Source organism: Pedobacter sp. V48 (genome assembly GCF_000523515.1).
Classification (GTDB): domain Bacteria; phylum Bacteroidota; class Bacteroidia; order Sphingobacteriales; family Sphingobacteriaceae; genus Pedobacter.
Window position 1 is genome coordinate 263,151 of the sequence record NZ_AWRU01000031.1, and the last position, 57,671, is coordinate 320,821.

General features: G+C 38.3%; 45 protein-coding genes and 3 pseudogenes (1 of these 48 only partly in view). 13 read left to right on the forward strand and 35 right to left on the reverse strand.

What is annotated here, in order from left to right; genetic code table 11:
* Positions 1 to 80: 80 nt before the first annotated feature.
* The 14 genes from N824_RS21595 to N824_RS21660 form a co-directional block, all read right to left on the reverse strand.
* Positions 81 to 326, reverse strand: coding sequence for a hypothetical protein (locus tag N824_RS21595; RefSeq protein WP_152542440.1), 246 nt, complete (start codon positions 324 to 326; stop codon positions 81 to 83).
* Positions 327 to 351: 25 nt separating this feature from the next.
* Positions 352 to 1,008 carry a hypothetical protein gene (locus N824_RS21600; protein ID WP_048907204.1) on the reverse strand — a complete coding sequence of 219 codons (657 nt, stop codon included), beginning with the start codon at positions 1,006 to 1,008 and terminating at the stop codon, positions 352 to 354.
* Between the two features lie 28 nt (positions 1,009 to 1,036).
* The gene (locus N824_RS21605; protein WP_048907205.1) at positions 1,037 to 3,268 is read right to left on the reverse strand and encodes a TonB-dependent receptor; all 2,232 of its coding nucleotides are present in this window, start codon (positions 3,266 to 3,268) and stop codon (positions 1,037 to 1,039) included.
* Between the two features lie 76 nt (positions 3,269 to 3,344).
* A complete protein-coding gene (locus N824_RS21610) occupies positions 3,345 to 4,049 on the reverse strand; it encodes a LytTR family DNA-binding domain-containing protein (RefSeq protein WP_048907206.1) in 705 nt (234 codons plus the stop codon).
* Positions 4,046 to 5,071: a sensor histidine kinase gene (locus N824_RS21615; RefSeq protein ID WP_048907207.1), complete on the reverse strand. Its 1,026-nt coding sequence runs from the start codon at positions 5,069 to 5,071 to the stop codon at positions 4,046 to 4,048. Before N824_RS21615 ends, N824_RS21610 begins: the two co-directional genes overlap by 4 nt.
* 106 nt (positions 5,072 to 5,177) lie before the next feature.
* The gene (locus N824_RS21620; RefSeq protein WP_048907208.1) at positions 5,178 to 6,542 is read right to left on the reverse strand and encodes an aldehyde dehydrogenase family protein; all 1,365 of its coding nucleotides are present in this window, start codon (positions 6,540 to 6,542) and stop codon (positions 5,178 to 5,180) included.
* Entirely contained in the window at positions 6,539 to 7,255 is a 717-nt protein-coding gene (locus tag N824_RS21625; RefSeq protein ID WP_048907209.1) for a gamma-glutamyl-gamma-aminobutyrate hydrolase family protein, read from the reverse strand. The genes N824_RS21620 and N824_RS21625 overlap by 4 nt, the downstream gene beginning before the upstream one ends.
* A 10-nt stretch (positions 7,256 to 7,265) precedes the next feature.
* A complete protein-coding gene (locus N824_RS21630) occupies positions 7,266 to 8,414 on the reverse strand; it encodes an iron-containing alcohol dehydrogenase (RefSeq protein WP_048907210.1) in 1,149 nt (382 codons plus the stop codon).
* Between the two features lie 36 nt (positions 8,415 to 8,450).
* Positions 8,451 to 9,809 carry a glutamine synthetase family protein gene (locus tag N824_RS21635; RefSeq protein ID WP_048907211.1) on the reverse strand — a complete coding sequence of 453 codons (1,359 nt, stop codon included), beginning with the start codon at positions 9,807 to 9,809 and terminating at the stop codon, positions 8,451 to 8,453.
* A complete protein-coding gene (eat, locus tag N824_RS21640) occupies positions 9,806 to 11,122 on the reverse strand; it encodes an ethanolamine permease (protein ID WP_084498415.1) in 1,317 nt (438 codons plus the stop codon). Before eat ends, N824_RS21635 begins: the two co-directional genes overlap by 4 nt.
* Positions 11,123 to 11,163: 41 nt before the next feature.
* A complete protein-coding gene (locus N824_RS21645) occupies positions 11,164 to 12,720 on the reverse strand; it encodes a SusD/RagB family nutrient-binding outer membrane lipoprotein (protein ID WP_048907212.1) in 1,557 nt (518 codons plus the stop codon).
* Between the two features lie 34 nt (positions 12,721 to 12,754).
* Positions 12,755 to 16,129, reverse strand: a complete 3,375-nt coding sequence (locus tag N824_RS21650; RefSeq protein WP_048907213.1) for a SusC/RagA family TonB-linked outer membrane protein — start codon at positions 16,127 to 16,129, stop codon at positions 12,755 to 12,757.
* 186 nt (positions 16,130 to 16,315) lie between these two features.
* Positions 16,316 to 17,452: a FecR family protein gene (locus tag N824_RS21655; RefSeq protein ID WP_052334248.1), complete on the reverse strand. Its 1,137-nt coding sequence runs from the start codon at positions 17,450 to 17,452 to the stop codon at positions 16,316 to 16,318.
* A 72-nt stretch (positions 17,453 to 17,524) separates the two neighbouring features.
* Complete coding sequence (locus N824_RS21660; RefSeq protein ID WP_048907214.1) at positions 17,525 to 18,118, reverse strand: RNA polymerase sigma factor; 594 nt, start codon at positions 18,116 to 18,118, stop codon at positions 17,525 to 17,527.
* A 378-nt stretch (positions 18,119 to 18,496) separates the two neighbouring features.
* On the opposite strand from N824_RS21660, the gene N824_RS21665 reads away from it, so the two are divergent.
* The 5 genes from N824_RS21665 (at position 18,497) to N824_RS21685 (ending at position 25,499) form a co-directional block, all read left to right on the forward strand.
* Positions 18,497 to 19,111: a TetR/AcrR family transcriptional regulator gene (locus tag N824_RS21665; RefSeq protein ID WP_048907215.1), complete on the forward strand. Its 615-nt coding sequence runs from the start codon at positions 18,497 to 18,499 to the stop codon at positions 19,109 to 19,111.
* Positions 19,112 to 19,240: 129 nt separating this feature from the next.
* A complete protein-coding gene (locus N824_RS21670) occupies positions 19,241 to 20,593 on the forward strand; it encodes a TolC family protein (protein ID WP_052334250.1) in 1,353 nt (450 codons plus the stop codon).
* 22 nt (positions 20,594 to 20,615) lie between these two features.
* A complete protein-coding gene (locus N824_RS21675; RefSeq protein WP_048907216.1) occupies positions 20,616 to 21,650 on the forward strand; it encodes an efflux RND transporter periplasmic adaptor subunit in 1,035 nt (344 codons plus the stop codon).
* Between the two features lie 16 nt (positions 21,651 to 21,666).
* Positions 21,667 to 24,726, forward strand: a complete 3,060-nt coding sequence (locus tag N824_RS21680; RefSeq protein ID WP_048907217.1) for an efflux RND transporter permease subunit — start codon at positions 21,667 to 21,669, stop codon at positions 24,724 to 24,726.
* Positions 24,727 to 24,827: 101 nt separating this feature from the next.
* Complete coding sequence (locus N824_RS21685; protein ID WP_048907218.1) at positions 24,828 to 25,499, forward strand: hypothetical protein; 672 nt, start codon at positions 24,828 to 24,830, stop codon at positions 25,497 to 25,499.
* Between the two features lie 58 nt (positions 25,500 to 25,557).
* On the opposite strand, the gene N824_RS21690 is transcribed toward N824_RS21685, so the two are convergent.
* The gene (locus N824_RS21690; protein ID WP_048907219.1) at positions 25,558 to 27,009 is read right to left on the reverse strand and encodes an APC family permease; all 1,452 of its coding nucleotides are present in this window, start codon (positions 27,007 to 27,009) and stop codon (positions 25,558 to 25,560) included.
* 442 nt (positions 27,010 to 27,451) lie between these two features.
* On the opposite strand from N824_RS21690, the gene N824_RS21695 reads away from it, so the two are divergent.
* The 3 genes from N824_RS21695 (at position 27,452) to N824_RS21705 (ending at position 32,307) form a co-directional block, all read left to right on the forward strand.
* Complete coding sequence (locus N824_RS21695) at positions 27,452 to 29,818, forward strand: sodium-translocating pyrophosphatase (protein ID WP_235207234.1); 2,367 nt, start codon at positions 27,452 to 27,454, stop codon at positions 29,816 to 29,818.
* A 132-nt stretch (positions 29,819 to 29,950) separates the two neighbouring features.
* Positions 29,951 to 31,648 carry an amino acid permease gene (locus N824_RS21700; protein ID WP_048907220.1) on the forward strand — a complete coding sequence of 566 codons (1,698 nt, stop codon included), beginning with the start codon at positions 29,951 to 29,953 and terminating at the stop codon, positions 31,646 to 31,648.
* A gap of 89 nt (positions 31,649 to 31,737) precedes the next feature.
* Positions 31,738 to 32,307, forward strand: a complete 570-nt coding sequence (locus tag N824_RS21705; protein ID WP_048907221.1) for a MarC family protein — start codon at positions 31,738 to 31,740, stop codon at positions 32,305 to 32,307.
* A gap of 159 nt (positions 32,308 to 32,466) precedes the next feature.
* On the opposite strand, the gene N824_RS21710 is transcribed toward N824_RS21705, so the two are convergent.
* The 5 genes from N824_RS21710 to N824_RS21730 all read right to left on the reverse strand — a co-directional run bounded on the left by N824_RS21710 (position 32,467) and on the right by N824_RS21730 (position 38,335).
* Entirely contained in the window at positions 32,467 to 33,630 is a 1,164-nt protein-coding gene (locus N824_RS21710; protein WP_048907222.1) for an RNA methyltransferase, read from the reverse strand.
* Complete coding sequence (locus N824_RS21715; RefSeq protein WP_048907223.1) at positions 33,627 to 34,859, reverse strand: ABC transporter substrate-binding protein; 1,233 nt, start codon at positions 34,857 to 34,859, stop codon at positions 33,627 to 33,629. Before N824_RS21715 ends, N824_RS21710 begins: the two co-directional genes overlap by 4 nt.
* A complete protein-coding gene (gene guaA / locus N824_RS21720; RefSeq protein WP_048907224.1) occupies positions 34,816 to 36,345 on the reverse strand; it encodes a glutamine-hydrolyzing GMP synthase in 1,530 nt (509 codons plus the stop codon). The genes N824_RS21715 and guaA overlap by 44 nt, the downstream gene beginning before the upstream one ends.
* 8 nt (positions 36,346 to 36,353) lie before the next feature.
* On the reverse strand, positions 36,354 to 36,803 hold the full coding sequence (locus tag N824_RS21725) for a dCMP deaminase family protein (RefSeq protein WP_235207235.1): 450 nt from the start codon (positions 36,801 to 36,803) through the stop codon (positions 36,354 to 36,356).
* 98 nt (positions 36,804 to 36,901) lie between these two features.
* On the reverse strand, positions 36,902 to 38,335 hold the full coding sequence (locus N824_RS21730; RefSeq protein WP_048907225.1) for an MFS transporter: 1,434 nt from the start codon (positions 38,333 to 38,335) through the stop codon (positions 36,902 to 36,904).
* Between the two features lie 167 nt (positions 38,336 to 38,502).
* On the opposite strand from N824_RS21730, the gene N824_RS21735 reads away from it, so the two are divergent.
* Complete coding sequence (locus N824_RS21735) at positions 38,503 to 39,129, forward strand: LysE family translocator (RefSeq protein ID WP_048907226.1); 627 nt, start codon at positions 38,503 to 38,505, stop codon at positions 39,127 to 39,129.
* A 69-nt stretch (positions 39,130 to 39,198) separates the two neighbouring features.
* Here N824_RS21735 and N824_RS21740 read toward each other — a convergent pair whose 3' ends face one another.
* The 15 genes and pseudogenes from N824_RS21740 to ubiE all read right to left on the reverse strand — a co-directional run bounded on the left by N824_RS21740 (position 39,199) and on the right by ubiE (position 52,667).
* Positions 39,199 to 41,100, reverse strand: coding sequence for a class II glutamine amidotransferase (locus N824_RS21740; RefSeq protein ID WP_048907227.1), 1,902 nt, complete (start codon positions 41,098 to 41,100; stop codon positions 39,199 to 39,201).
* Between the two features lie 75 nt (positions 41,101 to 41,175).
* Positions 41,176 to 42,015 carry a glutamate racemase gene (gene murI, locus N824_RS21745; protein ID WP_048907228.1) on the reverse strand — a complete coding sequence of 280 codons (840 nt, stop codon included), beginning with the start codon at positions 42,013 to 42,015 and terminating at the stop codon, positions 41,176 to 41,178.
* 106 nt (positions 42,016 to 42,121) lie between these two features.
* Positions 42,122 to 42,685, reverse strand: a complete 564-nt coding sequence (locus tag N824_RS21750) for an OmpH family outer membrane protein (RefSeq protein ID WP_048907229.1) — start codon at positions 42,683 to 42,685, stop codon at positions 42,122 to 42,124.
* A gap of 43 nt (positions 42,686 to 42,728) precedes the next feature.
* Positions 42,729 to 43,259: an OmpH family outer membrane protein gene (locus tag N824_RS21755; protein ID WP_048907276.1), complete on the reverse strand. Its 531-nt coding sequence runs from the start codon at positions 43,257 to 43,259 to the stop codon at positions 42,729 to 42,731.
* Between the two features lie 19 nt (positions 43,260 to 43,278).
* Complete coding sequence (gene bamA / locus N824_RS21760; protein WP_048907230.1) at positions 43,279 to 45,819, reverse strand: outer membrane protein assembly factor BamA; 2,541 nt, start codon at positions 45,817 to 45,819, stop codon at positions 43,279 to 43,281.
* 63 nt (positions 45,820 to 45,882) lie between these two features.
* Positions 45,883 to 46,623: an isoprenyl transferase gene (locus N824_RS21765; RefSeq protein WP_048907231.1), complete on the reverse strand. Its 741-nt coding sequence runs from the start codon at positions 46,621 to 46,623 to the stop codon at positions 45,883 to 45,885.
* 19 nt (positions 46,624 to 46,642) lie between these two features.
* Positions 46,643 to 47,464, reverse strand: a pseudogene (locus tag N824_RS38755) (DUF6089 family protein).
* A gap of 1 nt (position 47,465) precedes the next feature.
* Complete coding sequence (locus N824_RS38760) at positions 47,466 to 47,960, reverse strand: hypothetical protein (RefSeq protein ID WP_373419293.1); 495 nt, start codon at positions 47,958 to 47,960, stop codon at positions 47,466 to 47,468.
* Positions 47,957 to 48,349 (reverse strand): annotated as a pseudogene (locus N824_RS38765) (NAD(+)/NADH kinase). The gene N824_RS38760 and the pseudogene N824_RS38765 overlap by 4 nt, the downstream one beginning before the upstream one ends.
* A gap of 45 nt (positions 48,350 to 48,394) precedes the next feature.
* Positions 48,395 to 49,057: a CBS domain-containing protein gene (locus N824_RS38770; protein WP_048907233.1), complete on the reverse strand. Its 663-nt coding sequence runs from the start codon at positions 49,055 to 49,057 to the stop codon at positions 48,395 to 48,397.
* On the reverse strand, positions 49,057 to 49,821 hold the full coding sequence (locus tag N824_RS38775; protein WP_048907234.1) for an alpha/beta fold hydrolase: 765 nt from the start codon (positions 49,819 to 49,821) through the stop codon (positions 49,057 to 49,059). The genes N824_RS38770 and N824_RS38775 overlap by 1 nt, the downstream gene beginning before the upstream one ends.
* A 110-nt stretch (positions 49,822 to 49,931) precedes the next feature.
* A complete protein-coding gene (locus tag N824_RS38780) occupies positions 49,932 to 50,378 on the reverse strand; it encodes a GatB/YqeY domain-containing protein (protein ID WP_048907235.1) in 447 nt (148 codons plus the stop codon).
* A 19-nt stretch (positions 50,379 to 50,397) separates the two neighbouring features.
* On the reverse strand, positions 50,398 to 51,156 hold the full coding sequence (locus N824_RS38785) for an SDR family NAD(P)-dependent oxidoreductase (RefSeq protein WP_048907236.1): 759 nt from the start codon (positions 51,154 to 51,156) through the stop codon (positions 50,398 to 50,400).
* Between the two features lie 51 nt (positions 51,157 to 51,207).
* A complete protein-coding gene (locus N824_RS38790; protein ID WP_048907237.1) occupies positions 51,208 to 51,939 on the reverse strand; it encodes an outer membrane beta-barrel protein in 732 nt (243 codons plus the stop codon).
* Positions 51,936 to 52,667, reverse strand: coding sequence for a bifunctional demethylmenaquinone methyltransferase/2-methoxy-6-polyprenyl-1,4-benzoquinol methylase UbiE (gene ubiE / locus N824_RS38795; RefSeq protein WP_048907238.1), 732 nt, complete (start codon positions 52,665 to 52,667; stop codon positions 51,936 to 51,938). Before ubiE ends, N824_RS38790 begins: the two co-directional genes overlap by 4 nt.
* Positions 52,668 to 52,719: 52 nt before the next feature.
* Here ubiE and yihA point away from each other — a divergent pair, with 52 nt between their 5' ends.
* The 4 genes and pseudogenes from yihA to N824_RS38815 form a co-directional block, all read left to right on the forward strand.
* Positions 52,720 to 53,349 (forward strand): ribosome biogenesis GTP-binding protein YihA/YsxC, encoded by a 630-nt coding sequence (yihA, locus tag N824_RS38800; RefSeq protein ID WP_048907239.1) that lies wholly within the window; start codon positions 52,720 to 52,722, stop codon positions 53,347 to 53,349.
* A 9-nt stretch (positions 53,350 to 53,358) separates the two neighbouring features.
* Positions 53,359 to 54,225 carry a UbiA-like polyprenyltransferase gene (locus N824_RS38805; RefSeq protein ID WP_048907240.1) on the forward strand — a complete coding sequence of 289 codons (867 nt, stop codon included), beginning with the start codon at positions 53,359 to 53,361 and terminating at the stop codon, positions 54,223 to 54,225.
* A gap of 2 nt (positions 54,226 to 54,227) precedes the next feature.
* Positions 54,228 to 55,943: a M3 family oligoendopeptidase gene (locus tag N824_RS38810; protein WP_048907241.1), complete on the forward strand. Its 1,716-nt coding sequence runs from the start codon at positions 54,228 to 54,230 to the stop codon at positions 55,941 to 55,943.
* Positions 55,944 to 55,998: 55 nt separating this feature from the next.
* Positions 55,999 to 57,671: pseudogene (locus tag N824_RS38815) on the forward strand (amino acid permease) (it continues 283 nt past the right edge of the window).

A 57,671-nucleotide genomic window follows, 5' to 3' on the forward strand; every position in this document is an offset into this window, starting at 1 on the left:
ATATTGATATATCTGGTTCAATTAATTAAAACTAAACAGTTTATATCAGATAATTTTGAAATTGCCAAAATCGCTTAATACTATGGCAATTTCATTTTATGTTCTGTACACTGCCAGCCAGCTTTACCATTGGCATGCCCGCTGAATGCAAAACGCATCAATAATCCATTTGCTGCAATGAACAATATAATTGCCAGTATGGCGGCAACTTTTGTTAGTGAAACAAGGGTTGGATTTTTAGAAAACCCACCAAAAATATAACCGATAATAAATACCATACAAACACCAAATAGTATTCGTATGAATATGATAATTGCGAATCCCATAATCTTAAATTTTAATAATTAATGTTTATTTGTTTTTGCCTAATAATTCCTGGTTCTCTGTTTTGCCCCAGTGCGGTTGAATACCGGATTGCTCTTTCTGAAGCAAAGCAAGGCTCCTGGTTGCCAACTGCTTGCCAGCCTCTTTATCGCCTCCCCACATTTTTGGAGTCTTATACATTTCCCAGGCTTTTACATAGATTGCTCTTGGGTTTTCAGGATTGAGTTCCTGTGCTTTTACCCGGTTCTGTTGAGAAAGTACACCGTATTTTCTTCCATATGTCATTGGGTTGATAAACACCTTTGTGCGGTAGACCATACTGAGCACAGTATATAGCTCTGAAAGCTCCTTTTTTTGCTTTACGGTATCGATCAGTGATTTGGCCATTTGCACCTGCTCTTCTCCGCGGTTGCTAAAAGGCTCTATACTTTCGCCATCGTCCTGATTGATGAAACCTATTTTTGCATTGCAAAATGCGGCATAATAATAGGGTAGCCAATCTTTTTTCTGCTGGGCTGCAATCTGTAAAAATTCTTTCTCCAGCTGTTCAAAATCTTTGGCCTTAGTTGCCTGATCTAATTTAGTTACCGCATTTTGTAATGCATTTGGTTTTCCTTGTTCCTGCGCCGCTGAAGTAAAATAGAATGATACCAGGGCCAGAATAGCTAATACTAACTTTTTCATTTATTGATTTTTAATGGTTAAAAAATATTTATAGATTTTTGTCGAGGAAATCGCTGGTGCGATCTATACCGAAGCTCATGAATACGCCTGCATAAAAAAATCGGGTGGCAGGCAATGTTATGGGTACTTTATTGGTACCATCCAGACTATAATTATATCCGAATACCTGCTTAGTGCCCAATATATTATTTACCCCTACACTAAATCCGGAAACGGGCCTTTGCTTCCAGCTGCTGAAGATTGAAAAAAGGTGGGCAATCTGTAAGTTCATTACACTGTATGCTTTTGTTTTTCCCTGATCAAAGATCTTGTAGGCATTGTGATCGGCATTGTATCTGATATCATAATACTTCCTTCCTGTAGCAATCGCATAGGATACATTCACATAGGTATTGATGTCCTGGAAATTTTGTTTAATTGCAATAGTTGCCGTATGCGGCGTAGCAAAAGCAGGTTGCAAAGCAAATGGGTAATTGAGGTAATCGCGTTTGGTATCCAGGTAAGTATAAGTAACCCAGTAGTCAAGATTTTTAATTGTTTTTTTATCCCTGAAAAACAATTCTACCCCCTGTGCATATCCACTTCCTTCATTATTAATAACAGGGATTGTTTTTACCAGGTCGCTGTACTGCTTGCGGTATGCCTCTATCCTGAGGAAACGGTTGTTTGCTTTTTTAGTATAGTTTAACACGTAATGCGTTGCCCTTGAAAATTTCAGATCAGTACTCCGGTACAAGATTTCGTTCAATGGCTCCTGGTAAAAAATGCCATAAGCCAGATTGAATTGCCCCCCGTCTTTTAAACGATAGGCCAAACTTGCACGGGGTGCCGCAACGGCCTTATTTAGCAAAGAGGAATATTCTATCCGCCCGCCAATTTTAGCTGCCAGATTCTTTGCCAGGTAAATATCCCCTTCAACAAAAGCTGCCGATAGATTGTCGGTAATGGCTAAGGTACTGTCGTTAGAAAAACCCCTGTCCCGGTTATAAAAGTGCTCTGCTCCGAAACGCAATGCCTGGTTGTTTGAAAGTGTATTGGTAAATACTATTCTGGCCTGTGCAAAGTTAGATCTGATTAATCTTTGGGCATTCTTATAGCTTAATTCAACCTCTTCAGGATTTACTGGCTGTCCGTAGATGTTTTGAAGACCATTAATGGTATGATCCTCATTATAACTATAAGCTAAACCTGCATCAACCTGCCAGTTATCTGCTAAAAAATCTTTATAGCTAAGGTTATTATAAATGCTCTTTCCTTTTACCTGATAGCTGGATCTTAGCGCAGCACTATCGATATCAGCATTTAGCATACCAACATCACTGATGTTCCAGTTGGTATAAAACTTGAGCATGCCGGTCTTCCCTGTTTTTATTCTAAAATTCGCATCTCCCTCAATATACTCCGGACCACTAAAATAATCGGGTTTTTGCTTAACAATAGAATTATAAAATGTTGCATTACTGTAGCGCAGTGTAACGCCATAGCTACTTTTCTTATTCCGAGACAACTGTTGTATACCTGCATTAGAACTTGGAGGAAAAATAGCAAAATAAGCAGATGACTTTTCAGGGAGCTCATTGCTCTCGAGGATCAGGGCACTACTCATTGCCTGGCCATATAATGCGGAATAACCACCAGTACTAAAAAGTATACCTTTAAACAGAATTGGATTAACGCGCGCATACTGCTGCACACCAGGCACCCTTGGATAGTTTGGATTTTTGAGCAGTGTACCATCAATAAACTGCTTAGTCTCGTCGCCTGTTCCACCGCGGACAAACAAGCCATCCAGATCGCCAACTTGTTGCGCGCCTGGCAAGGACCGCAGGGCTAAAGATAAATCAGCCATGCTCCCGGCAACAGTAAAGGCATCCATTGCGGTAAGTGAAGCCCCTTTAGCTTTATCACTTGCCTCAAAAGACCCTGCACTAATGGTTACTTCGTTCAGCGTTCTGGTATCTGGCTTTAAAACAATGTTCAGATAAAGGGATGAATCTAAGCTGATGTCTTTTTTGAACAGTTTATAACCTATTGAAGAGACAGACAGTACCTGTTTCCCTTTTAAACCTTCAAAACTGAATTTACCTGTGCTATCTGTTGTAGCTCCTTTATTTGAAGGGCTCAATAACACACTTGCAAGTGGAATAGCCTTTCCTTTATCACTTTTTACCATTCCCGAAATCCGGTACTGGCCAAAGGCAAAAGAGGAGGCCAATACCAACAAAATCAGGGTTATGTATGTTACGAAATTTGTTTTCATTGCCTGCCGGTTTTGTATAACTTACAGGCAAACTTATGCTGAAAACTAANGCMGKTKYTKRMSMGTANGACCACANTYANAAATTGTGTAGACGAGACCGGAGATTCTCTTTATAAAACTCACTAACCGGAATTTCTTTATTGCCAATACAAACAAAATCTCTTTTAACGGCGGTTATTTTTTGCACAACCACAAGAAAAGATTTATGGGTTCTTACGAAGGAATTTGCAGGAAGCTTTTCTTCCATGGCCTTCATGGTCATACGGGTAAGCACCGGCTTATCGCTGGTCGACAAATGAATTTTGATGTAATCTTTTAAACCCTCTATGTATTCAATATCTGCAACTACAATTTTAACGAGTGTATACTCCACATTTACAAAGAAGTCCTGAATTTCATTTGTCTCCTCATTGTGGTTGTTCTGCAAACGGAATAATTCATTGGCGCGGTTACAAGCCTTTAAAAAACGTTCGAAACTGAAGGGCTTTAACAGATAATCTACTACCTGCTGATTGAATCCTTCCAGCGCATATTGCTCATAGGCTGTTACCAGGATCACCATTGGCGGGTGCTGCAAGGATTGCAGAAATTGCAGGCCGCTTAGGCCGGGCATTTGTATGTCAAGAAAAATGAGATCCACCTGTTCAGTTTGTAAGACTTCATATGCTTCAAGCGCATTTTTACAGGTTTTAATCAACTCTAAAAATGGCAGTTGCCGGATATTATCTTCCAAGAGATCCCGAACCAACTTTTCATCATCAATGGCAATACATTTGATCATTTAAGCATTAAAGTTAAGGTAATATGGAACAAATTGTTTTCCGTTTTAATTTTTAGGTTGTGTTTGCCTTTATAAAGCAGATCTAATCGGGATTTAACGTTGGCCAGTCCAATGCCTGAATTTTCATCTTTACTGGAGTTGGGCTGATCATCAATCTGGTTCTCTACTTGAAATAGCAGTACATCATTTTTTACGGATGTACTTATGCTTATTTTAGGGTGACCCTGGTGGGCGACACCATGTTTAAATGCATTTTCGACAAAAGGAATGAGCAGCATTGGCTCAATGGTATAGTCTCCCTTTTCTATTCCAGAATCTACTTCATACTTAATTTCAACATCATTGCCAAAACGCAGCTTCTGTAATTCTATATAGTTATTAAGATAAGAAACCTCTTTGCCCAGCGCTACCTTTTTCCCTTGTGTGTCGTACAACATGTAGCGCATGAGTTCTGAAAGCATGATCAGTGAAGGTTCCATTTGATCTGATTTCTTTCGGGCCAGCGAGACAAGGTTCGTAAGCACATTGAATAGGAAATGGGGACTGATCTGAGAGCGGAGAAACTTTAATTCGGTCGACAGCTGTTCTGCTTCAATCTTTTGCTGTTTCCTGTCGGATATGATCTTATCAACTACCTTACGGTACACAATACTAATTACAAATATTCCGATAGAAGGTGCAAAGACAAATTTATATGCCGACATGTCGTTTAGCACATCGGGGAACCACCATAAAAGCAGGTGGTATTTTAACTGAAAGGAACTGATTATAAGAATTGCTGATGCAATAATGTATAACCACCACCATCGCCGGTTTAGTAGCCGAGGTATGAGGTAAAAGGCATTAAAATAAAATATAAAAAGATGAATAAAACCGGCAAGGGTAAAGAACGGTCCTGGTATAGGCCCTATTTTATAATCATGTTCTGCAGAGGAAACAAAATAAGGTAACAAGAGGATCATTCCCCAGACAAATACATGAAGGGCAATACTGATGTGTTGGAATTTAACAGATATTTTCATTAGCCTCTAATAATAAATTACAAAGCTACTTATTCATACATGTAATGAAACAAAGAGTAGACAAAGCAGGCAATTGTAGCGACAACAGCCTGCTTTTATTGTGTTACTAGCTTCTCAAATGCCAGGCTTTAGGCTTGGTAAAAGCACGCAAACCCTGGTGGGATAAGGTAGCACCTATACCCGAATGTTTTCTGCCACTCCATGGCACGCCGGCACTTACCCTGTCGCAGCAATTCCAATATCCGGTACCGGAATCAATTTGCGAAAGAATGTGTTCTGCCCTATCTCTGTTATCAGAATAAACCGAAGCCGTAAGTCCATAAGCCGTGTCCTTCATCATCTCCAATGCTTCATCATCATCCGCTACCTTCATAATTCCAATGATAGGGCCAAAGCTTTCTTCCTGCATTACCTTCATATCATTAGTTACATTGGTGAGAACCGTAGGTTCAAAATAATGCCCAATATGGCCTTTACGTTTACCCCCTTGCAATAAAGTAGCTCCTTTTTCTATAGCATCCTCTACCTGATGCCTCAGTACACCAATTTGTTCCTTTCTGGTTAAAGCGCCTATATAGACTCCATCTTCAGTGGGTGAGCCCGACTTCCAGGATTTCACTTCATTTACAAAAGCTGCTACATATTCGTCATATACATTTTCATGCACATAGATGCGCTCCACTGCACAACAGCTTTGTCCGTTGTTATAGAAGGCCCCATCGGCGGTACCCGCAGCTACTGAAACAATATCTTTTACATCATCTGCAACATATAGCGGATCTTTACCGCCAAGTTCCAGCTGACAAGGAACCATCTTTTTTGCTACCCTTTCGTAAATGTGTTTTCCTGTTTTATAAGAACCGGTAAAGAAATAGCCATCGAAATCCATATCTAACAAATGTTCTCCTGTTTCTTTACCCCCAATAGCGATCTGAAAAACATTTTCAGGTACACCTGCTTTTTTAAGTAGGCGCTCAATTTCCATTCCTGTTAAAGAAGCATATTCCGAAGGTTTATACATTACCGCATTTCCGGCAAGTAAGGCCGGCACAAACACATTTACCCCAACCAGATAAGGATAGTTCCAGGCCGATATGTTACAGATTACACCTAACGGATCATAAGAGATTCTCTCTTTCAGCTCATCGGTGTCAGTAACCCACTCATCTGAAAGATATTTCTCTGCATTGCTAATCATCCATTGAATCCTTGTTCTGGCCCCGTTAAGTTCATTGCGCGATTGCTGTAAGGGCTTGCCGACCTCAGAAGTAAGTATCGCCGCAAGTTTTTCTTTTTCAAGATCCAGCAAGTCGTAAAACCTATGGAGAACAGCTACACGTCCTTTTAATGATTGTTTTGCCCAATGTTTTTGAGCAGCTTTAAGCAGGCTGTATTTATTATCTAACGATGCTTTGTCGTTTTCTATTAATATCGTAATAATTTCTTCTGTAGCCGGGTTTACAACATTCATCTTTTATGATTTTTTACTGCTTCTATAAACTGTTCTTTAACTTTTTGAGAGAGTGGGTTTGATTCCTTCTCCTTCATTCTTTCAGGATGCCATTGTACGCCTAGCATAAACGCTTTGTCGGTTTTATCTTTAAATTCCAGGGCTTCAATGATACGATCATCAGTATCTGAATAGGCACTAACCATTAAATTATCACCAAGATAATCCGGATTAATTCCCTGATGGTGGGCACTGTTTACTTCTCCTTTTTCTACACCGGTTACGCTATACAGCAGGCTCTCCTTTTTAACATTTACGCCATGGACTTTGTCTTCAGCACCTTTTTTGTGGATTTGATTCACCTGCTCACCATTGTCTTCAAATACTTTTCCTCCCTCAAGAATATTAACATATTGCATGCCCCGGCAGATTCCCAGAACAGGTACTTTGTGATCTTGTGAATAGGTATAAATCTGTAATTCAAACTGATCTCTTTCAGGTAAAAAAACATCTGGCTTATTCGGATAATCCGGGGCACCACCATACAATTCAGGTACTACATCTATTCCTCCGGTTAAAACAAAGCCATCACATAACTGAAAATCGTAGATGTTATCCTTTTGAAAAGAAAGCTCTACGAGTTCAATTTCATCTCCCAATTCCTGCGAGGTAAACCAATTCCAATAGTTCTGAAAATTGGTTTCGGTATAGCTTATTCCAATCTTTTTTTTCATTAGAATATCTTTAAAGCGCCTTTAAATACAGTTGTTTAAAATCTTCTCGGCTTACCGGTTTAGGATTGTTAGGATGGGCAAAATCGGCAAGGGCCAGATCCGCAAGTGTTTCTATATGTTCGGGTTTTACACCGATGTCTCTTAAATGATGCGGGATATTTACTTTAGTGTTCAGTTCGAAAAGGTATTTTACCACCGCTTCGCCGGTCTCTTCTTTTAATTCAAGTGTTCTCGCTATTCTGCGGAATTTATCTTCAAAGCCAGCAATATTAAATTCCATTCCGTAAGGGATATTTACTGCATTGGCCAGGCCATGATGCGTATCAAGTAAGGAAGAAAGTGGATGTGCAAGTGAATGTACCACCCCAAGCCCTTTTTGAAAGGCAATTGCACCCATCATGGAGGCCATCAGCATTTTACTTCTGCTTTCCAGATCAGGTTTGTTTGTGGCTTTTTCGAGAGCGTCTTTTATTAACGAAATACCCTCTAGTGCTATACCATCACACAGCGGGTGCGGATTTTTTGCCAGAAATGCCTCCATATTGTGGGTAAGCGCGTCCATACCGGTTGCCGCGGTAATAAATGGCGGCAAATCCATGGTAAGTGCGGGATCGGCAAATACAATTTGTGCCATTAATTTTGGAGAGAACAGGATCTTTTTTTGATGTGTTTCATCATCCGCAATAATAGCACTTCTGCCTACTTCGCTTCCGGTTCCGGAGGTAGTTGGGATGGTGATAAAATGAGGAACATCGTTGGTAACGTAAACATCCCCACCAATCAGGTCATCGTATTTAAACAGATCCTCACGGTGATTTACCCTTAACACAATTGCCCTGGCTACATCCAATGCTGCACCGCCGCCAATACCAATAATGCTATCTCTGGAAGTATTATCCCACACATCGCCCCCTTTGTATACATCGCTTTTTACAGGATTTTTGTGAATGTCGTTAAATACTTCTACTGAAATGTTATGTGCTTGTAAATCGGTTACAATGGCTTTAAAAAATGGCAATGAAGCGATGGTTGGATCGGTAACGATCATTGGCCGTTTTAATCCATTCTTCTGCAAATAGGCGGGCAATTCCTTTACAGCCCCAGCTCCGAAACGAATGGTCGTTGGGAAATTATACTGATATACTTTATCGAATGTCATATGTATGGTTACTATTAATCAAATTAATGCCTGAGGTTAAATAATTTCAAAGTAGCGCTTAAGCTCCCAATCTGTTACTACTTTGGCGTACTGCTTCCATTCCCACTCTCTTGTTAACGTAAAATGCTCAACAAACTGATTGCCAAACAGTTCTTTTGCTACCGTCGATTGCTTCATTTTTTGGGTAGCTTCATAAAGGTTGGCCGGCAATACTCCGTTTGAAAGATCCCGGTAACCATTCCCTTCGGTAGCCTCCTTTTCCAGTTTCATTTTGTTTTTAACTCCATATAAACCCGCAGCAAGGCAAGCTGCTAAGGCCAGATACGGATTAGTATCAGAACCTACTACCCGTGTTTCCAAACGCGTTGCTTTTGCGTTGCAGGGCAGTGCTCTTAAGGCGACCGTTCTGTTGTCAATACCCCAGGTTAAGGTAGTTGGGGCCCAGGCCCCTTCAACCAATCGTTTATAACTATTAATGGTCGGAGCAATCATGGGCAATATTTGCGGCAAACAATGCAATTGCCCTGCTATATAGCTTTTCATCAGCTCACTCATTTTATGCGGATCCTTTTCGTCGTAAAACAAGTTATGTTTCGAATCCTTATCCCACAAACTCTGATGTACATGTCCGCTGCAACCAGGGAGATTTTCAGTAATCTTTGCCATAAAGGTAGCCATAACACCGTGCTTATAGGCAATCTCCTTAACCGCAGTTTTAAACAATACCGCCTGATCTGCCGCCTGCAAAACAGGCGCATATTTAATGGCTGCTTCGTAAACCCCCGGTCCGGTCTCTGTATGTAAGCCCTCTATAGGTATTCCGAATTTGCAAAGCAGATCAAAAAGATCAGTCATGTATTCATTTTTCAGGGTACTGCGTAAAATGGAGTATCCAAACATTCCCGGTGTTAAGGGTGTAAGGTTTTGATAGCCTTTTTGGTGTGCCGTTTCTGGTGTTTCTGCAAAATTGAACCATTCGAATTCTTGTGAAAAATAGGGTGAAAAACCACTTTGCTGGGTGTCTGCCAACACCTTACGGAGTAACTGCCGGGGACAAGTATATCCTGGTTTTTCATCATCATCAACAAAGTCGCCCAGGAAAAAAGGAATATCATTTTCCCAGGGTATTTTACGGAATGTACTTAGGTCAAGCTTTACCAGCGCATCGGGATAGCCGGTATGCCAACCTGTAAATTTCACATTATCATAAGCTACATCACCCATATCCCACCCAAAAGTGACATCACAAAACCCTAATCTTCCTTCTGCTAAAGAAGTGAACTTTTCGGCAGAGATATACTTGCCTCTTAAAACGCCATCAATATCGGCGACGGCGAGTTTTACTTTTCCTGATGGATGTTGCTTTACATATGCTAATATTTCTTGTGTTGTCATGCATGAGATGGTTTAAAGATTCTGTACAGCAAAAAGGTTATTATCAATATGGAGAAATAAATAAGTCCGAGTTTAAAATTGAAAATGAACATTGCAATAATAGATACGGTTGCAATGATGAGCGAGATGACCGGAAATGCCGGATAAAATGGAGCCCGAAAAGGCCTTGGCAGATCAGGTTCCCGCTTCCTCAGGATAACAATGGAAATCATGGAAATGATATATAATGTAAGTGCTCCAAAAACAGAGACAATGATGATCTCTGATGTTTTACCGGAAAGCAATGCCAGAATACCGATTACCATATTTCCTATCAGCGCATTTGCTGGGGTATGGAAACGTGGAGATATTTTGCCCAGAAATGATGGAATGTTGTGTACTCTGCCCATTTCGTAGGTTGATCTTCCGGCAGCAAGTATAAGTCCATGAAAAGAAGCTACCAGTCCGAATAAACCAACTGTAATTAGCAGATGGTACATAAGATGATTACTGCCTGTTATTTTTGCAAGGGCTAAAGGAAGCGGAGAATCTGATGTCTCTCCGCTTATTCCATTTTTATAAACTATTGCTTCCCATCCGGCGATGCCGGTAGCTGCAATAAATATTAACACGCACAGTATTGCCAGTGTAAAGATGGCCCATCCAAATCCTTTACTAATATCTTTTTGTGGGTTCTTGGTTTCTTCGGCCACATTGGCAATTCCCTCGATACCCAAAAAGAACCAGATGGCAAACGGAATGGCGGCAAAAACACCTCCCCATCCATTAGGCATTGCGTTATGGGTAAGGTTTGCTACTTCGAACTTTGGCAAAGCGATACCTGAAAACAAAAGCAACTCTCCAACTGCAAGTACAGTAATGATGACCTCAAAAGATGCCGCTGCTTTTACACCATACACATTGAGCCCTGTAAACACAAAATAAATGGCTATGGCACTGGTTAGTATGGGCACTTGCGGGAAAAATGCATTGAAATACGCACCAATTGCAAATGCAATGGCTGGCGGAGCAAGTATAAACTCTACAATTTGGGCAATGCCGGCAATAAAGCCAATATTTTTACCCATCGCTTTGTTTGCATAATCAAATACCCCTCCTGCCTTGGGGATGGCACATGCAAGCTCCGCATAGCTGAATGTAAAGGTTACATACATTACCATGATCACTATAGTGGCTATAGCCATCCCCCCTGTGCCGCCTTTTTCGAGCCCCAGGTTCCATCCAAAATACATACCCGAAATGACATACCCTACTCCAAGCCCCCAGAGCATAAACGGGGTGAGTGTTTTTTTTAAACCTTTGTTTTCTGTCATTTGATGATTTCGGTTACATGATTATAAATATAAGATAATTACTACTTTAACAACCACATTTGCTGATTAGTATTGTCATTTCCTTCGTATTGAGATTTAACAGCCGCATCAAGATTATCTGAATTATAACTCAACTCATTTGATGGGTAAAGCCAGCGTAAAGGGAAGTTCGTGGATGGGGTATTTAAATTAGTTGTGCTGTTTAAAGTAAATACAGGATATCCGGTTCTCCGATTTTCAAACCAGGATTGATATTTGCCGCCCTGTAAGAAATTAGCGAGGTATTTTTGTGTAATGATCTGCTTGATCTGCTCTTCACCTGAGCCGGCAAGCACAACCCCCGGAGTTGCAGGGAATGCGATTATATACGCTGCATCCATTTTCATATTGTGGTGATAATCAGCCAGATCAGGCGTATTTATAGCGATAGCATTCATAGAATTGGTAATACCTGCGGCATAATAAACTTGTGCCGATGTTCCAGTAATCCAACCGCGTACAGCTGCCTCGGCAAGGGCAAATTGCATGTCCCAGCAACTGAACACACTAACCGGTTCCGCGTTTACTAACTGCACATATCTGTTGTTAAGGTCTGCGTAATCTTTGCCCACTCTTCGTGTTTGCAAGGCCGAAAAGGCATCAGAAGGTTCTACAGCAGGATAAGCGCTAAAATCAGACTGTGATACTCCGGCCGATATTTTAACAGGCGATGGCTTAGCATAGTAAAAAAGTCTTCTGTCATTGGTTGCTTTTAAGGGTGCAAGCAAAGTGTTCGTCAGCATGGTATAGTTTGATTTCACAAAGGAGTTACCTGAACCTGCCGGCACATCAGACCATGGATAATTCTGACCTGCGGTATTGTTATAAGCTAATCCAAAATTATCTTGATAGTCACGCATCAACGGACGGTTTGCGACAATATCTTTGAAACGCTCAATAACCTTAAGATCCGCATCAGCTGTTTTTTTATACAGGTTAATGAGCACATGAAGTTCAAAACTATTGGTAAGTCTCCTCCATTTGTCTACATTACCAGCGTAAATCGGATCACCTTCAAAGTTCGTACCTTCAGCAAATAATTGGTTTGCCTGATCTAGCTCATTCAGAATTCCTTGAAAAACTGCTTTTTGAGTGTCATATTTAGGCTGTAGCACATTCTCCTCCCCTTTTACAGCTTCTGAGTAAGGGATATCGCCTACTTGCATAGTGCTCATAAAAAATTGCCATGCACGGATAAAGTGCCCTAATCCCTGATAAGATTTTTTAAGCCCATCGCTTGTGGCATAGTTCTCCATAGGTGGAATATTTCGCAGCAATGTAATACGATTGAAGTCTGTACGTCCAAGCCTGTTGTATTGAAATCCTTCTTGCCCCTCGCCCCAGGTGAGGTATTTACCCAATAAAAAAGGTTGCATAAACCCTTTAGTAGAGCTGATATCGTTACGAGTAACACTTAAAATCATACCTGTTGCCAACATAGCTGAATTTACCTGCGTTGTTTCATTTGGATTTGTGTTGATTTCCTCAAACTTTTTACAACCGTTTGTTAGAATTGCCAGTACCGGCAAAATCAACATATATTTTATAATTCTTTTCATCTTGATTTAATTTATAAACGTAAAAGCTGCCTTACTAAAATCCTACTTTAAGATTGAACCCTACCATTCGTGATGAAGGAGAATTCAGGTCTTCCGCATCCCGATCGGGATCTGAAAATTTAAAATCTGTTAACAGCAGTAAATTCTGACCTGTAATTGAAAATGATGCACTTCTGGCACCTATTCTATTAGCAAGCTTGGCAGGAAAATTATAACCTAGTGAAACTTCACGAAGCTTAATGAAAGTTTCTTTTTGAATACCCATATCCCCTCCTCTAAAAGACTGTGCAAAATCCTGATAACCTACCTCTACGTCATTTGCTGCATACTGTCTTGTATCACTGGTAATATTTCCATATTTGTCAAATTGTACTTCTCCCGACACTACTTTAACACCTTTACCGACATAATTATTTAAACCATTTACCACCTGATCATAGCGATATTGGTTATCCGTCTCGGGATTAGTACCTGTATCCCACATTTTATCGTATACGTAATTGTACATTAGTCCGCCAATACGACCATCTATATTTACACCCAAATTCCAGTTTTTGTATCGGAAATTATTAATAAAACCAATACTAAAATCAGGATCTCCGTAACCATATTTTTTATCATAATCGCTTTCAACAGGAAATCCGTTGTTAAAAATTACGTTTCCACTTGGATCCCTCAGCCAATATGAACTAAGATAAGTATCTAACCTTTGTCCTTTTTTCACCCATGGATTATCAGCTGATAAAACAGGATCAAGGTTAACATAATAGCGGTGCTGATTAGACCAGTTAACGGTACTTTTCCATTCAAAGTCTTCATTTTTTACTAAAGAACCGTCTACAGTAATTTCAAGACCTCTTCTGGCATAGGTTTCTGCAGTGTTCACCAATATGCTTGCAAAGCCAGATGATCCGGGAATATCAGTATTTACCTGTCTATTGTAATAGTACTTATCATAATATGCAACATCGAAATGTAGTCGTTTACCCAACAGGTATCCCGCTGCACCAACTTCCCAGGTACGTTGTGTACTTGGAAGTAAATGCTCTCCGATCAACTTTGATGGATAACTGGCCGAATTAAGTGTATTCCATGCCGAGGTAGTAGTAGAAAATGTTTTATTAATATCAAAAGGATCAAATGCGTTTTTAAAGAGCGTCCATGATCCACGTAGTTTAAACATATCAATCACAGCCGGCATTTTTACCAGCTCAGATACTACCACACTTGAGCCTAAAGATGGATAAAAGAAAGATCGTGATGATGCTGGCTGAGAGGAATTCCAATCGTTCCTACCCGTAGCATCAAAGAAAATTGCTTCGTTCCAGCTTACAGATGCTCTGCCAAAAAGACTGTTTATCTGTTGAGACCAGTTTGTTCCAGGCGTAATTGTTACGGGTTCCACTGAACCTTTCAAAGAAAAATACCTTGGCGAAATCAACCCGTTTTTTGTGGTGGCTGTAAAGCCATCGTCCTTAAAATAATAAAGGGTACCACCAGCCAATCCTTCAAATCCCCATTTACTAACCTTTTTATTAAAGGTAAGGATCAAATCATTATTGGTAGAGAAACCTCTTGCTTCACTTGTTTCATACATCCCTCTTGCATTCCATCCCCCGCGGGTAGAATAGATATTTGCTGTAGGATTTTGTTTGGTAGTTGTGTTATTATAATTAACATACCCCGAGCGCAGCATGAGGTTAAAATCATTGTTAAACTTATAATTGGCTGTTACATTTCCGTTTACTTTGTTCTTGGTCTCGCCACTTAATTTTTCGTAGGCAATTAAGTAAGGGTTATCGTACCAGTTGGTATACATCCAGTTTTGGGTTTTGTTTGGAACTGTCCAGTAGTCTTTATAATCACGGATATCATACTCGGTACCGGTCCACATAATAAGCTGATATAAATATCCCTGATTACCATAGCCGCTACCCCACATTTGAGGCGTGGAACCACGACTTAGGCCAAAACGACCTTCTACTTTAAAATGATCATTAACTTTAATCTCACCACCTGAGGTTAGGTTTATAATATTCAATTTTTGATTCGGGAACTGACCTTTCTGAAAAATATGGTTTAAACCAATCCTGAAACTTCCGCTCTCTGTACTCTGTGCAAGTGAAATATTATTACTGGTTACAATACCGGTATTCATGAAATTCTTTAGATTATCCTTTCCTACAGACACTAAAGGTCGTGCATCTTCAAATTGTTTGGTTTCCGGATTCCAATCCCTTGCAGTATTCCCGACGTCTAGTTTTGGGCCCCAAACATAATCGTTATCAATTTCGCCATTTTGACCCCGACCGTATGAACTTTGTACCTTCGGAATTGCCAAATACCCCAATTGAAACATGGTATTACTATTTACATCAATAGAAAATCCTTTATCTGCAGCGCCCTTTTTGGTAGTAATCATCAAAACACCGCCTTTAGCGCGCGAGCCATATAAGGAGGAAGCAGTTGATCCTTTTAATAAATCCATACTTTCAATGTCATCTGTGGGCACATCCCTTAAATTCATATTATCATAGGGAACTCCGTCAATTACCAACAGGGCATTCTCACCTCTTAGCTCTATGGTAGGGCTCTGATTAAATTCTGTAGAATTTTTAATTACCAAACCGGATACTCTACCGGTTAAGGAAGTTCCCAGATCAACGCCCTTTACAGTTTGGAGGTCCTTTCCGGCAACTCTTTGCACTGCATACCCTAATGCTTTTTCCTGCCTTTTAACACCAAGAGCCGTTACAACAACCTCAGAAAGACCTTGTAATTCGGCTTCGAGAACAATATTTAGACTGGCAACACCCGCTCTTACCACCACCTCTTTTGTTAGATATCCAAGATATTTTACGACCAATACATCTCCGTCCTTCGCATCTATTGAAAATTCACCGGAAACATTTGCTGAAGTACCTTTGGAAGTGCCCTTAATCATAACAGTGGCTCCTGATAACGGATTCCCTTCTGTATCTGAAATTTTCCCCTTGATGTTTATCTGTGCTACAGTGTTAGCAAGAGGCAATTGGGTTGTTGAGTTAGAATTTTTCTTGATTACAATCGTTTTATTTATGATTTTATATGAAAATGGCCTGTTTCTAAATATCTGGTCAAGAGCCGTTTCCACACTAACATTTTTTAATTCAATACTGATTCTGCCTTCCTGCTTTATGAGTTTATTGTTATAAAAGAAGGTATAGCCACTTTGCTCTTTTATGCTTTCGAACAGATTATTTAGTGTAGTGTTCTTTTCGGAAAGTGTAATGCTTTGCGAAAATCCCGTTGCGGAGACTTGAAGGCAACCTATGAAGATTAATATTACGATTAGTTTCATTGCCAATAAATTCCTGGATGAGAATAACCACCTGAAAACAGGTGCTTTCCTACATTGATTTAAATTCATACTTTTGAATGTTTGGTTAATTCATTAATTATTTAACAAGGTATTTTTTGAGATCGACCGGAACTATGTTCCATTCTAGCTTGAGAGTGGATCTATCCGGATCCTGTTGCAACCAGGGTCCGGTATTTTCTTCTCAGCTATGGGGTTAGGTATTTATTTTTCCATACAATACTAATTTTAGGTTATTTATTTGGTTACAATTAATTTCTTTCCTTCAATTTTAAAATGCACCCCGCCAAATTCCAGTATCTTAAGCACTTCTGATAATTTTACGTTGCGCGGTATATCGCCCATAAACTCATCATCAGTATGGTTTATTTCATATAATACATCGACATCATACCATCGCGATAGCTGACGCAACACAGATTGCAGGTCATCACCTTCAAAATGAAAATACCCCTTTTGCCATGCCATTACCTGATCAATATTGGCCTTACTAATTTTGAGGCTCATATCCAGATGTTCAACATTGGCCTGCTCTCCAGGTCTCAGGAAACGCGAAACTTTTTTACCCCTCCCATTAAGTAGTGATACTTTTACTGAACCCTCAAGCAAGGTTGTTTTGATGCTTCTTTCATCATCATAAGAATTAATATTAAAATGGGTTCCCAAAACTTCAACTTCCTGTTTATCTGTTATCACAATAAAAGGAAGCTTTTTATTCTTAAATACTTCGAAATATGCCTCACCGGTTAGTTCTACCTTCCGATAGGCCGCGTTAGCAAAACTTGTTGGAAATTTTATGGAAGAGGCAGCATTTAGCCAAACTCTTGTACCATCAGGAAGATTCACTTGATATTGACCGCCCCTGGGTGTACTGATGGTATTATATGCCATCTCTTTTTTCCTGGATTTTGTAACAGTATATACCAATTGCCCACTGGCATTTTTTGTTATCGCTACTCCCGCTTGTTTAGCAATCTGACCGTTACTTGCATCTGTTAGCGAAATTTCAGTACCATCAGCTAAAGTAAGTATAGCCTTATTTCCACCGGGTTCCGCGTCTTGTTTTGCATAAGCAGCGCGCGGATTAGCATGATTAAGATCGTGATTAAAATAAGAATATAAGCCTATAGATAACGTAACCAATACAACAACTGCAGCAGTAAGTTTGAGCCACAATGGCTTTATTTTAATTTGCTTGTGGTGGTCCTCCTCGTCAGCCTCAGAAATTCCACCCTCCTCATTCATCGCTCCCAAAAGATGTTCATCCAGTTTCCCATCTTTGGTTAGTTGCACAAATAATTCCAGCTCATCATCAGAGAGTTGTTTATTAATATATCGACTAACAAGTATGCTGTAAAATTCTTTATCTTCCATAGTGAGGGCCTTTCAAATACTAAGACAATATTTGAAGCGCCGAGGGTAGCTGGGAAAATTATTTTTTTGAATTTATTTTAACAGGATAGCCAAAAGTACTCCTAAAGAGATACCCAGGTCCTTTTCAACAGAAGTTCTAAGAATTTTCATAGAGGCAACCATGTGGTTCTTTACTGCATTTCTGGAAATGCCCAATGCTGTTGCTACTTCTTCATAGCTTTTACCCTGTTCTCTGCAAAGTTTAAAAATCTCTCTGCTCCGTGGTGACAGGATTTCCAAAGCTTTTTGGAGATAATCGTAATACTCTTTACTCAAAAGTTCATCTTCTGTACAATTCCTTTCTTCAACAAAGCTATTCACGATCTCAGACATAGCAACTTCAGAACGAAAGGCTTTTTTAAGGCTATTTAATGTATGATTTCGGGCAACAATATATAAATAGGCTTTTAGCGACTGAACATCAGTTAACTTTGATCTGCATTGCCAGATCTTTATAAATATTTCTTGTGTAAGATCTTCTGAAAGATCAGCAGAGTGAACAAACTTTTTAACAAAACCTAAAATTCCGGTACTATACCTCTGATAGAGTTCCGCAAAAGCATACTCATCTCCAGTGACTAGTTTGGTCCTGAGGTCGTGATCAGAAAGTATAGAATATGTGGTCATGGTTTGGCTTACGAAACTAATTTACCAAAAATAAATCAATGTTACACAAATGTTACCGAATTAATAAACCCTCATATTTTACTAGAAATAGATTTTTTGTCTGCTAAAACCATTAGGTAACGTCCTGAGAAGTAATTATTTAAAATTTATTTTCAAATAAAGAAACTTTTTGACAATATCATACGTTATAGTAGTGGTTTGTTTGGTTTAGGTTGATCTGTGGTGGATCAACCATCTTAAAACAGGGATAGCTTCATTGCTCATCCCTGTTCCTATTTTAGGGATACCCGCTTAATTCAGTGCTATCAACAATATTTTTCTCTTTTTTTGCACTTACTGAACAGTGTTTATTATATTTGCATCAGTTAGCATTTTATTATGTCAATAAAAGATAGAAAAGAGAGAGATAAACTGGATAGGAGAAAGTTGATTATTGAATCGGCTACCAAACTCTTTTTGGAACAGGGTTATGAAAAAACTTCTATCCGTAATATTGCCGACGATATTGAATATAGCCCTGCAACAATCTATCTTTATTTCAAAGAGAAAGATGAAATATTCTACGTAATCCACGAACAGGGATTCGACCTGTTAAACAAGGAATTCATACACCATAATCAGATAAAAGATCCATTTGAAAGACTTGCCGAGCTAGGAAAAATATACCTGAATTTTGCGCTGACCAATCCAGACTATTATGATCTTATGTTTATAATGAGGGCTCCTTTGAGTGAAATTAAATGTCATAGTAAGTGGGAAGCCGGGGATAACAGTTTTCAATACCTGCTTAATACGGTTACAGAATGTCTGGATCGAAAATTAATTGTTGCCGGTGATCCTTTAATAGTTTCAATGTCCATATGGTCCTATGTTCATGGCCTTATTTCCTTATTTATAAGAGAGCGGCTGCAGTCGGTAAATATTGAAGGTGAACAAAACCCTAATCTTTTAGCCCAATCATTGGAGTATTTTTTAAAAACGCTTAAAGTCTAAAAAAAATTTACCTCGATATAAACAGTGTTTAGTAAATAACCAACGATTATTATTTTTCAAAAATAATGTAACAAATCAAAAAATGTCAGTTCTAATAAACAGTGTTCATTTTATAAACAACGATACGCCATGAATAGAAAAACAGCCGCAATATCGCTACTATCAATAATCCTGGGGTGCTGGCTTCCCTTCAGCGCCTTCTCTCAGAGCCCTCTTCAGGGTCACATAGACGAAGCGCTCAAAAATAATCTGGGAATACAAAAACAAGATTTCGCTTTACAGCGAAGTCTCTATGCGCTAAAGGAAGCAAAAGGACTATTCCTTCCTGATGTGGAACTGAATACCTCCTATCTGACATCCGGAGGTGGACGCAAAATTGAAATCCCAATTGGTGACCTCCTAAATCCTGTATACAGTACCTTAAATAGCTTAACAGGTTCGGGTAAATTTCCACAAGTTGACAATGTGAGTCAGACTTTTAATCCTAACAATTATTACGATGCCAAAGTGCATACAACCTTGCCTTTATATAATGCTGAAATCATTTACAACAGCCGTATTAAAAAAGAACAGATAACTATGCAGCAGATAGAATTAAGGTTGTATAAACGTGAACTTATAAAGCAGGTTAAGCTGGCTTATTATGGATACGAACAATCGCTACAGGCCATAAAAATTTTTGAAAACGGGATTGCATTGGCAAAAGAGAACCTACGGATAAATCAATCCATGGTTAAAAATGGAAAAGCAATAAGAACAGTGGTGTCTCGTTCAGAGAATGAACTTACAGGTATTGAAACTCAACTCGAAAACGCCAAAACTGAGTCTCTGAATGCTGCATCCTATTTCAATTTTCTACTCAATAAGCCACTCAACAGTACCATTGAAATTAGTAAAAACGAGAATACGATTATTGGATCCGATTCATCCTCTCATTCCGGAAAAAGAGAAGAACTTGCCGCGCTGGAATCTTTAAATCAAATAAATACCCTCTCTGTAAAATTAACCCGAGCTGCTGTAGTCCCAAAGCTATCCACATTTGTTGATGTAGGTGCTCAGGGTGATTTTTTAAAAGTTAACAAGGATGCGCCCTATTATCTTTTCGGCGTAACACTATCATGGCAAATATTTAATGGCAACAGAAATAAAAACAAAACTCAGCAGGCGCTTTTAGATTTAAAGTCGACCGAAACACAAACAGAACAGGCCTCGCAGCAACTGGAACTTGAAGTTATTACAGCTCAAAACAAATTGAACGCAGCGCTACAGGCTTTTAAAGCCTCGGTTAGCCAGTCGTCGTTATCTCTTCAATATTATAAAGACGAGCAACGTCTTTATAAAGAGGGTCAGGCGCTCTACCTGGAGTTATTGGATGCACAGACAAGACTGATAAATGATCAGCTAAAACAAAGTATTGCCTATCTGAATATGCTAACCAGAACAACCGAATTGGAAAGAGCAAAAGCAAGCTATATTCTTTAACAACCATTTAATTTAAAACAAAATGAAACATATAAATACACTCCCAATCTTCATATTTCTTGGTATTGCCGTAATTGGTTGCAGTGAACCAAAACCGGTACAAAAAACCGACAACTCAATTCCGGTAAAGGTGATTTCCTCAAATGCCCTAAATGAAAACGAACCGGTGGAAACTTCTGGTTTACTATCGTCAGAACAACAGAGTAATCTTTCTTTTAAAACCAGTGGAATCATAAACCACATCCTTGTTAAGGAAGGTGATCATGTAAGCAATGGGCAAGTACTTGCCTCGCTAAACATGACAGAAGTAAATGCTCAGCTTAACCAGGCCGAAGAGGGATTTAACAAGGCAAAGCGGGATGCCCAAAGGACAGCAAATTTGTTTAAGGACAGCGTAAGTACCAGAGAGCAATTGGAAAATACGCAAACTGCTTTGACAATTGCCAGAAAAAGTTTAGACATAGCGCAGTTCAACGCTGTTCAATCAACCATAAGGGCAAATACAACTGGCGTTGTTCTTAAAAAACTGGCAAATGAAGGAGAACAGGTAGCCGGGGGAACCCCCATACTTTACATAGGTGGTGTTTCAAATAAAGACTGGATAGTTAAATGTGGTATTACCGATAAGGACAGATCAAGGATTAGCGGAAATGAGAAAGTTGAGTTAAACTTTGATGTCTTTCCTCAAACGCTAACAGGAGTAGTGAAGTCCCTTGCGCAAGGCAGTGATGCAGGTTCGGGTTTATACCAGGCCGAAATAAGACTCAATCCTACCGATGTCAAATTGATCTCGGGGCTATTTGCCAAAGTAAAAATATATCCTTTTGGTAAAACAGATCTTTTGTCGCTCCCTGTAGATGCTTTAGTGGAAGGTAAGAACGATAGTGCTTATGTATTTACCTCTGTGAACAACAGAGCAGTAAAAAAACCGGTGAAGGTAGCTTACCTAAAAGGTGACAAGGCGTTTATCTCTTCTGGCATAGCAGCTACCGATCAGATAATAAGAGAAGGATCAGCCTATCTTACTAACGGTTCTTCAATTAAAATAATCAGATAATCTAAATTATTTCAAAATGAAATTACCTGAATTTGCAGTAAAAAATTATCAGTTCACCCTGATCGTTTTCGTAGCAGTGCTGGCTCTGGGGATATATTCCTTGTTCACCATGCCAAGAAGTGAAGATCCTGAAACCCATCCCCCGCAATTTACGGTAGTTGTGGTATATCCGGGGACTAACCCAAAGGACATGGAGCAGTTGGTTGTTGACCCAATGGAAAAAAAGATCCATGAACTTGATGATATAAAACATATAACCACAGACATAAGCGATGGCCTTGCAGTTATGCAGATCATTTATAAATATAACTCGAACCCCGATGACAAGTATCAAGAAGTGGTAAGAGAAATTAACAGTTTGAGAAGTGAATTACCACCTGATATTGCAGATATACGAATCAATAAACAGATTCCATCGGACGTTAGCATCTATCAGTTTGCTTTAGTGAGCGAAAACACCTCGAATGCCACACTTAAAAAATATTCAAAAGAGCTAAAGGAAAGGCTCGAAAAAATACAGGCATTAAAAAGAGTTACCTACGCCGGGGTTCCTGAACATCAGGTAAATGTAAAGCTTAACATCCAAAAAATAGCGCATGAAAAACTCACTCAGAACAATGTTATTGCCGCATTACAAAGCGAGAATGTTAACATTCCGGGTGGAAACATTAGCATGGGAAACAGGAAGCTGAATATTAAAACCAGCGGCAATTTTTCGAGCATAGACGAGGTTAAGAATACGGTAATCTATAGTGCCCAAGGAAAAGTAGTTTACCTAAAAGACATTGCCGATGTTTCATTAGGCTATGAAGATGAAACGCATATTACCCGCTTAAACGGCTATAGAAGTAGTTTTATAAACGCGAGCTTAAAAGACGGAGAGAACATTATTTCGGTGCAGGAAAAAGTTGAACCATTGTTAATGGCTTTTAAAAAGGATTTACCGCCGGGCATTGACCTTGTAAAAGTTTTTGATCAGGCTAAAAGCGTTGATGTCAGGCTTTCGCATTTTACCAGAGATTTTGGTATCGCAATTCTATTGGTGCTGGTCACCTTACTACCTTTGGGCACCAGGGCATCCGTAGTTGTTATGATCTCGATTCCACTTTCTCTTGCCATCGGACTTACGTTAATGAGCGCTTTGGGTTACAATATCAATCAGCTAAGCATTGTAGGGATGATTGTAGCGCTGGGCATTTTGGTTGACGACAGTATTGTCGTGGTCGAAAATATTGAGCGGTATCTCCGTATGGGTTATAGTAAAATAGACGCTTCTATAAAAGCTACTTCACAAATCGGCATTGCCGTTGTCGGCTGTACGGTCCTACTCATATTTGCCTTTTTACCAATCGTTTTCCTACCGGAAGGTGCAGGCGATTTCATTAGAAGTTTACCGCTTTCTGTAATTACTACAATTTTTGCTTCTATGTTGGTATCACTTACAGTAGTGCCTTTTTTAGCAAGCATCATTTTGAAACCACATGCAAGTGAGGAAGGTAATTTTCTGCTTAGGACAATGAAAAAAGGAATTCACACAACTTATGGAGTGGTTCTTAATAAAGCGCTAAAGAGGCCAGTTGTTACTCTTATCATTATTGGAGGGATCTTTATAGCCTCTCTGGGATTAGTCCCGGTAATTGGAAGTAGCTTGTTCCCAAAATCTGAAAAGCCTATGTTTCTGGTAGATATAGAAACTCCTGAGGGGACAAATATAAATACCACAAATAAAGTAACCAGGTATGTGGAATCTGTATTGAAAAAAGTACCGGAAATCAGTTCATTTTCCAGTAACGTTGGCAAAGGGAATCCAAGAATTTATTACAATGTGATCCCACATAATGAAAGCGAAAATTATGCTCAGATCTTTGTACAGGTAGAGGGGTTGGAAACCCGCGAAAAAGTTGCAGTAATTGAAAGGGTAAGAAAGGCGCTGAATGGTTACCCTGGTGCAAATATTAAGGTTAAGGATTTTGAACAAGGCCCGCCTGTTGATGCCCCTCTTGCCTACCGCATTTATGCCGATGACCTTGATGGCCTGCGTAAGACAGCATTCGATATTGCCTCGTTAATTAGTAAAGTAGAGGGCACCATTTACGTAAACAATCCGTTGCTGGTAAAACCTACAGATCTCAAGGTTACGATAAATAAAGAAAAGGCAGCTTTGCTTGGTGTTGCTTCTGCGGATATTGACCGCACAGTTCGATTGGGATCCGCCGGATTAAATGTAGCAACGTACAGGGAAGACTCGGGAAAAGCAGACAATTATAATGTGAATGTTTCTATTCCAAGAAATAACGATATTCAGGATATCAGTATGTTCGACAGGCTATATGTCCCGTCTTCGTCCGGGATAAATATCCCCTTGAAAAATGTGGCGTCTATTGGCTTCGAGAGTTCACCAAACCAGATCAGACATTATGATAAAGACAGGTATGTAACTATTTCTGCTTTTGTAAAGCCAGGTTACAATGTACAGCGACTGGACCAGGAAATAACGGAAAAGCTGAACAAGTTTAAATTCCCTGAAGGGTTCTCTTTTAAAGTTGCGGGTGAGAAAGAAAGTAAAGAAGAAAGCTTTGGCAACCTTGGTCTGATCCTTATTGTTACTGTTTTTGGTTTTCTTGGTGTGTTGATACTTGAGTTCAAAACCTTTAAAAGTATATTGATTGTGCTGTCGGTTATTCCGCTTGGAATAGTTGGAGGACTAATCATGCTATTCTTCGCAGGTGAAACGCTCTCCTTTACAGCCACAATAGGTTTTATTGCATTAGTAGGGATAGAAGTTAAAAACTCGCTATTGGTTGTAGATTTTACAAATCAGTTAAGGGCACAGGGAAAAAGTATTGAAGAAGCGATTATCGAAGCAGGGGAAATTAGATTTGTACCGATACTTTTGACATCATTAACAGCTATTGGCGGATTACTACCTCTTGTGATCGAATATAGTGAACTCTATTCTCCACTTGCCTTGGTACTTATTGGTGGTTTAATTAGCTCGACATTACTATCAAGACTAGTAACACCAGTGATGTATAAACTTTTACCACCAAAAATTGCTGTTGACCAAAAAATATAAGAAACAGTGGACCCTTAAAAAAATACCCACTAGTGGGTATTTTTTTAAGGGTCTTATAGGGTTTAATTTGTGGCGGATAATCTTCACAAATTAACTCTATTATGAAATTAAAATCTTTATTAACAGCCTCACTGTTTTTAATTGCACCTTTTGCAATTAAAGCCCAAACCGTCCAAATCTCAGCTTCAGAAGCTGATGCAAAAATTGTTGTAGACGGTCAAATTTTAGGTACAGGTAATGCAAAAATCAAAGTCCCCAAAAACTCTTGCGTAAATGTAAAAGTGCAGAAAGCCGGGTTCTTAAGATATGAGCAAACTTTCTGCAATAAGAAGGGAATGGCCGAGCCGCCCAAGAAGCAGTTTTTTGATATGAAGAAGGATGACGCAGAAGAAGCTTCAATAAAAACGGATCAGGCTAACATAGATTTTTCTATTGAAATCAATAAAAAACAAGATGTGGCGGAGGTTTGGAAACGCGCTAATCAAATCGTGACAGATTACTTTGATGCTATCGAAGTTGCAGACAAAGAAACATCTTATTTAAGAACTTCATGGAGTATTCAAAGTTTTCAGCAAAACACTATCAGAACGCGTTTAATTATTAAGCTATCTAAAAGTGAGCCCCTTACCTATAAGGTTAAACTTGTAAGTGAATTTTCGGGCGCTCCTTTAACAAGCGTAAAAGCTGATGAACAGTTTCACGATTGGGATCGTGTATTGAGAAAATATCAAAATGTTATTTCTGATTTCACCACACGTTTAGGAAACCAGTAGGTTAAGACGCTCGGTAACGCTATCGTTTGGGGGACTATCTTTAATAGTCCCCATTTTTTTACGCAGTTGTTTCAACTTTTTTAGTCAGGTAATAAACAGGTATCCCTATCAGCATAATTAATACACCCCATCCGCAAGTATCTGTTTTGTAGATTAAAAGTGCAACACTAAGTGCTGATGCTACTATGATATATAACATTGGCAGAACCGGATAACCAAAAGCCCGGTATGGACGCTCTGCATCAGGCATTTTTCTTCTTAAAATGAATATTCCATAGATGGTAAGGATATAGAATATCAAAACAATGATCACTACAAAATCCAGAAGAGCTCCATATCTACCCGTTAAACACAACACAGAAGCCCATGCTCCCTGTACCCATAAAGCCCAGCCTGGTACATCTGCTTTATTTAAAGTGGCCGCCTTTTTAAAGAACAACCCATCCTTTGCCATTGTGTAGTATACCCTAGCCCCCGCCATAATCAAACCATTATTACAGGCAAACGTAGAGATCATAATCATTACAGCAATAATTATAGTACCTGCTTGTCCAAAAATATACTGTGCTGCAACTACTGCTACCCTATCAGATTTTGCTGTGGTAATCTGGTCGAGAGGCAATACCGCAACATACATCAGATTAGCAAGAATATAAATTATGCTTACAATTAAAGTTCCCAGGAACAAACTTAGACCAACATTGCGCTGAGGATTTTTAATCTCTCCGGCAATGAAGGTAACCCCTGCCCATGCATCACTTGAAAACAATGAACCAACCATTGCTGCCGAAATTCCCGATAGTAGCAAGCTTCCGCTAATAGGCGCCCAGGTCATTGTTTCTAAACTAAAAGAACGTGTTTCCCATGCATTTGCCCAGTTTGCATCCCAAACCTCAGCTTTTGCCGCAAGGGTAAATCCGAAAATGATTAAGCCAAAAAGTGATAGGATTTTTATAATTGTTAAAACAGTTTGCAGGATTTTACTATCCTTAACGCCACGACTATTTACAAACGTCAGAAAAACGATGGTCACAATAGAGACCAACTGAGCTGCACTGATTGCGTAATGCTCCGGAATACCTTTGTCGCTAACTCCTGTTTGAATTTGCCATAGGATATTATTTTCACTAAAAGGTTCATAGAGGTAGGCAGCAAACTTAGAAAACGCGACCCCTACAGCCGCAATAGTACCTGTTTGTATTACTGCAAACAGACTCCATCCATATAAAAATGCAATCAGTTTATTGTAAGCCTCCTTTAAATAAACATATTGTCCCCCAGCTTTTGGAAACATTGCACTTAACTCTCCGTAACTAACTGCGGCAATAATGGTAATTATTGCGGTAACCACCCAGATGAGAATAAGCCAACCGGCAGAACCGACTTGTCGGGCTATATCAGCACTTACAATAAATATACCCGACCCAATCATTGAGCCTACAACGAGCATGGTACCATCTAACAGTCCTAGTTCTCTTTTAAAAGAACCGTCTTGATTTTCTTTATCCATATGGTTTGTTTGGTTGGTTTTAGCATAAATCCAATACAAGAGCTTTATAAGTTATGTATCAACTGCCCTGCTAATATATTAAAAATACAGAACGTTCGCACATTCTTCATACCTCCTTCACACTTTGTGAAGAATGTATGTAGAATGTGCGAATTATGTGAGGACTTCATCTTTCTCACTAATAAACCCGATTAAAAGCAACCAATGGCATAAATTCACGGTTCATAAAAAAGGTTAGTAATCAATTCATTAAAAATTTGGTAATTTCAGAAACACGCTTATTTTTGTAAAGCCCGGTCTTGCCAATTAAATGACTTAAGTGCTTTAAGGTAATGGCGAAAAAGGGCAATCTGCCAGCTACAAACAAATGGCTTTGGCCTTTTTGGAGGCAGCTAAAGTCGACAACTAACAACCAAAAATAAACTAAACAAGAGATCAAAGTATGGAGTTTTTACAGAACAATTTAATCTATTTTATTCCCGCACTGGGGTTAATTGGCATCATCGTGATGGCAATTAAAAGTGCATGGGTAAACAAACAGGATGCAGGGGATAAAAACATGCAGGAACTGGCCGGCTATATTGCTGATGGTGCAATGGCCTTTTTAAAAGCTGAATGGAAAGTACTTAGCATTTTTGTTGTGTTTACGGCTGCATTACTAGCTTATTCAGGAACGGTACATGAAGTTAACGGGGTACAATTACACTCCAGCTGGATCATATCTATTGCTTTTATTATTGGGGCTGTTTTTTCTGCAACCGCAGGATACATTGGCATGAAAGCAGCAACAAAAGCGAATGTTCGTACTACACAGGCTGCGAGAACTAGCTTAAAACAAGCGCTAAAGGTTTCTTTTACCGGCGGCACGGTAATGGGATTGGGTGTAGCAGGTTTAGCTATTTTAGGTTTAGGCGGCTTATTTATTGTTTTTCTTAACATTTTTAATGTTGTTCAACCAAACAGCACAGAATTAAAAACAGCAATAGAGGTACTAACCGGGTTTTCATTAGGAGCTGAATCTATTGCGCTTTTTGCACGTGTGGGCGGTGGTATTTACACCAAAGCTGCCGATGTTGGTGCCGACTTAGTTGGTAAAGTTGAAGCTGGAATTCCGGAAGATGATGTGCGTAACCCGGCAACCATTGCAGATAATGTTGGCGACAATGTTGGTGATGTGGCCGGTATGGGAGCAGATTTATTCGGATCTTATGTGGCAACCATACTAGCCACAATGGTATTAGGCCAGGAAATTGTTGCAGCAGATAATTTTGGAGGTATGTCTCCGATACTATTGCCAATGGTGATCTGCGGATTGGGGATCCTGTTTTCAATAGTAGGAACCTGGTTTGTGCGCATCAAGGGTGAGGATTCTAATGTACAAACAGCATTGAACCTGGGCAACTGGGGTTCAATTATAATTACTGCCATTGCATCTTATTTCATTGTGATGTGGATGCTGCCTTCAAACCTGCATTTGCGCGGTGTTGATTTTACGAGCATTGATGTATTTTTTGCAATCATAGTAGGTCTGGTTGTGGGTACTTTAATGAGTATCATAACTGAATATTATACTGCGATGGGAAAAGGTCCCGTTAATTCAATTATCCAGCAATCTGGCACAGGCCATGCAACAAACATTATCGGTGGTTTATCGGTAGGTATGAAATCTACTGTTGCTCCTATCCTGGTTTTAGCAGGGGGTATCATTTTCTCTTATGCTTTTGCAGGACTATACGGTGTAGCAATTGCCGCTGCAGGTATGATGGCTACTACAGCAATGCAGTTAGCGATTGATGCATTCGGTCCTATTGCTGATAATGCAGGTGGTATTGCTGAAATGAGTCAACTACCACCTGAAGTACGTGAACGTACTGACAATCTGGACGCCGTTGGTAATACAACTGCAGCCACCGGGAAAGGATTTGCAATTGCTTCGGCCGCATTAACTTCTCTAGCTTTATTTGCGGCATTTGTTGGTGTAGCGGGTATATCTGCCATCGACATCTATAAAGCCCCTGTTTTGGCTGGGCTATTTGTAGGTGCGATGATTCCTTTTATATTTTCTGCATTATGTATTGCAGCGGTTGGTAAGGCCGCAATGGATATGGTACAGGAAGTTCGTCGCCAGTTTCGCGAAATTCCAGGAATTATGGAATACAAAGCAAAGCCAGAATACGAAAAATGCGTTGCCATTTCAACCAAGGCTTCGATCCGCGAAATGATGTTGCCAGGTGCTATCGCACTTTTAGTTCCAATTATAGTGGGTTTTGGTTTCAAAGGTGTTTTCCCATCGGTAAGTTCTGCTGAAATATTAGGTGGTCTCTTGGCCGGTGTTACGGTATCAGGGGTGCTTATGGGAATTTTTCAGAGTAATGCCGGCGGTGCCTGGGATAATGCTAAAAAATCATTTGAAAAAGGTGTAGAGATCAATGGCGAGATGCATTACAAAAAATCTGAGCCTCATAAAGCATCTGTTACAGGCGATACTGTTGGTGATCCTTTTAAAGATACTTCGGGTCCATCAATGAACATCCTTATTAAACTAATGTCTATTGTTTCTTTGGTTATTGCTCCATATATAGCTGTTAGTCCGGGCGACAATACCGCCTCAAATACAGAAATCACGAATTCAATTCCGGTTTCCGCTAAAATGTCGACATTAACACAAGAAATAGCTAAAAACGTAAAATCTTTACCTGAGGAAAGACCTAAAAGCATTCAATTAGCTCAACATAAAGTGAGCAATACCTTAAAAACAGAGGGGAAACAGCTAACAAGATCGATTGACAACGCAAAAGCTCAACCTTAAACTTCATTAGGATAAAAATAAAAGGGATTTCGTAAAAGAATCCCTTTTATTTTTAGATATATTTTATTTAGGTTTGGCACTTATAATATAAACTAGACGAGTTATAGATACACTTTAACTAAACTTTAAACTATGAATTTTAGAAAGTCAATTGACTTACTTACACAAGAAGCTGCTGAAAGTGGTGAAGGAACCTTGAAACGGACCCTTGGCCCCGTCAATTTGGTGGCTTTGGGTATTGGTGCAATTATCGGTGCCGGACTGTTTTCCATAACCGGATCTGCCGCTGCCAATAATGCAGGACCAGCTATTACCATCTCATTTGTTATTGCAGCTCTGGGTTGTGCTTTTGCAGGCTTATGTTATGCTGAATTTGCTTCAATGATCCCCGTAGCAGGTAGTGCTTATACCTATTCTTATGCTACAATGGGTGAATTTATAGCCTGGATAATCGGATGGGATCTGGTATTGGAATATGCTTTAGGTGCTGCAACGGTATCGATTAGCTGGAGTAGGTATCTGGTCAAGTTTCTGGCGTATTACGATGTCCATCTGCCCGCGCAGGTAACCATGTCGCCTTTTGAAACGGCAACTCTTTTAGATGGCACCGTAGTTTCGGGTATGTTTAATTTACCTGCCGTATTTATTATCGTCTTAATGTCCTTTGTATTGATCAGAGGAACCAGCGAATCCGCATTTATTAATGGGCTTATTGTAGCAATTAAGGTTGTAATTGTATTCATTTTTATCCTTTTAGGATGGAAATATATTAACGCAGACAACTATTCGCCTTATTTTATCCCTGCTGATAAACCAGGTCACGAAAGTATGTTTACACACGGATGGGGAGGTGTGATACGAGCGGCCGGAATTGTTTTCTTTGCCTATATAGGTTTTGACGCAGTTTCTACAGCTGCGCAGGAGGCAAAAAATCCTAAGAAAGATATGCCTATTGGTATCCTTGTTTCCTTGTTCATTTGTACAATTCTATATATTCTTTTTGCACACGTAATGACTGGGGTAGCTAATTTTGACATGTTTAAAGGTCAGGATGGTATAGCTCCTGTTGCTGTTGCTATTGACAATATGGGTGTTAAAAATGCAGCAGGAATTGTTGTTCCATCTTATCCATGGTTAAATAAATTAATTATCCTTGCCATTTTGGGTGGTTACGCCTCAGTTATCCTAGTGATGCTATTAGGCCAATCGAGGGTATTCTTCTCGATGAGTAAAGATGGTTTATTACCAAAGGTGTTCTCGAAAGTTCATCCTAAATATAGTACTCCTGCAAAAAGCAACTTATTATTTATGTTTTTTGTAAGCTTATTCGCAGCATTTGTTCCAGCCACTGTAGTGGGCGAGATGACAAGCATAGGTACTCTTTTGGCATTTATTCTTGTTTGCATAGGAATAGTTATCCTAAGAAATAGAATGCCTGATTTGCCTCGCGCATTTAAAGTGCCTTTGGTACCACTTATTCCAATATTGGGTGTAGCGGTTTGCTTAGGCATGATGGTGTTCCTACCTCTTGATACATGGGTTCGTTTATTAGTGTGGATGATAATTGGTATTAACGTGTACCTGTTCTATGGTATGAAAAACAGTTTATTATCTGATAATTTGCAAGCTACATTAGCGAAAAGCACTAAAACAGTTTCTTACGTAGGTTTTGGCCTTGCCATATTGTTGATTATAGTCGCGTTAATTCACCACAATATTACTGACGGTAAAGACACAGGATTATACTACTTCTCTTTAGTGTTTGCAGTTGTACATATGGTTTTATATTTATATCGTGCTTCAACATCTAGTCGAGTTCAACCAAAGTAATCAAGCATAATTAGCAATAAAAAAGCCACTCAGTTTGAGTGGCTTTTTTATTGCTAATTAATTTACCTTTGTACCATAAATTAACTGCTATGGAATTCAATTTTCGACAAATTCTATCCACTTCAATGGTGCTATTCGCTATCATTGATATTCTGGGAGCTATACCTGTAGTAATTGAGCTTAGAAAGAAAGCCGGACACATTCAATCTGAGAAGGCGGCTATAGTTGCAACCGTACTCATGGTTATCTTTTTGTTTGCAGGTGAAACCTTATTAAAGGTTATTGGACTGGATGTTGAATCATTTGCCATTGCGGGCTCATTTGTGATCTTCTTTATTGCCATGGAAATGGTACTTGGTCTAACCATTTTTAAAGAAGGTGATGCCCCTGAAACGGTATCAATTGTGCCTCTCGCATTTCCATTAATAGCAGGGGCAGGAACCATGACTACTTTACTTTCCTTAAAAACTGAATATGCAACTCAAAACATCATTATTGGCATCATCATCAATATGCTGTTTGTTTACTTCGTGTTAAAAAATACAGAACGTTTAGAGAAGCTTTTTGGTAAATCCGGCTTAAATGTTTTAAGAAAAGCTTTTGGAATTATTCTTCTTGCTATTGCCATCAAATTATTCAGAAACAATACCGGCCTGTAACAAAAGTGTTTTTTGATGGTCTAAAATAAAAAAGGCTATGAACAGCTTCGAGCAATTCACGTTGATTATTGGTGTGCTGGCCATATTGTTTGAGACCATAAGTCACATTAAGAGTAAGATTAAACAGTGGTTTGGTACCCATGGGCACTAAAAGGGTGACTATTTTTTATTAAAGCGAGCAATGAACATGGTATCTGCTTTATCCTTATAGCCTTTAATCACTTCCATTTTTTCGAGCTGTAGAGGTAGGTTTTCGACTATCCACGCCACAACATCTTCATTTTCCTGTTTAAATACAGAACAGGTGATGTATACCAAAGGCTTTCCTATTTTCAGATATTTAACAACATTACCTGCGATTGCGGTTTGAAGTTTCGAAAAGTAACTGATTTTATGAGCGTCAAAATAATAAAGCATTTCTGGAGTACGCCCCCAGGTACCCGATCCAGAACAAGGTGCATCCAGAATAATCCCGTCAAATTCATAATGATGGAGATCCTGATCGTTGTTCTGAAGCAGATCTAATACTTTTTTCTGGTATTTTTTCAATCCCGCTTCACGGAAACGCTCTTCCAGATTGTTTAAGCTATTTTCTCTTACGTCGCTAACCAATAACTGCACACTAGGCTCAAGATCGTGCAGAAGCAGGGATTTACCTCCTGATGCGGCACAACAGTCCCACCAGTAATCCCAGGTCTGAGGTTCAAAAAAATCTCCTGTTTTTTGTGAGGATAAATCCTGTACCTGATAATACTGCTGTGAGGGAACAATTTTTTCCAGCTTAGTTCCATTTGGCAAAGCCAAAGTAGTTTTACTAATTTCTTCAACAGCTACTTCAGCTTCTTTTAAAGTCCTAATAAGTTGATTTATATAGCTAGGCCTAACTCGTAAAAATAAATCGGGCTGTATAAAAAATGACTCGTAAAAGTCTTGCTTTTCAATATCCTTACTTAGGTTTTCATTGAAGATGAATACCTCAGAAAGTTTAAAGGAAGGATATTCATCTGATATTAAAGCTATTTTTTCTTGAACGGAAAGGTTTATCTGCTCCTTAAACTGAGACAACTTAGTTTCAATTACCAGACTTAGCGTTTGATTGCAAAGGAAGTCGGAAACAGCCAAACGAAGTATGGTATCTTCTTTTATCAGTGCTTTACCTAATCTGAAAAAACTATAAATGTATCTGGTAGCCCAACGCCGGTCGGACGATCCCATTTGCTTATGTTGCTTAAAATAAGTAAACAAGAAACGATGTAGCGGTTGTGTGCCATCATAACTTTTAAAGACCTGTTCAAATGCCCTGATCTGGTGCTCTACCTTCATTCAATAAGATTTAAAGAAAAATCCTGGTAACGTAACAACATTAAACTGGTATTAATATAACCTAATTTTTCGTCATGAAAGAATGAAAAACTATTATGTAGGCCTTTATACTTTTCCTCTGTAATGTATTTCAGATAATCTTTTCCGTGTTTAGAAATAAGCTGAGCGAAATAAAAACCAATATCGAACCCCTTAAATGAATATTCACCAGGTTCAAAGCTATACGCAGCCCTATATTTCTTGATAAATGAAATCACATGGTTATTCTTATAGTCGACCTTATAAGATGACGTTACCGCAGTATTAAGTGCCTGAAGCTTATCAATATTATAATTTTGTTTTATCCAGTCAGGATGACCATACAAATCTATATCCAAGCCGGCATTTTTTAATTTCACTAGCTTATCAAGGGTTGGTATTACAAACTTTCTATCTGGAGAAGTTACAATAATGACGTATTTTTTATTCTTTATCAGGTTTAGCTCCATAGTAAAAACGGAAGCAAATTCCTGAAAGATGAACTTTTTCTTGCCGGTTTCAAAATACGCTTTTACAGGTGCTGACAGTAATTTACTGCCTGCGTCTTTTGAATCTATAAGCACTAAGACTGTATTTTCGGGATTGTAATGTTTAGTAATATAAAGCCCTAATTTTTCTACATGTAAGTCTATATTATTTACAATAGAGATCAAATTTGGGTTATTAAATTCCTGTGGATGTGTTGCCGCGAGTGGATTAACAACAGGAATACCTTGCGCTATGGAGTAATCTTTAATGTATTTTAATCCTGCAGGATAAACCGGTCCAACAATTAGATTACTGTTGCTTAATCCTCCGTTTTTAATCAATCCTTCAATTTGACTGTTATTGTCGCGAGAATCATAAACATTCAATTTGAAATTGAGGCCTTGTTCTGCTGCGGAATCTATACCAAGCTTAAAGCCCTGATAAAAATCGATAGCCATAGCTGATTTCTCGACTTCGGCTTTGGTAGCAGTTTTAAGTCTTAAATCATTTAATCTGAACGGAACAAGCAGAGAAATCTCAGCCTGCGTAAATTTAGACGCAGGCTTTTCTTTTTTCTCTTCTACCTTTTTAGGAACATCAGGCTTTTTATTAGTGGTCTTTTGAATTTTAGGTGAACATGCAGCTAAAAAAAGTCCAATAAAAGCTATTACCCAATATTTACTCCCACTCAATTGTAGCTGGTGGTTTTGAGCTGATATCATATACGACGCGATTAATTCCTTTTACTTTGTTAATTATTTCGTTAGAAATTTTTGCGAGTACGTTATATGGCAGGTGGCACCAATCGGCAGTCATACCATCAACTGATTCAACTGCACGAAGGCAAATTACGTTTTCGTAAGTACGCTCATCGCCCATTACACCAACAGATTGAACCGGAAGGAATATGGCTCCTGCCTGCCAAACTTTATCGTAAAGGCCGGCTTCTTTTAAGTTATCAATATAGATAGCATCTGCTTCTTGTAGAATAGCCACCTTCTCTGCAGTTACTTCACCAAGAATTCTGATGGCCAATCCGGGGCCAGGGAAAGGGTGACGACCAATAATAAAGTGTTCAAGACCCAATGACCTACCCACTCTTCTTACCTCGTCCTTAAATAATGTATTAAGAGGTTCTACTACCTTTAATTTCATGAAATCAGGTAATCCACCAACATTATGGTGCGATTTGATTGTAGCTGATGGTCCTTTAACAGATACAGATTCAATAACATCAGGGTAAATAGTTCCTTGTGCTAACCATTTCACATCCTGAACTTCATGTGCTTCATCATCAAATACCTCTATGAATACGCGTCCTATTGCCTTACGCTTTAATTCAGGGTCTTTAACTTTTGCAAGCTGGCTAAGGAAACGTTCTTTAGCATCAACTCCTTTTATGTTTAAGCCAAGGTGTTTGTACTGTTCTAAAACTGATTCGTACTCTCCTTTGCGCAACAAACCATTATCTACAAAGATGCAGTGTAGGTTTTTGCCAATTGCTTTATGCAATAAGATTGCTGCAACGCTTGAATCAACACCACCTGAAAGAGCAAGAACAACTTTATCGTTACCTAATTTAGCCTGAAGCTCAGCAATTGTGGTCTCAACAAATGCATCTGGGGTCCACTCTTGCTTACATCCGCAGATGTCTACAAGGAAGTTTTCTAACAATTGTTTGCCGTCAGTACTATGTGTTACCTCTGGGTGAAATTGGATTGCATAAGTTTCTGAATCTTTAACCTGATAAGCGGCAACTTTTACACTATCTGTACTGGCTATAAGTTCCGCATTTGCAGGCATTGCAGTAATGGTATCACCATGTGACATCCACACTTGTGAACCTGTACTTATATTTTTAAATAACTTATTATTATCTGCTACAAAATTTAAGTTGGCTCTACCATACTCACGTGTTGATGAAGCCTTAACCTCTCCACCTGTGTGCTGGGCAATATACTGAGCACCATAGCAAACTGCTAAAACAGGATAATGTTTATGGAATTTTTCAAGATCTATTTGAGGTGCGTCTTCCTGACGAACTGAGTATGGACTACCTGAAAATATGATGCCTTTAACGTCAGATGAGATTTCAGGAATATGATTGAAGGGATGAATTTCGCAATAAACATTTAACTCGCGTACCCTACGGGCAATTAATTGTGTGTATTGGGAACCAAAATCGAGAATTATGATTTTTTCTAGCATGGCCAAAGTTAAGAATATTTAATTACCTCCACACCAAATCTTCGCAGAAAATCAACACCTTCATCACTTGCCAAACCCTTGTACTCTGCATAGGAATCTTTATAGTAAACTAATTTAATACCTGACGACAATATTAACCTGGCGCAAGCGATGCATGGCGATAGGGTGGTATATAAAGTTGACCCTGATATTTTAGAACCATTTTTTACTGCGTACAATATAGCATTCTCTTCTGCATGTAATGCAAGTGAACAACTGCCGCGCGAATCTCTGTCGCACCCTGTTTCCGGCCACTCTTCATCACAGTTATGTGTCCCCGAAGGCGGTCCGTTGTAACCGATAGAGATAATTCGGGTGTCTTTTGTTAATACAGCTCCTACCTGAGCACGCACACAATGTGAGCGGGCCGACAGATCGGTAGCCAAATTCATAAATATATCTTTAAATCCTTTCTTCATCTGATGCGTTTTAATTCAAAAAACAGGCTGGCAAATATAGGGTAAAAAAAAACTTCCCTCCTTTAAGCAAAGAGGGAAGTTTTTATCCGAGGGTTATTTTAGTGACCTCCGGCTATCTTTTTATCGAAATCAATTCCTTGCTTTCTAAGTATACCACTTACTTTCCAGGCATAATACGCCAGATAAGCAAAGCATAGTACACCTACTATATAACTGTATTGGATACCGGTAAACTCAGATACATATCCTTGTACCCAACTAATAATTCCTCCACCCATGATCATCATGATTAAGAAGCTACTTCCCTGACTTGTGTTTTTACCTAAACCACTAACTGCCAATGTAAAGATACATGGCCACAATGTACTGCAGAATAGACCTACGCTTGTAAGTGCATAAACACTTACCATACCTTTTGTAAACATACCTATCAAGAGTGCACTAATACCGATGATCGAGAATATCAGCAACATTCTGGCTGGATTTCCTTTACTCGCCATATCAGCAATGATCAATACTAAGATAATTAGACCATAAACATAAAACGGAGCTAAATCATGGTGAAATATGGCATTAACACCTAAGAAGATTCCAAAAGCTAAATATGGAGCAACAAATCTTAATATTTTTTGTGTACTCACATTGTCTGTGAAAGCCTCTACCGCTCCAGTCCATCTACCAATCATCATACTAGCCCAGTATAAAGACACATATGGTGCAATATCCTTAATTGCAAAGCCCAGATCCTTTTCCATGTAAGCAGGCAGGTTACTTGCAGTAGATACCTCAACGCCTACATAAACAAATATGGCAATCATACCCAATACCAACTGAGGGTACTTTAAAGCAGAACCCTTATGGCTTGGATCATCAATTACGGACTCAACCAAGGTTGGTCTATCTGGCAAAGAAGACAGCTTTAAAAATATAGCAACTGCAATAAACGCAACTCCCAAAATTAAATATGGTATTTTAACGCTCTCAATACTTACGTCTTCACTTGCCGTTGACAATGAACCAAAAATGGCAAAACTAACAATTAGGGGTCCTATTGTTGTACCGAAGTTATTAATACCACCTGCTAAAGTTAAACGTTGCGACCCCGTTTTAATGGGCCCCAATGCAATTGCTAACGGATTTGCAACTGTCTGTTGCAATGAAAATCCTAATGCCACTATAAACAAGCCTGATAACATCAAGGGGAATGAGCCCAGATTTGCAGCCGGATAAAACAACAATGTTCCAATGGCAGAAATAACCAAACCTAAAGCTAATGAATTCTTGTATCCTAGCTTATTTACAAGATCCTGCTTCATTAAAACTGAAATGGCATTATAAATTAGTGCTCCAACCGTATAGGCGATATAAAATGCAAGTGATACCCATTGGCTTTGGCTTTGAGTTAAGTCAAATGCTTTTTTAAATACCGGTATTAATATGTCATTACTGGCAGCTACAAAGCCCCAAAAAAAGAATACTGTGACTAAGGGAATAAATTGCCCCCACTTGGTTTGAGAATTTTCTGAACTCATTTTAAACTTGGTTTTTTAGAACGCTAAACATAAATAAAAAAAACTATAAGCTAAAGTGTAATGTTTACACATTGCAGGGCCTTACATTTCTGCACGAAAACAAGTAAAAAAATAAGGTCACTTTATGTTTAAAATCGCATATTAGCGTATTATATATGTTTAGCTGAATGTTTGAAGCAATATTACAAGGGATAGGTGCGGGGATTTTATTTTCGTTTTTAACGGGTCCCGTATTTTTTTCCATGATAAAAACCAGCATAGAAAAGGGCTTTAAAGCTGGGTTCTCTTTAGCTATAGGTGTAGTTTTCAGCGACATAATCTTCATCTCGCTTACCATATTCAGTTCCCAATTTGTTGACTATAATTCTGAATACAATCAATATATTGGTATTATTGGCGGATTATTCCTTTTTGGAATTGGCCTCTACTATCTTTTCAATAAAGTAAAAGTAAGCTACGACATTTCAGAAACTGTAAAAATCAAAAAAAGAGGTTACATATTAAAAGGCTTTTTAATGTGCCTCTTATCTCCCTCTACTTTGATGTTCTGGATTATGGTTGGGGGTATTATTTCGGTGCAACTTCACTATGACATGGCCGAAAAGGTGGTATTCTTTGTAATTGCGATGACAACACAACTATCAGTGGATTGTGTTAAAACTTATTATGCCGCCAAATTAAGATACCGGATTAAGGAAAAAAGCATTCAGAACCTCAATAAAATAGCGGGGGCAGTGATCTTAATATTTGCAATCAGATTGTTTATTCAGGTGTTTATAAAATATCACATGTAAATAAAGGCAATAAAAAAGTCCCGTTAGTGTAAAATGTAACGGGACTTTTTATATCTTCTAATTGCGCTTCTAGTAAGCTCTTTGATTGTTTCCCTCTTTCCAGTTCACAAAGGCTTTATTAACAACCCTATTTCCTCCTGGAGTTGGGTAATTACCCGAGAAGTACCAATCGCCGGTATGATTTGGACAAGCCACATGTAAATTATCTAATGTCTGATAAATCACCTCTACTTCTGCGTTAATATTGTCCGGAGTAATGATCTTCGTGATTTGTGCAGAGATTTCCTCTTGTTTAAATGGTCTGTAAATGTCTTTTACATGGTTTACAATTTCCTCTTTGGGTAGTAACAATGAAGCTTTACATTTTTGGTATACCTCTTCAATGATATGCTCCATTCCACGAGCTTTCAAAAGTTGAATTGCTGCTTCAAAAGCAACAAACTGTCCCATCTTCGACATATCAATACCATAGCAGTCAGGATACCGTATTTGAGGTGCTGATGAAACGATAATGATCTTTTTAGGGTGCAGTCTATCAATAATTTTGATGATACTCTGCTTAAGAGTTGTACCTCTGACAATTGAATCATCAACCGCCACTAAAGTATCTGTATGATTTTTTATTACACCGTATGTGGTATCGTAAACATGGGCTACCATATCACCTCGGTCTGCATCCTGGGTAATAAATGTTCTTAACTTAACATCTTTAATTGCTAATTTCTCTACCCTTGGCGACATGGACAATAACTCATCCAATTGTTCGTCATTCAAGGAATCTTTGCGATGCAATAAAGTATCTTTTTGTACAGTTCTGATGTAACTATGTAGCCCTTCAACCATTCCATAAAATGAAACTTCGGCAGTATTAGGGATAAAAGAAAATACTGTGTTTTTTAAATCCGATTTTACAGCACTAAGTATTTGCTTACAAAGCAATGCTCCTAAATGCTTTCTTTCTTTATAAATCTCGGCATCACTACCTCTAGAAAAGTATATACGTTCAAAAGAGCATGCTCTTTTTTCTTCAGGTTCTCTAAAAATCTCTTGAGTTACAGAGCCGTTTTTCTTAACAATTAGTGCATGACCCGGTTCAATTTCTTTAACGTCTTTGAATGGGATATTAAATGCGGTTTGAATTGCCGGTCTCTCTGAAGCGGCTACAACAATTTCATCATCCTGGTAATAATAGGCCGGGCGGATACCTGAAGGATCACGAAGAATAAATGCATCTCCATTTCCAACAATACCAGAGATTGCATAACCACCATCCCAGTTTTTTGCAGAGCGTTTTAAGATTTTTGCAATATCTAAATTCTCTGAAATCTTATGAGTGATCTGAACATTATCAAGCCCTTCTTTTTTGTACTCATCAAAAAGTTCCTGATTTTCATCATCAAGGAAATGGCCCATTTTCTCTAAAACGGTAACTGTATCAGCTTGTTCTTTTGGATGCTGACCAAGCTCATAAAGTTGTTCCAGTAATTCATCTACATTGGTCATGTTAAAATTACCGGCAATAACAAGATTACGGGTCATCCAGTTGTTCTGACGTAAAAATGGATGGCAATTTTCTATGCTATTTTTACCGTGTGTACCATAACGTAAATGTCCCAGTAAAACTTCTCCAATAAAACTTACATTATTTTTTAGCCACTCAGCATCCTGCATCAATTCAGGAGTTTCGTTTTGAATGTCAACAAATTTGTTCTGAACGTAACCAAAGATATCCGCAACAGCGTTTTGTGCCATTGAGCGGTACCTGCTAATGTAGCGATGACCTGGTTTTACGTCTAGTTTAATTGTTGCAATCCCTGCTCCATCCTGCCCACGGTTGTGCTGCTTCTCCATTAAAAGGTAAAGCTTATTAAGTCCGTAAAGTGCAGTCCCGTATTTTTGCTGGTAGTATGAGAGAGGTTTTAAAAGGCGAATAAAGGCTATTCCGCATTCATGTTTTATCGAGTCACTCATTATGTGTTATTTGAGCGGCAAATTTACCGTTAATAATAATTAGAACCTAGAAAGAAATACAATCTTTCAGTCAGATTATAATGACTGGGTTTTCAGGCTTATGCGGTGCGAAATAACGTCGAATCCAAAAAAAATAGAGGCATGTCTGTTGAATACCTTCTCGTCGCCGGAGGTGAAAAATGATTTGGCACCCTCTGTTGCAATCTTTGACTCGATCTCAGGATGATTTTCCAGATACCACACCAGGCTGTCTGCTACAATATCACCCTGACCCAATAAATTTACGTTCGCTGGAAGCTTCTCTTTTATTTTAGGAATAAGCAAGGGATAATGTGTACAGGCTAAAAGAATACAATCTATTTTGCGATCCTTCGCCAGCAATTCATTAATGTATTTTTCTACAAAATAGTCAGCCCCACCATCCAAATGCTCGTTGTTCTCCACTAATGGCACCCACATTGGGCAACTTTGTTGAAGAACCTTTACTTCAGGAAAAAACTTATTAATCTCCATCAGATAAGACTCGGAATTGATAGTTCCGCGGGTCCCCATGACTCCGATAGTTTTCGACGAAGTAAACTCTCCTACTATTTCTGCCGTTGGTCTGATTACTCCAAGAACTCTGTTATTAGGATATTTAAAAGGCAATACATTCTGCTGTATTGAGCGAAGAGCCTTTGCTGAGGCCGTGTTGCATGCCAGGATGACCAATTGGCATCCTTGGGCAAATAACCATTCCACACATTCTAAGGTATACTGATACACGGTATCAAACGAGTGATCTCCATAAGGTGAACGTGCATTGTCACCAAAATAGATATAGTTGTATTGAGGTAGTTTTTGGGCTATTGATTTAAAAACTGTTAAACCACCATAACCTGAGTCGAAAACACCAATGGAATGCTTAGTATTCATTGCAAAAAAAACGGGATTGAGTTTTATCACTCAATCCCGCAATTTAAATATTTTTTCCTCGACTAACTGTCTTCTTTCGAATGTTGTGACAGTGGTTTGATTTTCACTATTTTTTAGGAGCAGGAGTTGTTGCAGTCGCAGCAATACCTAACTTAGTTTTAACAAGAGGTGTAATGTCTTCCCCACCATCCCAGTAAACTAATCCCTGGTTTGCAGTATCAAATACATAAGTGTAGCCTTTCTCTTTTGAGACTGCTTTGATTGCAGCATCAGCTTTTACCTGAATAGGGTTAAACAGCTCTGCATTTTTTGCTTCTAATTCCTGCTGAGCTTTTGTTCTTGCATCTGTGATACGTTTCTCTAAATCCTGCAATTCAATACCTGCTGTTTGTAGTTCTTTACCAACAGTTTCTTTGTTTGCTTCGCTCATCGTTTTTTCTTTATCCTGAGCAGCTTTAAGTTTAATCTGGTATTCAGAAATCATTTTATCAATATCAGCAGTTTTCGTTTTTTGAAAGGCCTCCAATGTGGTTCTGGCAGTTTTAACTTCAGGCATTGCTTCAATAATAGCTGCTGAATTCAAGTGTGCCAATTTTTGTTGTGCATTTGCGATGTTGACAGTGAACAATAAGCCAGCTGTTACAAAAAATGCGTTCATTAACTTTCTCATCTTTATTTTTCTTAATAATTGTTTTTAATTTATCTATTTGTGTTTATTTCAGCATCGTTCCAGGTTTGAAACCCAATCTTACAATAACGTCGTTACTTACATCATAAGTACTACTTGCATATATCATCATTGTGGCTTCACTGCTCTTATCAAATATGAAATCAAGGAGCTTAACTTTCGCTATCTCAGAAATGGCTTTCGTAACCTTATCCTGAATTGGATTTAACAATTTTGAACGGGTCTGAAAAAGATCTCCCTCAGGACCAAATATCTTGCGTTGAAAATCTTTAGCCGCTTTTTCCTTTTCAATGATTTCATTCTCTCTTCTTTTGCGCATGTCTTCAGTTAACAATACCTGATCTGCCTGATAAGCCTTATACATCTTATCTATTTCGGTAAAATTAGCATCAACCTTCTCTTGCCATTGCTGAGACAGCACATTCATTTGATCTAGCGCAGATTTATACTCAGGTAAATGTTTAAGTATATATTCAGTATCTACGTAAGCAAACTTTTGTGCAAATGCTCCAAACCCGGTAAAGAGCAAAAAGCATATTAAAAAGTATTTTTTCATTTCTAAAAGCATTAATTAATTAAAGTCCTCCCAATTGTTGTGCAATACTGAAAGTGAAGTTTTGTTTTCCACCATCAACAATTCCTGGAATTTTATCAAAGGCATGCCCATAATCAATTCCCAACATTCCAAATATCGGTAAAAATATTCTAGCACCAACACCTGCAGTCCTTCTAATGTTAAAAGGATTAAAATCTCCAAACTTGTTCCAGGTATTACCACCCTCGGCAAATGCTACAATAAATGCAGTTGCTTGCTGACTTGCAATTACTGGATATCTTAATTCCATAACATATTTGGTAAATATAGGACTTCCTGAATTTTGCGCAATAGTTGCGTCAGATCCTTGTGGAATTACTGCATTATTTGCATATCCACGCATTTTAATTACTTCTGAACCTTGTAAGAAATCAAATCCCTGCATACCATCACCCCCTAATTTAAAACGTTCAAATGCCGATTCTCCAACTGCCGAGTTATAGGTTCCTAAGAATCCAAACTGAGCTTGTGCCATCACAACAAATTTGCCGGCCAATCTTTGGAACCACTGAGACTCAAACTTCCATTTGTGATACTCTGTAAACTTATAACGTTGTTTATCAGATGCTGTTGCATAATTAATGTTATTCAAAAGAGAGTAAGGAGGCGTTGCCTGGATAGTGAACTTAAAGTAAGAACCCTCTGTTGGGAAAATCTGATGATTTCTTGAGTCCCTGCTTAGCTCCTGAGTTAAGTTAAGGTTGTAAGAAGTTCCTGTACTGAACAAATACCCTGGATAGTTATTTAAGATATATTGTTGAACATTAATAGCATGTGTTAGCTGGAAATAGTTATCAGGGAAATTCAATCTTCTACCCAAACTAACAGTCACCCCATTTAAACGAATCTTTTGGAACCTGCTATCAGCAGCTTTCAAGCCATTTGATTGTAATGATGTAAATGCACTTACGCCAAAACTGATCGGTTTCTTACCACCAAGCCAAGGCTCAGAGAAAGAGAAGCTGTAAGATTGATAATACTTACCGTTCGTTTGTCCACGAAGACTTAATTTCTGACCATCACCTTTAGGCAAAGGTTTATAAGCATCCAGATTAAATATGTTTTTTAATGAGAAGTTGTTAAAGGTAAGGCCTAATGTTCCAATGATGTTACCTCCACCAAAACCACCAGACAATTCGATCTGATCAGAAGGTTTTTCTTCAACCGCATATTCGATATCTACTGTACCATCAGCCGGATTCGGTTTAGGAGTTGGAACCGTTTTAGATTCATCAAAGTTACCAAGTTGTCCGATCTCACGAACAGTACGGATCAATAAATCCTTTGAGAATTTTTCTCCTGGCTTTGTACGAATCTCCCTTAATACTACCCTGTCATTTGTTATGGTATTTCCTTTTAAGGTAATACGATTATTGGTATACTGAGGTCCTTCATAAATACGCATTTCCACATCTACAGTATCACCATGAATTTTGGTCTGCACAGGATCAACGTTGAAAGTCAAATAACCATCATTAAGATAAATACTTGAAACATCGTCTCCATTTGCACTACCTCTTAATTTCTTTTCAAGCTTTTCTTCACTAAACACCTCTCCTTTTTCAATACCAAAGGTCTTTTCCAGGATCTCAGTTGTATACTTAGCATTGCCTGCCCAGGTAATATCACCAAAGTAATATTTAGGACCTTCATACACATCTATATTGATACCAATTGCTTTATCACTATACTGGAAAATGCTATCTTTAAGGATAACCGCATCACGATAACCTTTATCCTGCATCTTGGCAATAAGTGTTACTTTATCTTCATCGTATTTTTCCTTGTTGAATTTTCCGGAGCCAAATACTTTATAGAATGCCTGTTGCTTAGTTTTCTTTAAAAACTTACGCAGTTTAGCAGATGAAAAATCCTTATTTCCGGTAAAGTTTATCTCATGAACCTTTACTTTTCGGCCCTTATCAACAAACACCTGCAGAATCATCCCATTCTCCAAACTTGGATCAGGTTTTGTTTTATACTCTACAGTAGTAAAGAAGTAGCCTTTACCTAAAAGGAACTTCTTTATTGTCGCAGTTGTTGAATTGTATAAATTATCATTGATAATAGATTTCCCGCTTTTCTCATTTAACTTCTCCATGATGTCAGTCTTTTGCGACTTACTCACGCCATTAATTTCAAATGAACTTAAACGCGGTCGTTCAACCACCTCAATGTCAAAGTAAACAGTATCCTCTACAATTTTAGCAATATCTAACTGCACATCATCAAATAAGCCTTGAGCCCATAAGGTCTTAATTGCATTGGCTGTTGCCTCCCCTGGCAATACAATACGTTCTCCCTTTATCAATTTAGATAAAGTAATGATTACATCCTTGTCAATGAAATGAGTTCCGGTAAGGGTAGTACCTCCAATGATGTACTCTTTTGGATTAAAATAATCCAAATCCAGGCCCTTAACTTTAAGGGTAGGTGGTGCAGTATTGGACGGTCGGGTAATCTGTGCCATTGTTGGTAAACCAATCAATAACAATAATATGAGTTGATATATTCTTTTCATTTACAATCTAAAAATCGATGCTAAGTTAATTTAAACACATGTTAAAAAGTGTTAAAAGTAAAATTAGTTCAATTGTTCACTAATTTTACCAAAGCGGCGTTCGCGTTTTTGATAGTCTACAATAGCCTCAAAAAGGTCTTCTCGCCTGAAGTCGGGCCATAGTGTTTCAGTAAAATAAAGTTCTGTATAGGCCATTTGCCATAACAGGAAATTACTGACTCTATGCTCGCCGCTTGTTCTGATCATGAGTTCAGGATCAGGGATGTTTACTGTTGTTAACTCAGCTGCAAAATTTTCTTCATTAATGTCTTCAATATTTAATTTCTGGTCTTTAACCTTCTGTGCCAGTTTCTTAGCGGCATCAATAATCTCCCATTTAGCACTATAGCTTAATGCCAATGTTAAAGTACAGCGGGTATTTTTTGCGGTCTTTTCCATAGCACTATGTAAGTCATCAATACATTTTTGGGGTAACGACGCAATGTCACCAATTGCATTTAACCGGATGTTATTTTTGTTAAGAGTAGCTGTTTCCTGATTGATTGTTGATATCAACAGCTCCATCAAGGCATTTACTTCTTCAATAGGTCTGTTCCAGTTTTCTGTCGAAAAGGCGTAAACAGTTAAATATTTTATTCCTATATCAGCGCAACCCTCTACAATATCTTTTACAGACAGCACACCACTTTCATGACCGAAGTGTCTGAATTTACCCTGATTTTTTGCCCACCGCCCATTTCCATCCATGATGATGGCAATGTGCTCTGGTAAGCGTGTTACGTCGATTTGTTCTTTAAATCCCATTAATTTCCTGCAAATATGCCTAAAATGTATAACATTTTTGGGACACAAAGGTATAAGATATGCCAATACCTACAAACATATATGTATCTCTTTTTCTAAAATCTCCTCTTTGAGTGTATTGAAAATCAGTAGAACTAGGATTTGAAGGGTTTGAAAGTAGTTTACTTATTGCTCCATTTGGTTCGTTATTCCAATGTGCTATGTTTGGATATAATCCACTAACATCATCAAKWKNAATMASKAWMYRMNTGKWNCWATAASYRAWCTRSYTWMANAASCCNNCMAATYYTMSTTCWAYTKNAYTTTYAMTMNCTAMSMYMKRASNAATMSTYMNTNCMTAWTWCCTGTAAGATCCATTTTGTCCTTCTGTATGATAATCTCTCAAATTATATTTTTTATTTTCCAATCCTGGTACATCTGAGTATCGGGCGGTAGGATTATACAATACTCCTCCTATTCCTGTAAAAATATATGGCGAGAATCTTTTTGTGCCTCCTCCCGCAAAGTATTCAAAAAAATTGAAGTCCACCTGCAGGCTCACCTCATTTAATGCAGTGCTAAAATTAAGACCCCTATTTCTGAAATGCTGATTATCAGATTTTGTATCATCTGCCTTTATCTTTCCATATGTATAATGAAGCCCGACAGCCCAATATGGATCTATATTTACTTTAACAAAAGCTCCGGCAGAGATACCACTTACATTTAGCGGTTTGTTTTGATTTAAATCGCCTAAATAGCCTGCTCCACCAGCAACTGCACCCACCTCAAAAACCTGGGCTTTTGCACTGATTCCACAAAGAAACATTGCAAGAAAATAAACAAGTTGTTTCTTATCCATTCTAATAATTCCGCGTATCTATGCCCCAAAGCAATTTATTTCTTAAAGTTGTTAAGTAGGTTTCGTTATTAAGCCTGATTAAATTTACATGAAAGCTGGCCTTATTCAGTATTATTTTGACAGACTTGTCCACTGTTTCTGTTCTTGAATCGCAGGAAACTAAAAATTTGGAGCTTCTTGCCTCAATTTCAAAAGTTAACGACACATCGTCAGGAATAATCACTGGCCTTACATTCAAATTATGAGGCGCAATTGGCGTAATAACAAAATTTTGTGAACTTGGGTAAATAATCGGGCCACCGCAGCTCAACGAATAAGCTGTGGAACCAGTTGGTGTAGCAATAATTAACCCATCTGCCCAATATGAGTTAACGAACTCATTGTTCATATAAGCGTGAATAATCATCATGGCTGAGTTATCTCTTCTATGAATCGTAATGTCATTCAGGGCAAAGTTTTCATCACCAAACAATCCATGCTTAGAAGTTAAACTCAACAAACTCCTTTTATCCAAGGTAAATTCCCGGTTGTGCAGTGCCTCAAAGGCKYTCTTYNNATYTYAKCTTNATTAATACTTGCAAGAAAACCCAAGCGTCCAAAATTAATCCCTATTACAGGAATTCCTGAGTCGCGGATTAATGATAAAGTATCCAGCAAAGTTCCATCGCCGCCTAAGCTCAATAATACATCTGTTTCTCCCAGAAGATCGTCGTGACAGGTAAAAACCTGCATATTCGCTGGCAATTTGATTTTATCTTTTACAAAATCAAGGTATTTATCGTAAACCAGAATTGGGCTTTTATAACTATCGAGAACATTAAATACTTCCTGCACATAAGGCAATACACTATTATTGAACTCTCTACCGTAAATTGCAATCTTCATTAATGTATTTTCATTTTGCGGTTATGGAATCTGTATAAACCCTGGTTATACATTTAAATAATTCATAAATGAATTAAATCTATCTTCAGTACCATTGTCTGATATGGTACTATTAAATACTGCCTTTACCTGGTAATCGTAGCGTTCAAAAGAAGCTATTATTCCTGAAAGATCAGTTTTATTAATTTTCAAAGTGACTTCTAATCTGGTAGAATCTGGAAAGGATTGCACGTACGATGAGAGGATCTGCGCATTATCTGCTTCAACAATCTGCGCCATATGCGACAATGAATTGTTCCTATTACTTATTTCCAAAACAATTATGCCCCCGTATTCCTTTACCGCAAAGATATTTGAGGTGTACTCTAAAAGACTGTTTATTGATATCAGGCCCAAATAATTTTTTTTATAATCCAATACCGGAACTACGGATAAGTGTAACTGATTAAACAACCTTATAATGTCATAAACATGAACATCTTCAAATACAAATGGATTTAAGATGGAAAGTGATAAACTACCGATAGGTTGTTCAACATCTCTAACTTCAATTAATTCTTCCTCAGCAACCAATCCAAGAAACTGAGTTTCGTTAACAATAGGTAAGTGGTATAATTTGAACTCAGCCATTCTATCCAAAGCTTTCTGAACCGAGTCAGACGTCTTTAGTGGTGGTATTGAATTAGATATGAGTTCAGATGCAAACATTATTTAAGTAAAATTCTATTTAAAAATTTATCCAGATAATCATTAAAAACCTGTGGCCGTTCCATCATTGGTGCATGGCCACATAAATCTACCCAATTCAATTCTGAATTCGGCAAAAGTTGATGAAATTCTTCTGCAACTTCTGGTGGTGTTACTTTATCTTGCTTACCCCAGATTAAAGAAACGGGTATGGTTATACGAGAAAGATCTTTAGACATGTTATGGCGAATAGCAGATTTTGCCAATGCCAGAATTCTAATTACTCTTGAACGATCGTTAACACTTTTATACACTTCATCAACCAGATCCTTTGTTGCAGTTGCCGGATCGTAGAAAGTAAATTCTACTTTTTCCTTAATGTAATCATAACTCTCTCTTCTTGGGAATGAGCCTCCAAAAGCATTTTCATATAATCCAGAGCTACCGGTTAATACAAGAGCCTTTACATGTTCCTGATGAGAAACTGTAAACACAAGACCAACATGGCCACCAAGTGAATTTCCTATCAAAACAACCTGCCCTAGTTTTTTGAATTTTATAAATCTGTGAATGTATTTAGATAAACTTTTTACCCCGAGTGTGAGTATCGGGAGCTCATAAATGGGCAAAATTGGAACGATAACGTGATAATTTTCTTTAAAATGATCGATCACATCCTCCCAATTGCTTAGTTCGCCCATCAAACCATGAAGTAATACCAGGGTCTCACCTTTTCCAGCTTCTATATATTTAAACCCATCTTCTTCTATTACTTCGTATCTCATATTGAATATTTTGTAAGGTATGCTACTAAGTTAGTAGACTAAAATTAAATTAATGTAATTTTAAAACATTATTTTAAGAAAAAGGCTTAATGTGCTTAATGCAACACAATTTATGCCAATTGTGTTTTTACAATCTCAGCAATTAATTTACCATCTGCTTTACCTGCCAATTCCCTATTAGCTAGCCCCATTATCTTACCCATTTCCTTTACCGAATTTGCACCCGAGTCTTTAATAATTTGTGAGATCACCGCTTCAACTTCAGCTCGGTCTAATTGTTTAGGCATGAAATTGCTAATTACCTCAATTTCTTCTTCCTCTATAGTACTCAGATCTTCTCTGCCTTGTTGTTTATAAATGTCTGCCGACTCCTTACGTTGTTTAATTAATCTTTGTAAAATCTTAAGTTCTGCTTCTTCGGTAATTTCCTCTGATGATCCCTTTTCAGTTTTCGCCAATAACAAAGCTGCCTTTATTGCTCTCAAACCTCTAAGCCTTGCCTGGTCTTTCGCAAGCATTGCCTGTTTTATTTCCTGATCTATTGTATTAGCTATCATATGATTTTCTGTTAGTATTCTATTTTCTATTAATTATTGTACCTGTTGCCTGTGCAGTTGGCATTATCAACATATCATTTATATTTACATGGGCAGGTCTGCTTACTACAAACCATATTGCTTCAGCAATATCATTTGCAACAAGGGGTTCCAATCCATCATAAACTTTTTTTGCTCTACCCTCATCTCCTTTAAACCGAACCTTAGAGAATTCCGTTTCAACCATTCCGGGATTTATAGCGGTAACTTTTATGCCATGGGGCAATAAGTCAATCCTCATACTTTTATTTAAAGCATCAACTGCATGCTTAGTGGCACAATATACATTTCCATTAGGATAAACTTCCTTACCAGCAATAGATCCAATATTTATGATATGACCAGATTTTCGACCAATCATCCAGTTAGAAACTATGCGTGTAGTATATAGCAAACCTTTAACATTCGTATCAATCATAGTGTCCCAATCATCAATATTACCTTTATCTATAGGATCAAGCCCCTGACTTAAGCCGGCATTATTAATTAAAACATCTACTTTCTTCCATTGTTGTGGTAAAGTTTCTAAACGATAAGACAAATCTTCATTATCCCTTACATCTGCAACTATCTTTTTAACTTCAACGGCATATTTATCTTCCAGATGTTTAGATACCTCTGTTAAAAGTTGTTCTCTTCTGCCTAGTAAAACTAAGTTGTAACCCTGAGCCGCAAACAAATGCGCACAAGCAGCCCCAATACCTGAAGTTGCTCCTGTAATTAATGCAATTTTTGACATCCCTGATTTTATTGATTATTAAGCAAAGCTATAATTTTTTTAACAGTAGCATTACTCAAAAAATAAACTGAATGTCACATGACGCAGCATTAATTTATCAATTGGATAAGAATAGCGATTAGGTTCATCCTTTAAAACACTATTGAAGGAGTAGGATAACTTAATCTCTGGAGACATTTTAAAATATTCGAAATATAGGTCAAAACCCAATCCGGCTTCATACGAGAGATAGTTGCGCACATTATTCAGCATCTTTTCTCCCGGGTCAGTTATATTCGCATTATTTGTCTTTTTCTTTGATGAAATATCCATTGAATATTTAGCCCCTCCGATCATGTAAGCTCTAAAATTATTCCTCCTATCTGATTTCAGCTTTATCCCCAGTGGAAACTCTACCAATGTTGAAGATATTTTCCGTTCAACATTATCCTTAAGTTCGTCATGGTGATATGTTAGTATCCTATCATTAAATACCAATATTGGTGTAAATCGTAGATCAGCATTTTCGATCAGCCTTTTATTTACAACAAAGCCAATTCCGAAACCAGGAGAAGATTCTGATGATATCCCTGTTAACCCAGGACCTACCAAGCCAGGTTCCATATCGTTATTATAAGGTTCTCTCCAGTCCGGTCTCTTTAAAATCTTATACTCTGATGAAAGGTACTGAAATGTAAATCCGAAATGGAGATTGGAATCATCTACCCCACCTCCCCAATTTTGGGCTCTGGCCGACACACATGCAAATAAGCATAAAATAAGTAAGCCTGATTTCATTTTCATTTGGTCCCGGTATAAATTGCACTTATACCAAACGTAAGGCGCCTGTCCTTGGTGTTTGTAAAACCAACCTTATTCATTAAACGGGTAAACTCCTCGCCATCCGGAAATGCGGCTACAGATTCCGGCAAATAGCAGTAAGCTCTGTTATCTTTAGAAAACATTTTACCAAGCATTGGCGTAACATGTTTAAAGTAAAAATTATATCCCTGTTTAATCGGAAATTTTCTAGGTTTGGAAAACTCAAGTATCACAATTTTACCACCTGGTTTTAAAACCCTGTACATATCTGCAAGTCCTTTCTCCAGATTTTCGTAATTCCTTACACCAAAAGCTACCGTTATTGCATCAAAATGATCATCACTAAAATTTAATCCTTCCGAATCTCCCGTCTGAACAGAAAAAACATGCTGTAAATTTCTATCCAGAATTTTCTTACGCGCTACATCAAGCATGCCTTCAGAAATATCTACTCCAATAATTTTCTCAGGTGCTAAAATTTTTATTGCCTCAAAGGCAAAGTCACCTGTACCAGTTGCCACATCAAGAATGATGCGTGGTTTGATAGATTTCAATTCCCTTATTGCCTTTTTACGCCATATAATATCAATACCTAAGGACATAAAATGATTTAAAAAATCATAAGTTCCTGATATATTATTAAACATGCTGGCAACTTGTTCCTTCTTTGTTGCCGTTTCAGATTGGTATGGTGTGATGTTTTCGTTCATGGTACGCAGCAAAGATAAGTATTGTTGAAAACTAATTTTCTACCTTTGTCAAATGATTATAAAATCAGCAACATTTATTTGTAGTAATACAAAGGTTTCAGCACTGCCTGTAGCCAACATGCCTGAGTATGCATTTATTGGGCGTTCAAACGTGGGGAAATCCTCGTTAATCAACATGCTTGTTAATCAGCATGGATTGGCAAAAACCTCACAAAGGCCAGGTAAAACTCAATTAATAAACCATTTCCTGATTAATGAAAAGTGGTATATCGTCGATTTACCTGGTTATGGCTACGCCAAAGTATCCAAAAGCAGTCGCGAGAATTGGGAAAAATTCATACGAAATTACATCACGAAGCGTGAGAGCTTACAATGTGTTTTTGTATTGATCGATAGCAGGCTTGAACCACAAAAAATAGACCTTGAATTTTGCTGCTGGATGGGAGAGATTCAAATTCCTTTTGCACTTGTGTTTACCAAAGCAGATAAACAAAGTGCAGTAAAGACCGATCAGAATGTTTCAGCATTTAAAAAAGCACTAAAAGGATGGTTTGAAGAAATCCCTCCGTACTTTGTAACTTCTGCAGAGAAAAGCACTGGTAGAGATCAGGTTTTGGATTTTATCGACCAGGTTAACCTGGATTTTGTAATGCCCATTTTAACCCCTAAAGAAGATTTTTAATAAAAGTTAATGAAAAAGTATTTTTCACTGGTATTATTTGCCCACTCTATTTTTGCTTTGCCTTTTGCACTGATAGGCTTTTTTCTTGGGGTAACTACGACCCCAAATCCATTTAACTGGCTATTGTTGGCATTGGTATTACTGTGCATGGTTTTTGCTCGAAATGCCGCCATGGCCTTTAATAGGTATCTCGACAGAAACATAGATGCAAAAAATCCCCGCACTCAAATGAGGGACATCCCTGCAGGCAAAATATCTGCCAACGAAGCCTTAATATTTGTAATTATTAACTGCGTTCTTTTTATTACCACTACTGCCTTTATTAACGGCCTTTGTTTTTATCTTTCGCCTGTGGCCCTCTTTGTAGTACTATTTTACAGTTACACAAAAAGATTTACGGCATTGTGCCATATGGTACTCGGCCTGGGGCTTTCCCTTGCTCCCATTGGCGCCTACATTGCAGTAACCGGAGCATTCAACATCGTTCCTGTTCTTTATTCGTTTGCAGTGTTGTTCTGGGTTAGTGGATTCGATATCATATATGCTTTACAGGATGAAGATTTTGACAGAAATGAACAACTACATTCTATCCCAGCAACAATGGGAATCAAAAATGCCTTGAAACTTTCGGTAGTATTGCATGTTTTTTCTGCACTTTGCGTAATCCTGCCAGTAATGTTTACTACATTCAGCTGGGTTTATTATGTAGGTGTGGCATTCTTTTGCTTTATGCTAACTTATCAGCACTTACTTGTAAAACCTAACGACATCAGTAAAGTAAATAAAGCATTCGCCACGACAAATGGATTTGCTTCAGTAATATTTGCCATTTGCTTTTTAGTTGACGCCTTCTTAAGAACCAATTTTAATTTCTAACTATGATTAACCTTACCATACCTAAAAAGAAAAGAATCTATATCCCTCAAAATCTGGAAATGAAATGGGACAATCTTGAACCCATACTTAATGAGCTATTGGCTCGTCCGATAGATAATGTAAGTGATTTAGAACAATGGTTAAAGGACAAAAGCGAATTAGAGGCTGCTCTTGAAGAGGATTTTGCATGGCGATATATTAAAATGAGCTGTGATACTGCCAATGAAACCTTAGTAAAAGATTTTCAATATTTTGCTACCGAAATTGAACCTAAGATTTCGCCAATAGCAAATCAGCTTAACCAGAAATTTAACGATAGTCCATTTATTGATGAACTGGACCATGATAAATATTTTGTCTACATCAGAGCAATAAGAAAAGCTTTAGAGATTTACCGAGAAGAAAATGTAGAACTGTTAACTAAACTTCAGGTAACTCAGCAAAAGTATCAGGCCATTACCGGAGCAATGAGCGTAATGATCAACGACAAAGAATATACATTGGAACAAGCAGCGAACTTTGTTAAAGATACAGATAGAAGTGTAAGACAACAGGCATGGGAAACCATACAACAACGTCGCCTGGTAAATAAAGATGAGTTAAACATTTTGTTTGATGAGCTGATTGTTATGCGACATCAGGTAGCAGTAAATGCTGGTTTCGAGAACTACCGCGATTATATGTTCCAGGCGCTTGGCCGTTTTGATTATACGCCTCAGGATTGTTACCATTTTCATGAGGCCATAGAAAAGGAAATTGTTCCCATTCTAACGGAACAGGCAGAAAAAAGAGCTGAGCTGCTTGGAATTGATGAATTAAAGCCATGGGACATGGAGGTAAGTACCACTGGAAAACCAGCTTTAAAGCCATTTAAAAATGGAAAAGAGTTGATTGATAAAAGTATTGACTGCTTTAATGCCATTAACCCTAAATTAGGCCAGATGCTTTCTATTATGAAGGCTAACAACCTTTTTGATGTAGAAAGCAGAAAAGGAAAAGCACCGGGTGGTTATAACTATCCTCTTGCAGAAACAGGCGCACCTTTTATTTTCATGAACTCCGCCAATTCACTAAGAGACCTAACTACTATGGTTCATGAAGGCGGCCATGCTATACATACATTCCTTACTGCAAATCTGGAATTAAATGACTTTAAACATTGTCCTTCAGAAGTTGCAGAACTTGCTTCAATGAGCATGGAGCTTATTTCAATGGACAACTGGGGCATCTATTTTGATAACGAAGAGGATCTCATCAGGGCAAAAAAAGAACAGCTTGCGGATGTACTAAAAACCTTACCATGGGTTGCTGTTATAGATCAGTTCCAACATTGGATTTATACCAATTCAGGTCATAATGCAGCTGATCGGGAGGAAGCCTTTAAACAAATATATACCCGTTTTGGTAGCGGATTTGCTAACTGGGATGGCTTGGAACAAGAGTTTGGCAATGTTTGGCAAAAACAACTGCATCTTTTTGAAGTCCCCTTTTATTATATTGAATATGCTATTGCACAATTAGGAGCAATAGCGATCTGGAAAAATTACAAAGAAAATCCTGAACAAGCATTGGAACAATACCTTGCAGCACTATCGTTAGGCTATACTAAACCCATCAATGAAATTTACGAAACTGCAGGAATTAAATTTGATTTCAGCCTAAACTATATTGAGGAGCTGGCATCATTTGTAAAAGATGAATTGCATAAATTAGGCTAAGTTTACAACATAATATCTAAGTTTGAATATCAAAACCGAACCTAACCACTAATGTATGTTTGAAAAACTTTTCAGAAAAAAGTCAATAGCCAAAATATTGGAAGATGCAGAGAAAGGCTATGGTGATCACGGAGCCTCGCTCCATAAAACACTTGGTGTAAGGGATTTAACGGCTTTCGGTATCGCCGCTATAATTGGGGCAGGTATTTTCAGTACAATTGGCAAAGCCAGTGCTGATGGTGGTCCTGCAGTAATATTCCTTTTTATATTTACTGCCATCGCTTGTAGTTTTGCTGCCTTTGCATATGCAGAATTTGCCTCAATGGTCCCTGTATCCGGAAGTGCATATACCTATTCATATGTTGCGTTTGGTGAACTGGTAGCCTGGATCATTGGATGGTCGCTCATTATGGAATATGCTATTGGAAATATAACTGTAGCAATATCCTGGTCCGATTATTTTACAGGACTCCTCTCCTCGATACGAATACCTGCATTTGGCATAACTGGCATTCACTTGCCAGATTGGACCACAATGGACTATCTGACCGCATATAATGGTCACGCACATGCAGAAGCGCTTGTTAACGCAGGAAAAAACTACGCAAATCTGGATGAAGCAACAAGAATAGCAAACAATGCCTGGATAACAGCCCCACAAATTGGAGACTTTCATCTTGTAGCAGACTTACCCGCTCTTGGCATTATCATTTTCATTACCTGGCTGGTATATAGAGGCATGAAAGAGTCTAGAAATGCAAGTAACGCAATGGTTATTGTAAAACTAGCTGTTATATTACTAGTACTTGCAGTAGGTGTTTTTTATGTTGACACTGCCAATTGGGATCCCTTTGCTCCCAATGGAGTATCAGGAGTATTAAAGGGAGTTTCAGCTGTTTTTTTTGCATACATAGGCTTTGATGCCATTTCTACCACTGCTGAAGAATGCAGAAACCCACAAAGAGACTTACCAAGGGGAATGATGTGGGCAATTATCATTTGTACAATTCTATATGTGGCAATTGCACTTGTGCTTACAGGAATCGTTAACTTCAAACTACTTGCAGTTGGCGACCCGCTGGCATTTGTTTTTGATCAAATCGATTTGAAGCTAATGAGTGGAATAATAGCCGTAAGTGCGGTGTTTGCTATGGCAAGTGTGCTTTTAGTATTTCAAATGGGTCAGCCAAGAATATGGATGAGCATGAGCCGGGACGGCCTGCTCCCAAAATCATTTTCAAAGATCCACCCTAAATACCACACTCCATCTTTTGCTACTATCGTAGTGGGTTTTGTGGTGGCGATTCCTTCACTTTTCATGAACCTTACCATTGTAACAGACCTTTGTTCTATTGGGACGTTGTTTGCGTTTGTGCTCGTCTGTGCGGGAGTTCTAGTTTTACAAAACAAGCCGGATATTCAAAGGGGAAAATTTAGAATTCCATATATGAATTCTAAATTTATTGTTCCTCTTTTATTCATAGGTACATTATTTTTTGGTTTTAGCTTCTACAAAAAGGAAACTACGGCGTTTATTTTCAATACCCCAAGAATATATGATCCTGTAAGTTTTATTACCGCTTTAAATGAAAATGAGCTTGGTATCGTTAAAAAAGAAATAGCAATAGCTCAAACTAAAGCTAACCTTATTGAAAAGAACACAGATTCAGAAGCATATTTAAATCAGTTATCCTCAGAACAGTATGAGCATTTCATAAACAATTCAGA

Coding starts and splice junctions, on each gene's coding strand:
- N824_RS21595 (WP_152542440.1), bottom strand. CDS start 326: ATGGGATTCGCAATTATCATATTCATACGAATACTATTTGGTGTTTGT.
- N824_RS21600 (WP_048907204.1), bottom strand. CDS start 1,008: ATGAAAAAGTTAGTATTAGCTATTCTGGCCCTGGTATCATTCTATTTT.
- N824_RS21605 (WP_048907205.1), bottom strand. CDS start 3,268: ATGAAAACAAATTTCGTAACATACATAACCCTGATTTTGTTGGTATTG.
- N824_RS21615 (WP_048907207.1), bottom strand. CDS start 5,071: ATGAAAATATCTGTTAAATTCCAACACATCAGTATTGCCCTTCATGTA.
- N824_RS21620 (WP_048907208.1), bottom strand. CDS start 6,542: ATGAATGTTGTAAACCCGGCTACAGAAGAAATTATTACGATATTAATA.
- N824_RS21625 (WP_048907209.1), bottom strand. CDS start 7,255: ATGAAAAAAAAGATTGGAATAAGCTATACCGAAACCAATTTTCAGAAC.
- N824_RS21630 (WP_048907210.1), bottom strand. CDS start 8,414: ATGACATTCGATAAAGTATATCAGTATAATTTCCCAACGACCATTCGT.
- N824_RS21635 (WP_048907211.1), bottom strand. CDS start 9,809: ATGACAACACAAGAAATATTAGCATATGTAAAGCAACATCCATCAGGA.
- eat (WP_084498415.1), bottom strand. CDS start 11,122: ATGACAGAAAACAAAGGTTTAAAAAAAACACTCACCCCGTTTATGCTC.
- N824_RS21645 (WP_048907212.1), bottom strand. CDS start 12,720: ATGAAAAGAATTATAAAATATATGTTGATTTTGCCGGTACTGGCAATT.
- N824_RS21650 (WP_048907213.1), bottom strand. CDS start 16,129: ATGAATTTAAATCAATGTAGGAAAGCACCTGTTTTCAGGTGGTTATTC.
- N824_RS21655 (WP_052334248.1), bottom strand. CDS start 17,452: ATGGAAGATAAAGAATTTTACAGCATACTTGTTAGTCGATATATTAAT.
- N824_RS21660 (WP_048907214.1), bottom strand. CDS start 18,118: ATGACCACATATTCTATACTTTCTGATCACGACCTCAGGACCAAACTA.
- N824_RS21665 (WP_048907215.1), top strand. CDS start 18,497: ATGTCAATAAAAGATAGAAAAGAGAGAGATAAACTGGATAGGAGAAAG.
- N824_RS21670 (WP_052334250.1), top strand. CDS start 19,241: ATGAATAGAAAAACAGCCGCAATATCGCTACTATCAATAATCCTGGGG.
- N824_RS21675 (WP_048907216.1), top strand. CDS start 20,616: ATGAAACATATAAATACACTCCCAATCTTCATATTTCTTGGTATTGCC.
- N824_RS21680 (WP_048907217.1), top strand. CDS start 21,667: ATGAAATTACCTGAATTTGCAGTAAAAAATTATCAGTTCACCCTGATC.
- N824_RS21685 (WP_048907218.1), top strand. CDS start 24,828: ATGAAATTAAAATCTTTATTAACAGCCTCACTGTTTTTAATTGCACCT.
- N824_RS21690 (WP_048907219.1), bottom strand. CDS start 27,009: ATGGATAAAGAAAATCAAGACGGTTCTTTTAAAAGAGAACTAGGACTG.
- N824_RS21695 (WP_235207234.1), top strand. CDS start 27,452: ATGGAGTTTTTACAGAACAATTTAATCTATTTTATTCCCGCACTGGGG.
- N824_RS21700 (WP_048907220.1), top strand. CDS start 29,951: ATGAATTTTAGAAAGTCAATTGACTTACTTACACAAGAAGCTGCTGAA.
- N824_RS21705 (WP_048907221.1), top strand. CDS start 31,738: ATGGAATTCAATTTTCGACAAATTCTATCCACTTCAATGGTGCTATTC.
- N824_RS21710 (WP_048907222.1), bottom strand. CDS start 33,630: ATGAAGGTAGAGCACCAGATCAGGGCATTTGAACAGGTCTTTAAAAGT.
- N824_RS21715 (WP_048907223.1), bottom strand. CDS start 34,859: ATGATATCAGCTCAAAACCACCAGCTACAATTGAGTGGGAGTAAATAT.
- guaA (WP_048907224.1), bottom strand. CDS start 36,345: ATGCTAGAAAAAATCATAATTCTCGATTTTGGTTCCCAATACACACAA.
- N824_RS21725 (WP_235207235.1), bottom strand. CDS start 36,803: ATGAAGAAAGGATTTAAAGATATATTTATGAATTTGGCTACCGATCTG.
- N824_RS21730 (WP_048907225.1), bottom strand. CDS start 38,335: ATGAGTTCAGAAAATTCTCAAACCAAGTGGGGGCAATTTATTCCCTTA.
- N824_RS21735 (WP_048907226.1), top strand. CDS start 38,503: ATGTTTGAAGCAATATTACAAGGGATAGGTGCGGGGATTTTATTTTCG.
- N824_RS21740 (WP_048907227.1), bottom strand. CDS start 41,100: ATGAGTGACTCGATAAAACATGAATGCGGAATAGCCTTTATTCGCCTT.
- murI (WP_048907228.1), bottom strand. CDS start 42,015: ATGAATACTAAGCATTCCATTGGTGTTTTCGACTCAGGTTATGGTGGT.
- N824_RS21750 (WP_048907229.1), bottom strand. CDS start 42,685: ATGAGAAAGTTAATGAACGCATTTTTTGTAACAGCTGGCTTATTGTTC.
- N824_RS21755 (WP_048907276.1), bottom strand. CDS start 43,259: ATGAAAAAATACTTTTTAATATGCTTTTTGCTCTTTACCGGGTTTGGA.
- bamA (WP_048907230.1), bottom strand. CDS start 45,819: ATGAAAAGAATATATCAACTCATATTATTGTTATTGATTGGTTTACCA.
- N824_RS21765 (WP_048907231.1), bottom strand. CDS start 46,623: ATGGGATTTAAAGAACAAATCGACGTAACACGCTTACCAGAGCACATT.
- N824_RS38770 (WP_048907233.1), bottom strand. CDS start 49,057: ATGTTTGCATCTGAACTCATATCTAATTCAATACCACCACTAAAGACG.
- N824_RS38775 (WP_048907234.1), bottom strand. CDS start 49,821: ATGAGATACGAAGTAATAGAAGAAGATGGGTTTAAATATATAGAAGCT.
- N824_RS38780 (WP_048907235.1), bottom strand. CDS start 50,378: ATGATAGCTAATACAATAGATCAGGAAATAAAACAGGCAATGCTTGCG.
- N824_RS38785 (WP_048907236.1), bottom strand. CDS start 51,156: ATGTCAAAAATTGCATTAATTACAGGAGCAACTTCAGGTATTGGGGCT.
- N824_RS38790 (WP_048907237.1), bottom strand. CDS start 51,939: ATGAAAATGAAATCAGGCTTACTTATTTTATGCTTATTTGCATGTGTG.
- ubiE (WP_048907238.1), bottom strand. CDS start 52,667: ATGAACGAAAACATCACACCATACCAATCTGAAACGGCAACAAAGAAG.
- yihA (WP_048907239.1), top strand. CDS start 52,720: ATGATTATAAAATCAGCAACATTTATTTGTAGTAATACAAAGGTTTCA.
- N824_RS38805 (WP_048907240.1), top strand. CDS start 53,359: ATGAAAAAGTATTTTTCACTGGTATTATTTGCCCACTCTATTTTTGCT.
- N824_RS38810 (WP_048907241.1), top strand. CDS start 54,228: ATGATTAACCTTACCATACCTAAAAAGAAAAGAATCTATATCCCTCAA.